This is a genomic window from Streptomyces sp. NPDC007971 (assembly GCF_042958635.1).
Lineage (GTDB): Bacteria > Actinomycetota > Actinomycetes > Streptomycetales > Streptomycetaceae > Streptomyces.
Genome location: NZ_JBIBJK010000026.1, coordinates 1 through 57,671, shown reverse-complemented (window position 1 = coordinate 57,671; position 57,671 = coordinate 1). Strand labels below are relative to the sequence as shown.

Genomic DNA, 57,671 nt, shown 5'->3' with positions numbered 1-57,671 from the left:
GCGATCGCTCTTCTGGCCCCGGCGCTTCGGGTCCGGCACCGGCACGGCCGACATCAGCGCCTTGGTGTACGGGTGCATCGGCGACTCGTACAGCGAGGAGCGGTCGGCCAGCTCGACGATCTTGCCGAGGTACATCACCGCGATCCGGTCCGAGACGTGCCGCACCACGGAGAGGTCGTGGGCGATGATCACGTAGGTGAGGCCCAGCTCCTCCTGGAGGTCGTCCATGAGGTTGACGACCTGGGCCTGGATGGACACGTCGAGCGCGGAGACCGGCTCGTCGGCCACGACCAGCTTCGGCTTCAGGGCGAGCGCGCGGGCGATGCCGATGCGCTGGCGCTGGCCGCCGGAGAACTCGTGCGGGTAGCGGTTGTAGTGCTCGGGGCTCAGGCCGACCAGCGACAGCAGCCGCTGGACCTCCTTCTTCACCCCGCCCTCGGGCTCCACGCCCTGGAGCCGGAACGGCGCCGAGACGATCGAGCCGATGGTGTGGCGCGGGTTCAGGGAACCGTAGGGGTCCTGGAAGATCATCTGGATGTCGCGGCGCAGCGGACGCATCTGCCCGGTGCTCAGCCGCGTGATGTCCTGGCCCTCGAAGGTGATCCGGCCGCCGGTCGGGTCCTGGAGGCGCGTGATGACCCGGCCCATGGTCGACTTGCCGCAGCCCGACTCGCCGACCACGCCCAGGGTCTCGCCCTTGCGCACCTCGAAGTCGATGCCGTCGACGGCCTTCACCGCGCCGACCTGGCGCTGGAGAATGCCCTTCTTGATCGGGAAGTGCTTGGTCAGTCCCTCGACCTTGAGCAGCACCTCGCGGTCCTCGGGCGCCGACGCCTGCTTGGGGACGACGGTCTCGGCGACGGTGTCCGTCTTCTTCGTCTCACTCACAGCTTCGGCGCAATCTCTTCGGTCCAGATCCGCTCACGGTCCTCGGCCGGGAGGTGACAGGCGGAGAAGTGCCCGGTGCCCACCTGCTCCAGCTCGGGGCGCACCGTGCGGGTGACGTTCCCCTTGGGGATGTCCGCGTACGGGCAGCGCGGGTGGAAGGCGCAGCCCGAGGGGACGTTGATGAGGCTCGGCGGCTGGCCCTTGACCGGGATGAGCCGTTCGGAGGTCTCACGGTCGATACGGGGCATGGAACCGAGCAGACCCCAGGTGTACGGGTGCTGCGGCTTCTCGAAGACCTCGTGGGCCGGGCCCCGCTCCACGCACCGGCCGCCGTACATCACCAGGACGTCGTCGGCGATCTCGGCGACCACGCCCAGGTCGTGGGTGATCATGATGACCGCGGAGCCGAACTCCTTCTGCAGGTCCCGGATCAGGTCGAGGATCTGCGCCTGGACGGTCACGTCGAGGGCGGTCGTCGGCTCGTCCGCGATGAGCAGTTCGGGGTTGTTGACCAGCGACATCGCGATCATGGCGCGCTGGCGCATACCGCCGGAGAACTCGTGCGGGTAGCCGTCGACGCGCTTGGCCGGCTCGGGGATGCCGACCCGGTCGAGCATCTCGATGGCCCGCTGGCGGGCGACCTTCTTGCTGACGTTGTGGTGGACCCGGTAGGCCTCCACGATCTGGTCGCCGACCTTGTAGTACGGGTGCATCGCGGACAGCGGGTCCTGGAAGATCATCGCCATCTCACGGCCGCGGAGCTTGCGCACCTCGTCCGGGGAGGCGGAGACCAGTTCCTTGCCGTCCAGCCAGATCTCGCCGGACATCTGCACGTTCTTGCCTCGGGTGCCGAGCCGGTGCAGGCCCATGATGGCTTGCGAGGTGACCGACTTGCCGGATCCGGATTCGCCGACGACGGCGAGGGTCTTGCCCTTCTCCAGCGAGAAGCTGAGCCCGTCGACGGACTTGACCAGGCCGTCGTCGGTCGGGAAGTGCACCTTGAGGTCGCGGACCTCGAGGAAGGCTTCGGGTGCCTTGCCGGGGGAGGTGGGCTCGCCCACGGCGGCGCCGGTCTTGGAGAGTTCGGTCACGAGAGCCTCACGCGCGGGTCGGCGGCCGCGTAGAGCACGTCCACCAGGAGATTTGCGATGACGACGAAGAAGGCGGCGAGCAGGGTCACGCCCAGGATCGGCGGCAGGTCGTTGTCGTTGATGGCCTGCACCGCGTACTGGCCGACGCCGTGCAGCGAGAAGACGCTCTCGGTGATCACCGCGCCGCCCAGCAGCAGGCCGAGGTCCATGCCGAAGACCGTGATGATCGGGGTGAGGGCGGCGCGCAGCCCGTGCCGGACCACGACCTTGCGCTCGCGCAGGCCCTTGGCGCGGGCCGTGCGGATGAAGTCCTCGTTCATCGTCTCCAGCATGCCCGAGCGGGTGAGCCGCGCGTAGATGGCGGAGTACAGCAGCGCGAGCGAACACCACGCCGGGAAGAGGGTGTTGGCCCACTCGGAGGGGTTCTCGGTGAGCGGGACGTAGGTGCGGCCGAAGACCGGCCATGTGTAGGTGAAGAGCAGGATCGCCAGGTTGCCCGTGAAGAACATGGGCAGGGAGACACCGGCGAGCGCGACGCCCATGAAGGTGCGGTCGAAGACCGAGCGCGGCTTCAGCGCGGAGATCACGCCGATCACCACACCCGCGAGCAGCCACATCACCGCGGCGCCGGCGGCCAGCGAGAGGGTCACCGGAAGGCGGGAGGTGAGCTGCGGCCAGACCGCCTGGTGGTTCTTGAACGAGTAGCCGAAGCAGGGTGCGTTGCAGTGCACCGTGGTGGGGCCGAGGTCGTAGGTGGCGCCGGCCACGATCCCCTTGATGAAGTGCCAGTACTGGACGTAGACGGGCTGGTCCAGACCGAGGTTGTGCTTGACCGCGGCGATGTCCGCCTTCGACGGGCTCTTGCCGATGTACTGCTGCGCCAACTGATCCGCTGTCTGGCCGGCGAGTCGCGGCAGCAGGAAGAAGATGGCGAAGGTGACCGCGGTGACGACCAGCAACAGGATCACTGCCGCGAACGTCCGACGGAGGATGTACGAGATCACGGGGACCGGCGCTGGTGCCCGCGGGCCGCGTAGCCCGCGGGCACCAATGCCTTCACCTGCCTTCCGGGGCTGCTACTTCTTCGTGGTGCCGAGGTTGAGGTAGTCGTACTGACCACTGAAGGCGGCCGTGGAGACCACGTTGGTGGCGTACGGCGAGCGGTACAGCAGGACCTTGAAGTAGGTCAGCGGCACGATGACGGCGTCGTCCATCGTCTGCTTGTCGATCTGCCCGTACAGCTCGTTGCGCTTGCCGGCGTCCTCGGTGGCGATGGCCTTGCCGAGCAGGTCGTTGACCTTCTTGCTGTCGTACTGCGACAGGTTGGTGTTGCCGGACTGGCTGATCGCCTTGCCGTTCAGGATCTGCTGCAGGAAGCCGTAGCCGGAGGGCCAGTCGGCGCCCCACTGCATCATGATCAGGCCGATGTTCTGCTTCTCGGTGAACTTCGGCACACCCGCGTAGTCGGTGAAGTACTTACCGGACGGGTACTGCTTCAGGGTGGCGTTGATGCCGACCTTCTTCAGCGAGTTGATGATCGCGGTGGCCGCGTCGATCTCCTGCGGGCGGTCGGAGCGGGCCGTGATGTTCGTCGAGATCGACGACTTGCCGCAGGCCTTCAGCTGGTCCTTGGCCTTGGCGACGTCACCCTTGTTGCCCGCGCTCGGGTAGGTGTCCGCCTTCTGGTAGCCGGTGATGTCCGGCGGCAGAACGGTGGAGGCGACGTCACCGCGGATCGGGCCGCCCTCGGCGGTCTGCACGGAGACCTTGTCGACGGCGTACTGGACCGCCTTGCGGCACTCCGGCTTGTCGAACGGCGCGACCTTGGTGTTGATCGCCATGTAGACCAGACGGCCACCGTAGGTGTTGTCGGTGGCGGCCTTGCCGTCGGCCGAGTTGATCAGCTCGGCCTGGGTGGAGGCCTGGACACCGGAGCCCGCGAGGTCGACGGTGGCGTCGCCGGACTGCAGGTCCTTGTCGATCGTCTCCGGGTTGACCTTCAGGTTGACGACGATCTTGTCCGGCAGCTGCTTGCGCAGCGGGTCGGTCTTCGCGTCCCAGTTCTTGTTGCGGACGAGGACGGCCTGCTTGCCCTCCTCGTAGCTCTGGAACTGGTACGAGCCCGAGGACACGATGTGCTTGACGTAGTCGACGCCGTCGTCCTTGGCCTGCGGCACCGGAGCCGTCTGCGGCGCGGCGACCAGGTAGTCGAACTCCTGGAAGGCACGGTTGAGGTGGAAGACGATCGTGGTGTCGTCCGGCGTCTCGATCGAGGACAGGCCCTTGGCGCTCTTGTCCTTGTACGGACCCTTGTACTTGTCGCCGTCCTTCATGAACTGCTGGAAGTAGTTCGGGCCGAGCGAGAGCACGTCACGCGCGAAGTTGGACCGCTCGACGGCGTACTTGACGTCCTTCGACGTGATCGCCGAACCGTCCTGGTACTTCAGGCCCGAACGCAGCTTGTACGTCCAGGTCTTGCCGCCGTCGCTCGGGACGCCCTTGCTCGCGGCGAGGTCCGGGACGAGGGTGTTGCCCTTCTCGCCGGGGCCGGGCTGGAACGTCATCAGCGGGCGGGCGTAGAGCCGGCTGAAGTTGTACATGTACGCGTAGTACGTGTTGCCCGGGTCGAACGAGTCGGGCACGTCCGACATCTCGTAGGTGACCGTGCCGCCCTTTTTGTCGGACGCGTTGACGACACCCGTGGTCGCCGCGTTGGCACCGGCCGCCTTCGGGGTGTTGCCGTCCTTGTTGTCATCGGCCTTGCTGCAACCTGCAACCAGCAGGCTTGCGGAGCCGATTGCCGCGACCGCGGCCAGCGCTGACCTTCGCATGATGGTCTGCTTCCCCTCCATAGATAGGAAACTTGATGGACTCTCGGGGCTGCCTAGCGGCTGCGGGGGTCGAGAGCGTCTCGGAGACCGTCGCCGAGCAGATTGAACGCCAGGACGGTGATGAAGATGGCGAGGCCCGGCACGATCATGTACTGGGGATCGACCTGGTAGTAGGTGACGGCTTCCCGGAGCATGCCGCCCCAGGACGCCTGCGGGGGCTGGATGCCCACACCCAGGAAGCTCAGGGAGGCCTCGAACAGGATGTTGGTCGGGATGAGCAGCGTCGAGTAGACGATGATCGGGCCGACCAGGTTGGGCATCAGCTCGCGGAAGAGGATGTACGGACCCTTGGCTCCCATGCCGCGGGCCGCGTCCACGAACTCGCGCTCACGCAGGGCGAGCGTCTGGCCTCGCACGATCCGGCCCAGGTAGGGCCAGTTGAAGAAGCCGATGACGAAGATGAGAACGCTCAGATGCAGCGGCAGTCCGTTGAGGCCGAAGGCGCCGCCCTGGAGGGTGGCGGAGATGGCGATCGCGAACAGCAGGAGGGGGAAGGCGAGGAAGATGTCCATCAGCCGGCTGATGATCGAGTCGACCCGGCCGCCGTAGTAGCCGGCGACCACGCCCATGACGGCGCCGATCACGTTCGACAGGATCGTGGCGCCGAAGGCGACCACCAGCGAGACCCAGGAACCTTCGAGGATGCGGGTGGCGATGTCCCGGCCGAACTTCGGGTCCACGCCCAGCGGGTGATCGAGGCTCATGCCGCCCCAGCCGCCCTTGGGCAGCGAGGTGTCGGGCACGATCAGGTCCTGGTGGAAGGCGTTGGGGTCGAGGCCGAACATGGCCTGGATGGGGCGCGAGAGGATTGCGAGGAGGATCAGCAGGATCACGACGACGCCGCCGACGACGGCGACTCTGTCCCGCTTGAACCGGGACCAGGCGATCTGACCCAGGGAACGACCCTCGATCTGCCCCTTCTGGACACCCTCCAGCACAGCCTCCGGCTGCGCCTCGGCTGCCGCTCCGGTGGTCTCGATCGGTGCGGTCACGGTGAGCGACCCCTCTCGCCGGTGGTGACCGGCCTGCGCCTGCCGCGGTTTGCGGCTTTGTCGACTTGCCATCGATCACGAGGTCTTCACCTCGCGTCTTGAGTCGGGAGTCTTCAGCGTGGCTGCGATCACCCGCCAGAGCTGACGGCGAAAGTATGCGCAACCGTGATGCAGTGCAGGGGAATCCGTTATCCGAACAGTGGGTAACGACCCTCGGACGCGGCCCAGTTAGGACAGAACGGCAGATTATGCCCGGTTCGGTGCGTACCGCGGATGTCTACGCGCGCAGAAGCGCACCGCCCTGTCCATTCTGCGATACGGGTCAGGACGCGTGGCGCGCGGCCCCGTTGATCAGTAGCCGCCGTGGACGGGCGGGTACCCGTAACCGGCGGCCGGGGCCTGGGGCGAGGCCTGGAGCTGGGGCTGGGGCGGAGCCGCGTGGGCCTCGCGGTCGTAGAACGGGCGGGCGTTCGCCCGCATCCACATCACGACCGGGTCGTAGTCGTCCGTCATCGCCACCGTCGAGACCGGCAGCCCCTCCGGGACCGCGCCGACGGACTGCTGCATCATCGCGCGCACCGAGTCGACCGCGGCCGGGGAGGTCTCGTACACGTCCAGGCCGATGGCGAGATACGGCGCCCCGAGCGCGGGCTGCACCCAGGCGCGGCGCAGGGCGCGCAGGGCCGGGGTGCGGTGGGCGTTCTGCGCGAGCAGGGCGTAGAACTGCGGGATCTCGACGCCGGGTTCCGTCAGCCGCAGGGGGCCGGCGGGCTGGCGGTCCAGGCCGGTGGCGATGCGGCGCAGGTCCAGCCAGGGGATGCCGAGGCCGCCGCCGGGAGCGTGCGGGTTGAGCCAGAGGCCGTAGTGGTCGGGGTAGAGGGTGCGGGCCACGTCCAGGCTGTCGACCACCTCGTAGGAGCGGTTCCAGCCGCTGGCCGAGAGTTCCTGGGCGGAGGTCACACAGGGGGCGTAGCTGAAGCCGTCGACCTCCATGTTCCCGTACTGGGCGTCCGGGGATCCGCCCTGGCCGTGCCACAGGAGCATCCAGATCTGGCCGGAGGAAGGGGTGGCGAGGGCGCGCAGCAGTGCCTCGTAGGCGTCGTAGCGCCCGGGGGTGACCTGGCGCAGCATGTGCTCGACGCTGCCGCTTGGGCTCGCGCTCACCTGTCTTACCGCCCCTTCGAATATTGCCCCGCGTTCGGACACAGCTTAAGCGCCGAACGGCCCGGGACCTCGTGTCCGTAGGCGAGTGCGGGTTCGTGGTGGGTTCTCGCGCAGTTCCCCGCGCCCCTGGTGCTCGGCCGCGCCCGCACCCGCTTCTAGTGGCCGTACTGGTAGAAGGGGCGGACCTTTGATTTGAGCCAGTGACCGACCGGATCCTCGGCCACGTCCAGGAGGACCAGGTTGACCGGCCACTGGACCGGGACCTTGCCCAGAGCTTTACCCAGGGCCTGCAGGGGAAGGGCTCGCAGGTCGCCCTCCCACTGGGAGAGCTCCACGCCCACGAACATCACCGGGTCGGCGGTCTCGATGGCAGCCAGGCAGCGGCGGGCCGTGAGGACCACGCCCGTCTCGGCGAACTCGGCGGAGGCCGCGGAGAGGAAGTCGACCGGGTCGTCCTGCCAGTCGGGCTCGAAGAGGCGGACCCGGCCTCCGGTGCTGGGGCCGTCCAGCGCGGTGCGGCTCCCTCGGGACAGCTCGGCCACCGCCTCGGGCGGGAGCGGTATGCCGACCACGCCGTCGGGGTTGACGGCGATACCGACCTGCGGGGGCAGACCGCGGGCGAACTCCACCGCCGGGGCGATGGTGTACGACATGTGGGAGCCGGTCACCTGCCGGAGCTGCTCCTCGGAGCTGAAGACCGGGACGTAGACCCGGCCGTCGATCTCCAGGGTGGGCAGGTCCAGCGGGCCGCTGTCCGGGCCGCCGCCGTTGGGCAGCGGGATCCAGAGGAAGCTGCGGCCGAGGACTTCGACGATCCGGCCGCCCGCGGAGGGTATGCCGAGGGAGGCCGAGAGCACCTCCTCCAGCTCGTTGCCGGGCCAACCGCCGTGCGGGTGGGGGTGTGCCTGTGCCGGGATGTCCGCGGGAAAGCCCGCCGCCGAGAAGTCCATCTGCCTGCCGCCTGCTGGGAACCGCCGTTGTGATGCAAAAGGCTAGCGGGTGCCTGTGACACCGCTCAGTCCGACGACCGGCTTCAGTCCGACGACCGGCCGGTTCCGACGACGGGCTCGCTCCGGATTCCGGCCGACGACGGACTCGCTCCGGATTCCGGCCGGTCCCGACGACGGGCTCGCTCCGGTTTCCGGCCGGTTCCGGTGACCGGCTCGGTCCGAGCCAGCGCCTCACTCCGGGCCGGCGGTGAAGCCGATGCGGTGCAGGACGTCCGCCGCGTCGCGGTCCAGCAACACCGCCGAGCCGCAGCCGGCGGGCAGCTCCCCCCGCTCCACCGCGCCGACCAGGCGGGCGGCCGTGCGTCGGTGCCGGCGGAAGGCGTAGCGGGACACGCCCCGGCCGCGCCGGCGCTGGCCCTCCCTGGCCGCCGTCGGGGTCACGTCGAGCAGGAGCAGGTGCAGGGTGCCGCCGCGGCGGCGGGCCTCGCGGGCCAGCCAGGCGCGCACCCAGGCCTGGGTGCCGCAGTCGTGCACGACGACCCCCTCGCCGGTGCGCAGGGCGCGGTGCAGTCCGGCGTAGTGGGCGAGGCGCACCAGCGGGCGGTAGAGGGCGTACGGCAGGAGGCGGGGCAGGCGAAGGGCCCAGCGCTCGCGGGTGTCCTGGGAGTCGATGCGGTGGCCGGGGACCGTGCGGTGCATCAGGGTGGACTTGCCGCTGCCGGGCAGGCCGGTGATCACCACCAGGTCACGGGGGCCGAAGAGCAGTGCGTGCGGGCTGCGGCCGGCGCGGTCGCGCAGATCGCGGACGACGGGGGCCGGGCGCTCGGCGCAGCGCTCGCGGGCCGGGGCTGAACGCTGCCCGGGCACCATGATGCCGGTGGTGGCGGCGTAGGCCGTGGTCCTGTTCACCGTGATCGTCCTCCCCTGTGGGCGTGCAAAGGTCATGCCCCTCGGATGTAAAGAGAAGGTAATGCGCGGTGTCCTGTGGTTCGGTGCGCGTAGTGCCACAGGTCGGTTACAGATGCGGACCCTGACGGGTGGGGGTCCGGCGTGCAATGATGTGGCCGCCAACTGCATATCGGCCGCTTGAATCCGCGCGGGAGAGTTCCCAGCAGTCTTCGCTGGGACGCCGAAGGAGCAAGTCCCTCCCTTGAATCTCTCAGGCCCCGTTACCGCGCGGGCGAGGCACATCTGAAAAGCGGGCCGCTGTGTCAGTGGCTCCACCCAAGGTGCAAGCCGCGATCGCCCCCCTGTGGCGGTCCCGGCGAACCTCTCAGGTTCCGATGACAGATGGGGAGGAACGTTCCTCGCCCGTCATGCCTGCCTTGGGAGACGACCGACCGATGAGCAGTACCGAACCCACCGAGCTGCGCCACACCGCGCTGGACGCGCTGCATCGCTCGCTCGGTGCGACGATGACCGACTTCGCGGGCTGGGACATGCCCCTGCGCTACGGCTCCGAGCGCGACGAGCACGTCGCGGTGCGGACCAGGGCCGGTCTCTTCGACCTCTCCCACATGGGCGAGATCACCGTGACCGGGCCGCAGGCGGCCGCCCTCCTGAACTACGCCCTGGTCGGCAACATCGCCTCCGTCGGCGTCGGCCGCGCCCGCTACACCATGATCTGCCGGGCCGACGGCGGCATCCTGGACGACCTGATCGTCTACCGGCTGGCCGAGACCGAGTACATGGTCGTCGCCAACGCCTCCAACGCCCAGGTGGTGCTGGACGCGCTGACCGAGCGTGCCGCGGACTTCGACGCCGAGGTCCGTGACGACCGTGACGCGTACGCGCTGATCGCGGTCCAGGGCCCCGAGTCCCCCGGGATCCTGAAGTCCCTCACCGACGCCGACCTGGACGGCCTGAAGTACTACGCGGGCCTGCCCGGCACGGTCGCGGGCGTCCCCGCGCTGATCGCGCGCACCGGCTACACCGGCGAGGACGGCTTCGAGCTGTTCGTCAAGCCCGAGCACGCCGTGGCGCTGTGGCAGGCGCTGACCGAGGCCGGCGAGGGCGTCGGTCTCGTGCCGTGCGGCCTGTCCTGCCGGGACACCCTGCGCCTGGAGGCGGGCATGCCGCTGTACGGGCACGAGCTGACCACCTCGCTCACCCCCTTCGACGCCGGGCTCGGCCGCGTGGTGAAGTTCGAGAAGGAAGGCGACTTCGTGGGCCGCGAGGCGCTCACCGAGGCCGCCTCCAGGGCTGAGCAGAGCCCGCCGCGGGTACTCGTCGGACTGATCGCCGAGGGCCGCAGGGTGCCGCGCGCCGGCTACCAGGTCGTCGCGGGCGGCACGGTGATCGGCGAGGTCACCTCCGGTGCCCCCTCCCCCACCCTGGGCAAGCCGATCGCCATCGCGTACGTCGACGCGGCGCACGCGGCGCCGGGCACCGAGGGCGTCGGCGTGGACATCCGGGGAAGCCACGAGCCCTACGAGGTCGTGGCACTGCCCTTCTACAAGCGCCAGAAGTAGACGCCGGACGCGGTCCGTACCCGGACCCTGACCCTGCGCACATTCATCTGCTCACCAGCAGTCTCAGCAGTCCCCCATTGACCACCACTCCCGCGCGTACAGGAGAATTCAGGCCATGAGCAACCCCCAGCAGCTGCGCTACAGCAAGGAGCACGAGTGGCTGTCGGCCGCCGAGGACGGCGTCTCGACGGTCGGCATCACCGAGTTCGCGGCCAACGCGCTCGGCGATGTGGTCTACGCCCAGCTCCCCGAGGTCGGCGACACGGTGACCGCGGGCGAGACCTGCGGCGAGCTGGAGTCGACCAAGTCGGTCTCCGACCTGTACTCGCCGGTCACCGGTGAGGTCGTCGCGGCCAACCAGGACGTGGTGGACGACCCGTCGCTGGTGAACTCCGCCCCCTTCGAAGGCGGCTGGCTGTTCAAGGTCCGCGTCACGGAGGAGCCGGCCGACCTGCTCTCCGCCGACGAGTACACCGCCCAGAACGCCGGCTGAGGAGGCGTAGCCGTATGACTGTCCTGAACACGCCCCTGCACGAGCTGGACCCGGAGATCGCCGCCGCGGTCGACGCCGAGCTGCACCGCCAGCAGTCGACGCTGGAGATGATCGCCTCCGAGAACTTCGCACCGCTCGCGGTGATGGAGGCCCAGGGTTCGGTCCTGACCAACAAGTACGCCGAGGGCTACCCGGGCCGCCGCTACTACGGCGGCTGCGAGCACGTCGACGTCGCCGAGCAGATCGCCATCGACCGGATCAAGGAGCTGTTCGGCGCCGAGTACGCCAATGTGCAGCCCCACTCCGGCGCCTCCGCGAACCAGGCGGCGCTGTTCGCGCTGGCCCAGCCCGGGGACACCATCCTCGGCCTGGACCTGGCGCACGGCGGCCACCTGACCCACGGGATGCGGCTGAACTTCTCCGGCAAGCAGTTCGACGTGGTCGCGTACCACGTGGACGTGGAGACCGGCCTGGTCGACATGGCCGAGGTCGAGCGGCTCGCCAAGGAGCACCGCCCGAAGGTGATCATCGCGGGCTGGTCGGCGTACCCGCGGCAGCTGGACTTCGCCGAGTTCCGCCGGATCGCCGACGAGGTCGAGGCGTACCTGTGGGTCGACATGGCGCATTTCGCCGGCCTGGTCGCCGCCGGTCTGCACCCGAACCCGGTGGAGCACGCGGACGTGGTGACCTCCACGACCCACAAGACGCTGGGCGGCCCCCGCGGCGGCGTCATCCTCGCGAAGAAGGCCTTCGCGAAGAAGCTGAACTCGTCCGTCTTCCCGGGCTTCCAGGGCGGCCCCCTGGAGCACGTGATCGCGGCCAAGGCGGTCTCCTTCAAGGTCGCGGCGAGCGAGGACTTCAAGGAGCGCCAGCGCCGTACGGTGGAGGGCGCGCGGATCCTCGCCGAGCGGCTGACCGCCGCCGACGCCCGCGAGGCCGGCGTGAACGTGCTGTCCGGCGGTACGGACGTGCACCTGATCCTGGTCGACCTGCGCGAGTCGGAGCTGGACGGCCAGCAGGCCGAGGACCGCCTCCACGAGGTCGGGATCACGGTCAACCGCAACGCCGTCCCGAACGACCCGCGTCCCCCGATGGTCACCTCGGGCCTCAGGATCGGCACGCCCGCCCTCGCCACCCGCGGCTTCACGGCCGAGGACTTCGCCGAGGTCGCGGACGTGATCGCCGAGGCGCTGAAGCCGTCCTACGACGCCGAGGCCCTCAAGGCCCGGGTGAAGGCCCTGGCCGACAAGCACCCGCTGTACCCGGTTCTGAACAAGTAAGTCACCTTTTACGGGGCACCGCGCACACTGGAAGAACAGCGCGCGGTGCCCCCGCACCCGCGCCGCCCCCGCACCACCCCGCACCACCCTGCATTGAGGAGTCCCCGTGGCCATCTCGGTCTTCGACCTGTTCTCGATCGGCATAGGCCCGTCCAGCTCCCACACGGTGGGCCCGATGCGCGCGGCACGCATGTTCGCCCGCCGCCTGCGCAACGAAGGCCTCCTGGAGAAGGCCGCGTCCGTCCGTTGCGAGCTGTACGGCTCGCTCGGCGCGACCGGCCACGGCCACGGCACCCCGAAGGCGGTGCTGCTCGGCCTGGAGGGCGCCTCGCCGCGCACGGTCGACGTGGAGTCGGCCGACGAGCGGGTGGAGAGCATCCGGAAGACGGGCCGGCTCTCGCTCCTCGGCGAGCACGAGATCCCCTTCTCCTTCGACGACGACCTGGTCCTGCACCGCCGCAAGGCCCTGCCGTACCACGCCAACGGCATGACCCTGTGGGCCTACGACACCGCGGGCACCGAGGTGCTCTCCAAGACGTACTACTCGGTCGGCGGCGGCTTCGTCGTGGACGAGGAGGCGGTCGGCGCGGACCGCATCAAGCTGGACGACACGGTCCTGAAGTACCCCTTCCGCACCGGCGACGAGCTGCTGCGCCTCACCGGGGAGACGGGCCTGTCGATCTCCTCCCTCATGCTGGAGAACGAGCGGGCCTGGCGCACGGAGGAGGAGATCCGCGCGGGCCTGCTGGAGATCTGGCGGGTGATGCAGGCCTGCGTCGCGCGCGGCATGTCCCGGGAGGGCATCCTGCCCGGCGGTCTGAAGGTCCGCCGCCGCGCCGCGGTCTCGGCCCGGCAGCTGCGCGCCGAGGGCGACCCGCTGGCCCACGCGATGGAGTGGATCACGCTTTACGCGATGGCGGTCAACGAGGAGAACGCGGCGGGCGGCCGGGTCGTGACCGCCCCGACGAACGGCGCGGCAGGCATCATCCCGGCGGTCCTGCACTACTACATCAACTTCGTGCCCGGCGCCGACGAGGACGGCATCGTCCGGTTCCTGCTGGCCGCCGGCGCCATCGGCATGCTCTTCAAGGAGAACGCCTCCATCTCCGGCGCCGAGGTCGGCTGCCAGGGCGAGGTCGGCTCCGCCTGCTCGATGGCCGCGGGCGCCCTCGCCGAGGTCCTCGGCGGCTCCCCCGAGCAGGTCGAGAACGCGGCCGAGATCGGCATGGAGCACAACCTCGGCCTGACCTGCGACCCGGTCGGCGGCCTGGTCCAGATCCCGTGCATCGAGCGCAACGGCATGGCCGCGGTGAAGGCGGTCACGGCCGCGAAGATGGCGATGCGCGGGGACGGCTCGCACAAGGTGTCGCTGGACAAGGTCATCAAGACCATGAAGGACACCGGCGCGGACATGAGCGTGAAGTACAAGGAGACGGCCCGCGGCGGCCTCGCGGTGAACATCATCGAGTGCTGAGAAACGATACGTCCGCAGGGTGGGACCGGTTGTCCGGTCCCACCCTGCGTCGTCTCAGCCGGCGTGGACGGTGCCCGCGTACCGCTGGGCGAACCGCGTGCCGGTGCCCGCGGTGACCGTGATGTCGTAGCGCCCCCGGTCGGTGCGCCACGTCAGGCGGGTGTGGTCGCCCGCGCCGACCCACACGGTCCGCTCCTGGCCGGCGAAGTCGTTCGGCGTGATCGTGAACGCCACCTCGGCGCCGCCGGTGTTGCGCAGTTCCAGCTCCACCGTGGCGTGCTCCGGCCGCCCCGGGGACCGAAGGGCCGCCCGGACCGACGGCACGGCCACGTCGTCCTGGCCCGCGCGGACCACCGTGCCGGAGAAGCGGCGGACGAACCCGTCGGCGCCGTACACGGAGAAGTCGTAGCGGCCGTCGGTGCCCGCGGCGTCCCACACATAGGTGCGCGACGAGCGCGGCGGGACCGTGAACGGCGTGCCGGTGAAGGGCAGGGCGACGTTCGGCAGCACGGTGAAGTGGTAGCCGACGCTGCCGTCATTGGTGAGGGTGCAGGTGACCTTGCCGGTGGCGCGGTCGACCGACACGTCGGCCCACGGGCGGTACGGCAGGGCGCGGTGGGGCCGGTCGCCCTCCTCCTGCGCGGGCATGGACTGCTGGTCGGGCACCTTGACCGCCGGCAGCTCGCTGCCGGCGTCCGCCTTGGCCATCAGCGCGACCGTGTCGGGAAGCCCGGGGATGCTGTAGTCGGGCTTGCTGAAGTCGAAGCAGCTGGTGAGGTCGCCGCAGACGGTGCGCCGCCACTCGGAGATGTTGGGCTCCTGCACGCCGGTGACGCGCTCCAGGAAGCGCAGCACCGAGGTGTGGTCGAAGACCTGGGAGTTGCCCCAGCCGCCGCGCGACCACGGCGAGACGACCCACAGCGGCACCCGGCTGCCGAGGCCGATGGGCTTGCCGTTCGCGAACTCGTCCTTGGTGCCGGACTCGGGGAACGGCGGGATGACGTGGTCGAAGTAGCCGTCGTTCTCGTCGTACATGAGCAGGAAGACGGTGTGCTTCCAGACGTCGGGGTTGGAGAACAGCGACTGCAGGGCGGTGTCGACCCAGTGGGCGCCGTAGTCGGGGCTGGCGTTGGGGTGCTCGCAGAACAGGTAGGGGGCCACCAGCCAGGAGACGGTGGGCAGCGTGCCGTCCTTGCAGTGCCGGTCGAACGCCGTGAGGTCCCACTTCGTCATGGCGTTGATGTACCGCGGGTCGTCCTTGGGGAACTCGTGGAACTGCTTGAAGTACGACAGCGCGTTGTCGTCGTAGTCGCCGTTGCGGTCGTCGGAGCCGTCGGGGTTGTGGTAGACGCGCCAGGTGATGCCGGCCTTCTCCAGGCGCTCAGCGTACGTCGTCCAGTCGGCCACCGGGTTGTTCGTGACCGGTGTGTTGTCGGTCCACGGGCCGGTGGTGCCGTCCACGCCGGGGCCCGCGGTGCCGGTCCACAGGTAGAGGCGGTTGGGGTCGGTGGGGCCGTTCAGGGAGCAGAAGTATCCGTCGCAGAGGGTGAAGGCGTCGGCGAGGGCGTACTGGTAGGGGATGTCCGCGCGGGTGAAGTAGCCCATGGTGCGCTCGCCCTTGGACTGCACCCACTTGTCCATGGCGCCGTTGTTGACGGCGCTGTGGCCGGTGTCCCAGTCGTGCGGGAGGCCGCCCGCGTTCTGCGCGTTGTACTTCGTGGTGTCCATGCGGAAGGGCAGCAGGTGGCCCTCCTTGCGGCTCCGGTCGGGCTGGCGGAACACGGACTCGCCGTCGGACAGGACGGTCGTCTGGCGGTCGCCGAAGCCCCGAACGCCGCTCAGGGTGCCGAAGTAGTGGTCGAAGCTGCGGTTCTCCTGCATCAGGATGACGACGTGCTTGACGTCGGCGATGCTGCCGTGGCGGGCGCCGCTCCCCGCGGCCTGGGCCGTGCCGGGGAGGCCGGCGGCTATGGCGGCTCCCGCCGCGGTGGTGCCGATGAAGCTGCGGCGGCTGATCTCGGTCATGACGGGAAGGTCCTTCGGGTGGTTCGCGGTCAGCCGCGGGCGGACAGGGAGAAGGTGACGACGGCGGCCGCGTGGTCGGAGGGCCAGCCGTTGGCGGCGGTGTCCGGGACCGGCCGGGGCCAGCCGGTGAACAGGCTGTGCGCCTCCTGGACCTTGAGCCGCCCCGCGAACTGGATCTGGTCGATCCGGTCCTGCGGCTCCGCCCCGCCGCCGCCCTCGCGCTGCGGTCTGACCGGGGACCAGGTGGTGCCGGGCACCTTCACCGGGCTGGGGTGGGCCTCGCGGAAGGCGTCGACGAGACCGGCCTTCTCCAGCGCCTCGGTGACGGGCCAGCGGACCCGGCCCACTCCCCCGTGCGCGGACGCGGTGCGGCTCGTCCAGTCGTGGTGGGACGGCGAGGCGAGCGAGGCCGCCAGCACGACGGGATTGCGGGAGGCGAGGTCCGGCCGCAGCGCGGCCAGCAGCGCCTGCGTCTGCCGGTAGCGGGCGGTCCCCTTCTCCGCCGCCTCGACCTGCGCGGGCGTGCGGCCCGCCAGCAGCGCGTACGGCCCGTAGTCGGCGTCGTCCAGCCGGGCCGTCCACAGGCGTACGGTGCGGTCGCCGGGCAGGTGCAGCGTCGCGGCGGCGGCCGGCAGCTGCTCGGTCGGGGGGACAACGTCGCCGAGCGGGTAGCGGCTCACGATGCCGAGACCGCCGGCCTGGTGCGCGTGCCAGCCGAGCGCCCCGGCGAGGTTCTCGGCGCCCTTGTCGCCGCACTCCTGGAGCGCCACGACGTCCAGGCCCTGGGTGAGCACGAGCCGCAGCTGCTTCTCCAGGAAGCCGTCGACGTGGGTGCCGGCGTCCCAGAGGTTGAGGGTGGCCGCCTTCAGGCGGAGCCGCTCCCGGGAGGTGCGCACCGGCACCTGGACGGTGACGGTGTCGCTGCCGGCGGCGCTGTCGGTGACGGAGGCCACCAGCCGGCCGGGCCTTCGGGGCGCGAACAGCGGGGCCCTGCCGCTGACCGTGCCGTCCTCGGTCACCGACAGCCAGGAGTCGCCCCCGACCCGCCTGAAGGCCGCGCTGCCCGCGGCGTTGCCCTCGGGCCTGATCCACAGACCGCCCAGCTGCACCGAGAAGTCCTTGCCGGCGGTCTGCGCCTCGGTGGTGACGGCGTCGACGACCGCGTGCGGGCGCGGGATCACGGGACGCACGACGAAGGTGAACGGGGCCGTCTTCGCGAGGATCCCGTAGCCGTCCTTGGCCAGCAGGTAGGCGGTGTACGGGCCGCCGCTGAGTCCGGCGGTGTCGAGGGTGATGTCGCCCGAGGCGCCGGGGGTGTACTGCCAGGCGAGGGAGGAGCCGTGCCCCGGCTGCCGGTCGCCGTCGTAGACGCCGATCCAGTTCTTCGCGTCGGGTGCGTCCGTCGTCCAGTGGAAGGAGAGCTTGTCGCCCTCGTGCGGTGCGGGGGTCGTCAGCTCGACCAGGTCGCCGACGGGGGCGCCGGCCGCGAAGCTGAACGGCTCGGTCCTGGCGAGGACGCCGTAGCCGTCCTTGGCCAGCAGATAGGCGATGTACGGGCCGTCGCTCAGGCCGGAGGTGTCGAGGGTGGTCTGTCCCGAGGTTCCGGGCACGTACGACCACACCAGCGAGCTGCTGCCGGTGGCGGGCTGCCGGTCGGCTGGGTAGACGCCGATCCAGTTCTTGGGGTCGGGGGCGTCGGTCGCCCAGGTGAAGGCCAGTTTGTCGCCGCGCTGCGGGGGCGTCGCGGAGCCGATCGTGATGCTGCTCCCGGACGCGGCGGTCTGTGAGAGGGATGACACGGTGTTGGGTCCTCTCCGCCCCGGGCACCGTCGTGACGACACCCGGGTGAGCAAAGTTGTCTATATAACTTCGCCCCACAGCAAGCCGTCCTCCGGCGACTTCCCCATGAACGAGAGGTGGCCACCGCCTGGGAGGAAGGCGGAAATCTGAGAGCTCCCGGTGCGGACGCAAGGATCGGCATCCATCCGGAGAACGGCGCTTGACCTGCAATTTTGACGAGCCGCGAGGCTTCGTTGCGACGCGTCGAAGCCGCCGTGGCCACGTACCGGCGAGTAGCCGCCCGGCCGGGCCCGGCGCCTCCCTTCCCGCACGGTTCGATGCCCGAGCTGTGCACAGCTCAGGGCCGAGCGCGCACAACGGGGAGGCGCGGTACGGGTGATGTTGCCCCTGGGGCTACCACGCGGTAACCGCTTCCCCCTACGCTGCCGCCAACTCGGCGACAGCAAAGGGGAATTGAGACATGCGCATCCTGAGACGACTGGCGGCGCTCGTGGGCGCCGCCGCTCTGCTGGCGGTGGTACCGGCGAACGCCCGGGCGGCGTCGCCCACGTTCTCCGGGACGACCGCGATCGGCACGCACAACGCCTACGACAAGGCCAAGTACACGTATTTCGCACAGGCGCTGGACTCCGGCGCCTCGCTGCTGGAGCTGGACGTGTACGTGGACAGCCTGACCCACCGGTGGCGGGTCAGCCACAGCAACCCGTTCGGCAACGACAACAACTGCGAGGCCGCGAAGACCCCGGGCGACCTGTACAGCAAGAGCCGCAACCAGGATCTGGGCAGCTGCCTGGACAACATCGCGGCCTGGAACCAGCTCCACCCCGACCACCCGCCGATCGTGTTCAAGGTCGAGATGAAGGTCGGCTTCAACGACAAGGGGGGCATGGGTCCCGACGAGTTCGACACCCTGGTGTCACAGAAGCTCGGCAACAGCGTCTACCGGCCGGCCGACCTGCTGGGCGGGACGCACTCCTCCCTGGACGCGGCGGCCCGGGCCGACGCCTGGCCCGCCCGCGACTCCCTGCGGGGCAAGTTCCTCTTCGAGCTGATCCCGGGCACGGTGGAGCAGGCGAACCCCTTCGACCACTACTGGACGGACCAGGAGTACGGCGACCATCTGCGCGACCTGTACGCGGCAGGGCGGATCGGCGAGGCACAGGCTTTCCCGGCCGTGCTCGGCGCGGCCGCCGGCGACCCGCGCACCAGCCGTTACGACGCCTCGATCCGGCCCTGGTTCGTGTTCTTCGACGGGGACGCGGCGACGTACGTGAACAACGGCTACGACACCTCGTTCTACTCCGCGAACCACTACATCCTGATCACGACCGGCGCAGACGGGGTGTCACCGGCGATCTCCTCGACCGACCCGACGGACGCCGAGGTCGCCGCCCGGCTCTCTCTGCTGGCCAGGGACCACGCCAGCATCATCACCTCCGACTGGTCGGCCAAGTCGCCGTCGGTGCTGGGATCGGTGACCACGCGAAGCTGACATTCCGGGTCCAGGGGCGGATCCCGCGTGCCAAGGTGGGGCATACATCAGTCAACTCCTGTCACCCCCACTGACACTTCAGGGAGTCCCCCCATGATTCATGGAATCGACGTCAGCGCGTTCCAGTCGTCCTCGTACGACACGGACGGCCTCTCCTTCGTCTTCATCAAGGCGACGGAGGGGCGTTCGTACATCAACCCCAGGCTCACCGCCCAGGCCAAGACCGGGCGCGACGCCGGACTCGTCGTCGGCTTCTACCACTTTCTGTGGCCGGGGCACATCACCGCCCAGGCCGAGTACTTCGTCCAGCACGCCCCGGAGAAGGCGGGCGACCTGCTCGCCGTGGACTGGGAGACCACCAGCGACGGCACGCACGCCAGCAATGCCGAGAAGGACATGTTCATCCGGACGCTGAAGGAACTCCGGCCGCACAACAAGGTGCTCCTGTACGCCAACCGCGACTACTGGCTGAACGTGGACGTCACCTCCTACGCCGGCGACGGCCTGTGGATCGCCGACTACGTCACCGCGGGCAAGCCCCGCATCGAGGCCAAGTGGCGCCTGCACCAGTACAGCAGCGAGCCGCACGACAAGGACGTGGCCGACTTCGCCGACAAGGCCGCGCTGCGGAGCTGGGCCGCCGGGGCCTGACCCTGCCCGCGGTGACCGTCCGGGTCAGCCCCGGAAGTCCGGTCCGGGTCAGCCCCGGAAGTCCGCCGGCCGTTCCCGAGACGCCTCCGACAGAGCCTTCCGTACGGCCTCGGCCCCCGCCTGCAGGCCGTACACCGGGGTGCCGGGCTGCTGGCGCCAGGAGTCGTCGATGCCGCCCGCGTCGACCGTGTCGAAGCCCAGCTCGTCGATGAGGTCGCGCACGACCTGCTTGGCGGCCTCGTCGTCGCCGGCCACCGGCAGGGCCATGCGGCCGGGGTCGCCGGCCGGGCGGGGGCGCTCCAGGATGTCCTGGGCGTAGGTGCCGTTGAAGGCCTTGATCACGGGGTGACCGAGGTGCCGTTCCGTCCAGCGGCTCTCGGTCAGGCCCTCGTCCTCGATGCCGGCGATGCGGCCGTCGCGCTGCTGCGGGTAGTAGTTCCCGGTGTCGATCACGGCGGCGCCCTCGGCCGCGCCGTCCAGCAGCCCGGAGGCGAGGTCGGGGACCCGCTTGAGCGGAACGGTGACCACGACGACCCGGGCGCCCCGGGCCGCCTCGCTCGCCGGGACCGCCCTCGCGCCGGTCTCCTCGGCCAGCTCCTTGAGGGTCTCGGGGCCGCGGGAGTTCGCCACGGACACGTCGTGCCCGAGGGCGGTGAGCCGCCGGGTGAGGTTGCCGCCGATGTTGCCCGCGCCGATGATGCCGATCTTCATGACAGGCCTCTCAGGATCAATGCATGCGCATGCTTCCGTCGTCGGCGACAACCCGGCGGGGAACGGGCCTATTCCACGGCTGCGGCAAAAGGACGAACGGTCCCCCGCGGGCACCCCGTCAGAGCCGGACCACGATCTTGCCCGTATGCCGGTTGGACTCCATCAGACGGTGCGCGTCCCCGATGCGGTCCAGGCCGTCGACGACCTCACCGACGACCGGACGGAGGGTGCCGTCACCGAGGCCCGAGCCGATGTAGCGGGCCGCGCGGCGGCGGCCGTCGGCGGTTGCGGTCACCGTGAAGTTGCTGTAGCCGTGGACGGTGACCGGCCAGGTCCGGGGCAGCTCGATGGGCTGCTCGGAGAGCCAGCCGTAGGAGATCATGGTGGCGTCGTCGGCGACCGCGGCGCCCAGTTCCCGCAGGACCGGACCGCCGATCGCGTCCAGGACGATGTCGGCGCCCCGGCCGCCGGTCAGCCGCCGGGTCTCCTCGCCCGCGTCCTCGTGGCCGGTGACGATGACATGCTCGGCGCCCAGGTCGAGCAGGGCCCGCCGCTTGGCCTCGGTGCGCGTGGTGGCGATCGGGACCGCACCGGCACGCCGCGCCACCTGGATGGCCGCGGTGCCGACCCCGCTGGACGCCCCCGTGATCAGCACATGGTCCCCGGCCGTCAGCCCCGCCCGCTGGACCAGGGCGCCGTACGCGGTCGTGTAGGTGAGCCAGACGGCTGCCGCGGTGACGGCGTCGATGCCGGCGGGGCGCGGCACGAGCGCGGTCTCGGGCAGCAGCACCAGCTCGCCGTACACGCCGTGGGAGCTGAGGTTGAAGTTCGCCGCGGTCAGGACCGGGTCGCCGGGCGCGAACGAGGTCACGCCCGTGCCGACCGCCGCCACCTCGCCCGCGGCCTCGTAGCCGTTGCGGGAACCCGGCAGCGTCGGCCGGTAGTAGTAGGTCCCGGCGCGGAGCATCGCCTCGGCCCGGTTCAGCCCGAGCGCCTCGACCCTCACCAGCACCTCGCCCGGCCCGGGATCCGGCAGCTCGACCTCCTCGACCGTGAGTACGTCGGGGCCGCCGAGTTCGTGAAAGAGCACTGTACGTGCGGATGTTGTCATGCCGTCGACGTTAGGCTTCGGAGGGAAGACGATCCATGCCTTGCTGTCTCGATTTCCTGTCCGTACGTCTCTCCCGAACGCCTCCATGGGCGGGGGTTCCCGCCTAGGCTGGCGGCATGGACGTACTCAGCGATGTGATCGCGGCCATGCGCACCGGCCGGCCGCACTCCGCGCGCCGGGACAAGTACGCGCCCTGGGGAGTGCGGTTCGCCTCGGCCGACGAGGCCGGATTCCATGTGGTGCTGCGGGGTTCGGCCTGGCTGATCCCGCAGGACGGCGAGCCGGTGGCGCTGGCGCCCGGGGACGTCGTCTTCCTCGCGCACGGGCAGGGACACGCACTGGCCGGCGCGCTCGACGCGCCGCTGCAAGAGGTACAGCTGCTGCCCGACGGCACCTGGAGCAACCCCGCGGACCCCGGCGAGCCGCGCTCCGGCTGCCCGGACACGGTCACGCTGTGCGGCACCTACCGGCTCGACCGCGACCGCGCCCGCCGGCTGCTGGCCGAACTGCCCGAGGTCGTGCACCTGCCCGCCCGGGTCGGCAGCCACCGCTCGCTGCGGGCGGCGGTGGAACTGCTCGGGATGGAGCTGGAGGAACAGCGGCCGGGGACGGACGCGATCGTCACCTCGCTGCTGGACACCCTGCTGCTGTACATCCTGCGGGCCTGGTGGGAGAGCGAGCTGGCCGCCGGGCGGGCGCGCGGCTGGGCGGCCGGGCTGGCCGACCCCGCGGTCGCGGCGGCGCTGCGCGCGGTCCACGGCGATCCGGCGCGCGCCTGGACGGTGGCGGAACTCGCCGCGGCCGGCGGCCTGTCCCGGGCGGCCTTCGCCCGCCGGTTCACCGCGCTGCTGGGCGAGCCGCCCCTGACGTACCTGACGTGGTGGCGGATGACGGTCGCCGGACGGCTGCTGCGCCACGACGACCTCAGCGTGCGTCAGGTGGCCGGGCGCGCCGGATACACCTCGGAGTTCGCCTTCGCCAAGGCCTTCAAGCGGGAGTACGGGGTGGCGCCGGGGCAGTACCGGCGCGGGAGGACGGCCTAGACGCGCCGCACGCCCCTGCCGACCCGGCGGACACCCCGCGCAACGCCGCCTCTTCGGCCTGCCGGTGTCCCTGGGACACCGGGGACCGAGGGCGGTCACCCCTGCGCGAGGCGCACGGACTCCGGCTCCGGCCGACCGGCACAGCGGCCGGGAGGCGGCACCGCAGGACAGGGATCCGGCGGAGCTGTCGACGCCATGACGAAGGGGGGTGCCCCTCCCCACAGGACGGGCACCCCCCTTCGGCCGGGTCACTTGTTCATGTAGGCCCAGAACTCGTCGAACGACAGAACCTTGTCGCCGTTGAGGTCACGCTGCTTGATGATGGCCTCGGCCACCGTCTCGGTGACGTTCCAGTCACCGGCCTGGGCCAGGGCGGACTTGAACTCGGCGGCGGTGATGAATCCGTCACCGTCCGCGTCGATCCGCTGGAACTGCTTGCGTGCTTCCTCGATGTCCGCCACCGATCCGCCCCTTTTTGTTCGCTTTTCTCACTGCCATGCTGGCGTACTGACGCTGGTCAGATTAACGGTCCGGCCAGGCCTTGAGCGCCGCGACCACCCAGCCGAACTCCTCCTGGTGCCTGGGGGGCTCCTCCTCCCCCTTGATCACGGCCGCCAACTCCCGGTAGCGGGCGACCTCGTTGCCCAGGTCGATGCGCCGCAGCACGGCCGCCCGGTCGGTGCCCGCTCCACAGCTCGGTCAGCACGGCGTCCGCCTCCGGCGACTCGGGGGCCACGCCCCGCGCCCGGGCGGCACCGGCCAGCTCGATCAGCAGCCGGAAGAAGACCATCGACGCACCGGCCGGGGTGTCGGGGCCGCGGTCGGCCGCGTTGTACTCGATCATCCTGCGCATCGCGGCCGTGAAGTACGGGTCCTGCAGCAGTTCCGCGAGCTCCACCCAGGCGTCCACCTGCTCGGGGGTCGGGTCTTCCGGCAGGTTCACACCGATGCTCCGGGTCCGCTCCCGGATCCACGGATCCGCCGTGTCGAGTCCGTCGTAGCCGCCCGCGGACCGGCCCACCGGGGGCAGGACACCCTCGTCGGACCAGTAGCGGACGGTGCGCACCGTCAGACCCGTGGCCCGCGCCAGCTCGCCGATGGTGAGAAGTCCGGTGCCGTCGTCGATCATGTCTGCGAGTCTGGTCCTTCCAGCCGGTGGAGACTCAAGGAGCACACCTTGGAAACCTTGCGGGACATGCTCGACGCGGCGGCGCGCGGTGTCTTCCCGCCCGCGGACGGCCGTACGACGGTGCTGCCGCAGCCCTCGGCCGGGGACGCCGGGGTGATGTCCTTCACCGCGCACACGGTCGTCTTCACGGACGAGGACCCGCGATGGGTGCACGACACCCTGGAGGCCATCGACTGCGATCCGCTCTCCGCGGCGATGAACCCCGTCTTCCTGGCCGCTCTGCTGGCCCGGACGGGCCGCCGGTGCGAGACCGTCGACGCGGTCCTGGTCGGCCACCCGCTGTCCGGCGGGCCGCAGCTCGCGCTGACGGAGATCGAGGACGCCGGTCATCCGCGCATCGCCTACGCCCGCCGGCGGCGCGAGGACGTCCGGGCCTGGACGGCCGAGGGCGGGGTGCTGGTCATGGGCCGCGGACTCGCCGGCCGGCTGGAGGTGTCCGTCGAGATCGACGAGGGGGTACGGCAGCGGGGCCTGGGCCGCGCCCTGGTGACGGCGGCGCGCCGGCTCGCCACGGAGCCGCTGTGGGCGCAGGTCGCGCCCGGGAACGCCCGCAGCGTACGGGCGTTCCAGGCGGCCGGCTACCGTCCGGTGGGCGCGGAGGTGCTGCTTCAGCGGAAGATGCCGGTGTGCCCCAGTGAGTAGCGGCCGGGCTGCGGGTAGACGGCGAGGCCGTGCGGGCCGCTGCCGACCCGGATGCGGGCCAGCTGCTCGCCGGTGCGGGTGTCGATGGCGTACACCTCGGAGTTGTAGCGCCCGGACAGCCACAGCACCTTGCCGTCGGCCGAGACCCCTCCCATGTCGGGACTGCCGCCGCCGGGCAGGCGCCACTTCCCGGTGAGCCGGTTCTCGTTGAAGTCGAAGAGGGAGATGGTGCCCTCGCCGCGGTTGGAGATGTACATCACCCGGGAGTCCCGGCTGATGTACAGCCCGTGGGCGCCCTTTCCGGTGGCCAGGAACGTCGGCTCGGCGAACGTCTCGCCGTTCAGGATCCACATCCCGTTGGCCATCATGTCGGCGATGTAGTACAGCTTGCCGTCCGGGGAGATCTTGACGTCCTGCGGCATCGCGCCGTGGAACGGCAGTTTCTGCTGCCCGATCACCTCCATCCTCGCCGTGTCGACCTTGAGCAGTTCGCCGCTGAACTCGCAGGAGACGATGAAGTACCGGCCGTCGGCGGAGAAGTCGGCGTGGTTGACGCCGGAACAGCTGACGGGGAGGGACTTGACGACCTTCATCGTGTGCGCGTCCCGGAAGACGAGTTGGCGGTCCTTGGAGGCCATGACGACGGCGTACTTGCCGTCGGGCGTGAAGTACAGGTTGTACGGGTCGTGCACCGGCACCGGCTTGCCGGCCTTGCCGGTCCTCGGGTCGATGGGGGTGAGGCTGTTGCCGAGGTCGTTGTTGACCCACAGGGTCTTCAGGTCCCAGGACGGCACCACGTGCTGGGGCTGGCGGCCGACGGGGATGGTCTCGATGATCCGGTAGGTCCTGGGGTCGATGACCGTGACCGTGTCGGAGTTGGTGTTGGGGACGTAGACCCGGGACGGGAAGTCCTTGACGACGGGGGACAGCTTGCCCGGGCGGTCGGCCGCGTAGAGGTCGGCCGGGTCCTGCACCGGGGGCATCCCGGGCAGCACGTTCGCCTGCTGGGTCTTCACCCGCGGGGGGAGGGGCGCCTTGCTGCCGAGGGCCTCGTCCTCGTGGTGCTGGGTGCCGCCGCTGCACGCGGACAGCAGCGTCAGGACGGTGAGGGCGGCTCCGGCGGCCAGGAGCCGGGCGGCTTGGGTGGGGTGCATCAGCTCAGCAGCTCCGTGGTGGTGACCGCGCGCAGTCCGCGGCGGTCGAGTTCGTGGAGTACGACGGGGAGGGCGGCGACCGTGTCGGGGTATCCGAAGTGCAGGCTCACCACCGAGCCTCCCCGCACTTCGGCGAGAACCTTGCGGGTGACGGCGTCGGCACCGGGACGGGTGTAGTCGAGCGAGTCGACGTCGTAGGACAGCACGTGCGGGTAGCCCGCAGCGCGGGCCAGCCGGGCGACCAGGGCGGAGGCGGTCGGGGAGCGGGAGGGGCGGAACCAGGTGCCGATCGATCCGGTGAGCCGCTTGAGCCGGTCCGCGCAGTCGGTGATCTCCTTGCGGGCCTCGGCCTCGGTCATGGCGTTGACGGAGACGTGGCGCTGGGTGTGGTTGCCGAGGTCGTGGCCGCCGTCGAGGATGCGGCGGGCGAGGTCCGGGTGTTCGTCCAGCCAGGTGCCGACGGCGAGCACGGTGAGGCGGGCGCCGTGCTGTTCGGCCGCACCGAGCAGGGAGGCGGCGAGGTCGGGGGCGCCCTGGCCGTGGAAGGTGAGGGCGACCTGGGGGCGGGTGCGCGGGCCGTGGGTGATCTGGGCGGGCTGCCCGGGGTAGGCGCGGGGGGCGGGCGCCGGCCGGGACGTGGCCGCGGCCCGGCCCGACGCGCGGGTGGGCGGGGCGGACCCGGGGTGCGCGTGGGTCGCGGAGTCGGGCGGGACGTCCTGGCTGCTCGCGCACCCGGCGGCGAGCGCGCCCGAGGCGACGAGCCCGGCGCCCGCGCGCAGCGCTCCGCGTCGGTTGGTCATGGTCACCCGCACCATTTAAGGGGTGATGGGTAAGAAAACCACCGATTGCCCCGAATGGGGGATGATTTCGGGTCGTATGGCAGCGGCCCAAAGGGCGCGGGGAACTGCGCGACCAGCCACGACGGTCCCGCAGGCGACGCACCGGCCGTCCCGCGGAGCGCTCAGCGGTCGGCGACCCGCATCTCGAACCAGGTGGTCTTGCCGCGCGGGAGCAGGTCGACCCCCCAGCGGTCGGAGAGCTTGTCCACCAGGAACAGGCCACGGCCGCTGACGTCCATCTCCTGAACCGGCATCAGACAGGGCAGCCCGCGCGAGGGATCGCGGACCTCGATGCGGATCCAGCCGCGGCGGCGGCGCATCCTGAGACCGAAGACCCGGGCTCCGGTGTGCCGCACGGCGTTGCCGACGAGTTCGGAGACGAGTAAGACCGCGTCCTCGGTCATCTTGGGGCTCAGTCCCCACTGGCGCAGGACGACGACCTGGGCCAGCCGGCGCGCGGCGGCGGCGGACTCCGGGCGGGACGGCAGCGGGACCTCCGACTCCGTCGGGTTGCCGAACAGTTCGAGCGCCTTGAGTGCCTGTTCGTCCTCCACCGCGGGCGACCAACGCGCCGCGGCCGCACGGCTGTGACCCCGCGGCTGTTCGATGCCCTCCAGCCCCGCCATGCCCCCATGATGGCCGCCCGGAGCCGCCTCCGTGGCCGTTCCGGAGGAATACGCCCCTCGCGCGCCCCCGCTCCGCTCCGGCCCACAGGCATATGCGAATGGCATGTCAGGCTCGGGGACTGCCGGGCCGACCTGCGGCGACGGCCCGCTCGCGGGCAATCGTCAGGCCCCCTCGACGAGGCAGTCCTAAGGTTGCCTTAAGGCTCCCATAAACCGCCCCATCGGGGGACCCGGATCAGACGCCACGTCAATTGCAAGTGCTGGCAGTGAAGTTCACCGGCGGGGTTGACCTGTTCACAGGAACTTCGCCTTGCCCGGCCCTTCCTCCACGAAGCTGCGCATGCCCCGCTCGCGGTCCTCGGTGGCGAACAGACCGGCGAACCAGTTCCGTTCGACGGCGAGCCCGGTGTCGAGATCGGTCTCCAGGCCGGTGTCGACCGACTCCTTCGCCGCGCGCAGGGCGATCGCCGGCCCCTGGGCGAGCCTGGCGGCCCAGGCGTGCGCCTGCTCGTACACCTCGGCGGCCGGCACGACCCGGTCCACCAGGCCGATCGCGAGGGCCTCGTCGGCCTTCACCTGACGGCCGGTGAAGATCAGGTCCTTGGCCTTGGAGGGGCCCACCAGCCGGGGCAGGCGCTGGGTGCCGCCGGCGCCGGGGATCAGTCCGAGCAGGATCTCGGGCTGGCCCAGCTTGGCGTTGTCGGCGGCGATACGGTAGTCGGCGCACAGGGCCAGCTCGCAGCCGCCGCCGAGCGCGTAGCCGGTGATGGCCGCGACGACGGGCTTGGGGATGCGGGCCACGGCGGTGAAGGAGTCCTGCAGGGCACGGGACCGCAGGACCATCGCGGCGTGGTCCATGGCCTGCATCTCCTTGATGTCCGCGCCCGCCGCGAACACCCGCTCGCCACCGTAGATCACCACGGCACGCACGTCCTCGCGGCGCGTGGCCTCCTCGGCGAGCTCCTTCAGCCGGTCCTGCGTGGCGACGTCCAGCGCGTTCATCGGCGGGCGGTCCAGACGCAGGGTGCCGACACCCTCGGCGACTTCCAGATTCACGGTCATGCGCAGCAGGTTAACGGGGATTAACGCCAACCGCCCCGGTGCGCTCGATCACACACACGGCCGGGGGTCCGGGGGTCGCCCCCGGGCAGGCACAGCACGGGGATTAACGCCAACCGCCCCGATGCGCTCGATCACACACACGGCCGGGGCCGGGCGGCAGCCCCGAAGGGGCGTCGCCCGCAAGGGGCGCGGGGAACTGCGCGACCAGCCACAGCGCACCCGCAGCTGACCGGAATCCGCACCCGCACCCGCACCCGCACCCGCACAGACACAAGCGCCGGCACCCGCCCGCAGGCAGGTACCGGCGCCCGAGAGGCGACCGTCGGCCGAACTCCCGTCAAGCCCCGGACGGGCTCACTTCTTCCAGTCGGCCCAGGACATGTTCCAGCCGTTGAGGCCGTTGTCCGGAGCCACCGTGCGGTCGTGGGAGTTCTTCACGACCACCACGTCGCCGCTCATCGAGTGGTTGAAGAACCAGGCCGCAGGCACGTTCTTGTCGTAGCCTCCGCGCACGTCACGAAGGCCGACACAGCCGTGGCTGGCGTTGTAGTTGCCGAAGGCGTCGCCGCCCCAGTAGTTGCCGTGGATGAAGGTGCCGGAGTCGGTGAGGCGGATGGCGTGCGGGACGTCCTTGATGTCGTACTCGCCGCCGTAGCCGACGGTCTCGCCGTTCATGCGGGTCACAGCGAGCTTCTCGCGCATGACCATCTGGCCGTTCCAGGTGTCGTAGCCGGGCTTGCCGGTGGTGACCGGGATGGTCTTGATGACCTTGCCGTCCTGGGTGACCTTCATCGTGTGCTTCTTGGCGTCCACGTAGGAGACCTGGTTGCGGCCGATGGTGAACGTCAGCGTCTTGTGCTGCTCGCCGTAGACGCCGTCACGGCCCTCGACGCCGTTCAGGTCGAGGTCGACGGTGACCTTCGTGCCGGACTTCCAGTATTTCTCGGGGCGGAAGTCGATGCGGTCGTTGCCGAACCAGTGGCCCTCGACGTCGACGGCCGGCTCGGTCCTGATCCTGATGGCCTTCTGGACGGCCTCGGGGTGGGTGATGCCCCGGGTGAAGCGGACGGAGAACGGCATGCCCACCCCGACGGTGGAGCCGTCCTCGGGGGTGAAGTCGCCGATGAAGGTGTTCTTCGGCGTGAGCGTGGTGAAGCTGGAGTCCTCGGCGGCCTCGCGGCCCGCGGAGTCCTTGGCGACCGCGTGCACCGTGTACTTGGTGGAGGCGGCCAGATGGCTCGACGGGGTCCAGGAGGCACCGCCGCCGGTGATGGCCCCCTCGACCCGGACGCCCTTGGCGTCCTTGACGGTGACCTCGGTCAGCTTGCCCTTGGCCGCGTTCACCTTCAGGGCGCCGCTGGTGTCGACGCCCGTGGCACCGGACTTGGGCGAGATGGTGACGGAAGCCGTCGACTGCTTGCCCTGCTGAGTGGCGGGGTCCTTGGCCTTGTCGTGCCCGGAACCGGACCCCGAGTCACCGCCGCCGCACGCGGTGAGGGACACCAGCAGGGCGCCGGCTATGAGCGCCAGCCCCTTACGGCCCCTGCCCTTGATGGGGGCCGTGCCACTCCCCCGGCCCCCCACCGACGCCCCCGATATCGGCCGCACGTTCAAGTTGTTCTCCCCTCGCCGGACCAGGTCAGGCCCGCTCCCCACCACTTTGGTGTGCGCATGTTAACCGCCGGGATTTGAGCGAGGTGTCAGGCGAACGTCACCGTTCCGTCGCAATTTCAACCTGTCACCCCGCCCGGAACCCCATCCCTCACCCGGTTACTTGACCGCGCCGCCCGCTTTCCATTCCTTCCACTCCATGTTCCACCCTCCGAGGCCGTTGTCGGGAGAGACCGTTTTGTCCTTGCTGTTGACTACCTCGACGACGTCCCCGACCAGGCTGCGGTCGAAGAACCAGCCCGCCGGGGTGTCCGAGCCGCCGCCCTTGACGTCCTGGAGGCCCACGCATCCATGACTGACGTTGACGTGTCCCGGGGACTCGGGCGACCAGTAGTTGCCGTGCAGGAAGGTGCCGGAGTCGGTGAGCTTCATGGCGTGCGGGACGTCGGGGATGTCGTACTCGCCGCCGAAGCCGACCGTGCGGCTGTTCATGCGGGTCACCTCGAGCATGTCCATCACCACCATCTTCCCGTTGTAGGTGGGGTGCTGGGGGGCGCCCGCGGTGATCGGGACGGTGGCCAGCAGCTCGCCGTCGCGCCGCACGTCCATCATGTGGCGGGCCGCGTCGACCAGGGACACCTGGCTGCGGCCGACGGTGAAGGCGAAGGTCTTGTCCTGCAGGCCGTAGACGCCGGGCGCACCCTCGACGTCCCTGAGGCCGAGGTGGACGGTGACCTCGGTGCCGGGCTTCCAGTAGCGCTCGGGGCGGAAGTCGAGGCGGTCCTTGCCGAACCAGTGCGGGCGGATCTCCACTGGCGGGTTCGCGGTGACCCGTACGGCGCGTTCGACGTCGGCGCGGTGGGCGATCTCCTGGCTGAAGGCGAGGGAGACGATCATGCCGGTGCCGACGGTGGCGCGGTTCTCGGGGGTGACGTAGGCGATGAAGCGTTGCTCGGGGACGTAGGTGGTGAAGGTGGTGTGCCGGGCCGAGCGGTGGCCGTCGGCGTCCAGCGCGACCGCGTCGACGGTGTACTCGGCGGCGAGCGCGAGGCGTTTGTCGTCCGGTTCCCAGGTCAGCCCGTCGGCGGTGATGTGTCCGCGGACCGGGGAGCTCTGTGCGTCCTGGGACTTGACGACCGTCACCTTCTCCAGACGCCCGGCGGGCACCCGTACCCGCAGCCGGTCCTCGGGCCTGACGGCCTTGCTGCCGTCGTCCGGGGCGACCCTGATGACGTCCTCGGGGGCCGGCGGTTTGCCGAACACCCGGTCCATGCCCAGGGGGCCGGAGCCGGCCGAGGAGCAGCCGGCCAGCAGCCCCGCCCATGTCAGTGCCGCGGCCAGCGCGGCTCCCGTGCGCCGTGCGCGTGCTTGTACGTGCCTCACGCGAGGCTCAACGACCGGGCACGCTCCGGGGAAACGTGAGTGCGACCCCCGCGCTGGGCAGAACTGTGAGGAGGACGACCGGGGAGCCTCCCTGCGAGGGGGTACCCCCAGCCCGCGTCGGAGCCGTCGGGGCGCAGCCGCCACCGGGAGGCCGGGTGTGCCCACGGGCACCCTCGGCCCTTCGGCGCGGCCGGCCGCGCCCCGCGGGCGAGCCACTGAAAAGAGGGGCCGACAGGTGACGAGCGCAGCGGAGCAGCGGGCACGGGCCGGGGAGCCGGCCGCCGGGAGCGGGCACCCTGCCACCGCGGTCGGCGGCTCCCGCCGCGCCCTGCCGCCCGTGCCACCGGTGTGGCCGGGTGCGCCGACTCCGCTGGGGGCCCGGTTCCGGGTCGGCCCGGACGGCGTCGCGGGCACCAACTTCGCGCTGTGGGCGGCCGGCGCGGAGGCGGTCCGGCTGTGTCTGTTCGACGAGCGCGGCCGGGAGACCCAGGTTCCGCTGGCCGAACTCACGCACGAGATCTGGCACGGCTTCGTGCCGGGTGTGATGCCCGGCCAGCGGTACGGCTACCGGGTACACGGCCGCTGGGACCCCTGGGTCGGCGCACGCTGGAACCCGGCGAAGCTGCTGCTGGACCCGTACGCCCGCGCGGTGGACGGCGAGTTCGGGCTGCCGCCGGAGGTCTACGGGCACGTGCGGGACTGGCCGCAGCAGCAGGTGGCCGACACCGTGCGCGACGACCGGGACTCGGCGCCGCACGTGCCCAAGGGCGTCGTCGTCGACGATGACGACGACTGGGAGGACGACCGCCGGCCGAAGACCCCGTGGGCCGACTCCGTCATCTACGAGCTGCACGTGCGGGGCTTCACCAGGCTGCACCCGGGCATCCCCGCACACCTGCGCGGCACCTATGCCGGGCTGGCGCACCCGGCGGCGGTCGAGCACCTGGTGAAGCTGGGCGTCACGGCCGTGGAACTGCTCCCGGTGCACCAGTTCGCGCACGAGGACCACCTGCTGCGCCGCGGCCTGAGGAACTACTGGGGCTACAACTCCATCGGCTACTTCGCCCCGCACGCGGCCTACGCGGCCTCCGGGAACACGGGGCAGCAGGTCGGCGAGTTCAAGCGGATGGTCCGCGCGCTGCACGCCGCCGGCATCGAGGTCGTCCTCGACGTGGTCTACAACCACACCGCCGAGGCGGGCGAGCTGGGGCCCACCCTGTCCCTGAAGGGCATCGACAACCGCGGCTACTACCGCCTCCAGGACGACGCCCGCCGGTATGCCGACTACACCGGCTGCGGCAACACCCTGCACGTGGTCCAGCCCCAGGTGCTGCGCCTGATCACGGACTCGCTGCGCTACTGGGTGACGGAGATGGGCGTGGACGGTTTCCGGTTCGACCTGGCGGCGGCGCTCGCCCGCTCGATGCACGACGTCGACATGCTCTCGCCCTTTCTGGCCGTCATCGCCCAGGACCCCGTGCTGCGCCGGGTCAAGCTCATCGCCGAACCGTGGGACATCGGCTCGGGCGGCTACCAGGTGGGGGCCTTCCCCCCGCTGTGGACGGAGTGGAACGACCGCTACCGCAACACCGTGCGCGACTTCTGGCGCCATGCGCTGCCCGACGTGCGGGAGATGGGCTACCGGCTGTCCGGCTCCAGCGACCTGTACGCCTGGGGCGGGCGCCGCCCCTACGCCTCGGTCAACTTCGTCACCGCGCACGACGGCTTCACCCTGCGCGACCTGGTGTCGTACGAGACCAAGCACAACGAGGCCAACGGCGAGAACAACCGCGACGGCACCGACGACAACCGCTCCTGGAACTGCGGGGCGGAGGGGGAGACGGACGACGAGCGGGTGCGGGCGCTGCGGCGCAGGCAGCTCAGGAACCTCCTGACGACCCTGCTGCTGTCCACGGGGGTGCCGATGCTGGTCGCCGGCGACGAACTCGGCCGCACCCAGCGCGGCAACAACAACGCCTACTGCCAGGACAACGAGATCGGCTGGCTGGACTGGTCCCTGCTCGACGATCCCGCCTGGCGCCCCCTGTACGACCTGACCTCCCGGCTGATCGGGCTGCGCCACCGGCACCCGGTGCTGCGCCGCCGCGCCTTCTTCTCCGGCCGTGCCCACTCGGCGGACGGGCTGCGCGACCTGGCCTGGTTCACCTCGCGGGGCGGGGAGATGACCGAGGGCGACTGGTACGCACCCGCCGCCACGCTTGGCATGTATCTGTCCGGCCGGGACATACCGGGCCGGGACGAGCGGGGCGCGCCGGTCGTGGACGACAGCTTCCTCGCGGTGCTGCACGCGGGCGAGGACCCGACGGGGTTCGTGCTGCCCGGCCCGCCGTGGGCCGAGCGCTACGAGGTCCTGGTCGACACCTCTCGCGAGGAACAGACCGAGGCCCCGGGCACGGTCCACCCGGCAGGTGCGGAGATCACGGTTCCGGCGAGGACGGTGCTGCTGCTGCGGGTCGACTGACACCTGCGCAACCTGTGCGTGACGCGGATCACGTCCTCCGAGTGCAGCGCCGAAGGGGGTCCAGAGCCTTTCCCCCTGTGAGGACAGTCGGCGAGAACGGGGACAGCGGGAATGGAGCAGGCTCGGGCAGGTGAGTACGACGCGTTCGTCGCGGCCCGCTGGTCGGCGCTGATCCATCTGGCCCGGCTGCTCACCGGCGGAGACCGGCACCGGGCGGAGGACCTGCTGCAGGAGTCCTTGGTCAAGCTGTGGTTCGTCTGGCCGAAGGTCGCCGACGAGGCGCCGGAGGCGTACGTGCGCAAGGTGCTGGCCCGGGCCGCGGCCCGCTCGGCCCGCCGGCGCTGGTGGGGCGAGCGGCCCGTCGAGGAACTGCCCGAGGTGGCCGTGGAGGGCGACATGTCCGCCGCCGTCGCCGAGCGCTCCCGGCTGGAGGCGGCGCTCGCGCAGCTGAGCCCGCCGCAGCGGGCCGCCGTCGTCCTGCGCTACTACCAGGACCTGCCCGACCGGCAGGTCGCTCAGACCCTGGGCTGCCCGGTGGGCACCGCCCGGTCCCATGCCGCGCGCGGGGTGGCCCGGCTGCGCGGGCTCCTGGCCGACGTCATCGAGCCGGTGGGGTGAGGGAGGAACCATGGACCAGCTGGATCGCATGGATCACTTCGAGCGGCAGCTGACGCAGCTGATGCACGGCACCCGGGAGCACGCTCCCTTCGAGGCCGGGCACCGGGAGCGGCTGCACGCGGGCGTGCGCACCCGGCGCCGGGTGCGGGCGGCCCGCCGCGTCGCCGGCTCCGCCCTGGCCCTGGCCCTGGCCGGGATCGGACTCGGGCTGCTCCTGTGGCCGCACGCTCCGGGCACGGACCAGCCGAGCGCGCCCCACCCCTGGCCCGCCGTCAGCCCGACGCCGAGCCCGAACACCTCGCCCTCACCGGACGACTCGCCCAGCTCGCCGCCCAGTTCGACCCCGACGCAGTCGCCGGACCCGGGCGGGACGACGCAGACCTCCTTCCCGCCCGCGTCGCCGGGGGGTTCCGACCCGGCCACCGACCCGGCCTCCGGCCCGCCCACCGCCACGGCGACCGCCACCTCCCGGGGCGCGGCCGCCCCTCCGTCCCCGACGGATTCCCCGACCCCGCCGGCCGACCCGTCGTACACCTCCACCGCCACGGCCACCCCGACCGGATAGCGCGCCGCTCTCCCGTCACTTCACCGCCGCGCGTGCCTTCGGCGCGCCTCGCACCAGAGAACGCAAGGGACTTACGTGATATATCTCCGCCCAGGCCGGACGGCACCGGCCAGGACCCCGCTTCCCCGGCGCGCGCCTTTGCCCACGCACCACGAGGAGCCCGTCCTGGACCTGGCGGTGCCCGTGTTCAACGAGGAGAAGGATCTCGGGCCGAACGTCCGGCGGCTGCACACGCATCTGCGGGAGACGTTCCCCTACCCGTTCCGGATCACCATCGCCGACAACGCCAGCACCGACCGCACGCCGGGCATCGCCGCGCAGCTCGCCGACGAACTGGCCGAGGTGGAGTGGATACGGCTGCCCGTCAAGGGGCGCGGCCGGGCGCTGCGCGCCGCCTGGTCGGGCTCGCGGGCGCCGGTACTGGCGTACACCGACGTGGACCTGTCCACCGGGCTCGCGGCGCTGCTGCCGCTGGTCGCGCCGCTCATCTCGGGCCACTCCGACCTGGCCATCGGCACCCGGCTCGCGGCCGGTTCGCGGGTGGTGCGCGGACCCAAGCGGGAGGTCATCTCCCGCTGCTACAACGTCCTGCTGCGCTGCACGCTCGCCGTCGGATTCTCGGACGCGCAGTGCGGGTTCAAGGCGGTGCGGCGCGATGTCGCCGAGCGGCTGCTGCCGCTGGTGCGGGACGGGGAGTGGTTCTTCGACACCGAACTGCTGGTGCTCGCCGAGCGGGCGGGGCTCAGGATCCACGAAGTGCCGGTGGACTGGGTCGACGACCCCGACAGCCGGGTCGACATCCTCTCCACCGCGCTGGCCGACCTGCGCGGCATCGCCCGGATGCGACGGGACCTGACCCGCCACCGTACGAGGCCGGGCGCCGCATGACCACGACCCTGCCCCGCACGCCCGCACCGGCCCCGGCCCGTCCGGCCGGCCTCCGGGAACGCCTGCACGCCGCCGCCCGCCACCACGGCCCGGTCCTCGCCCTCTACGGCGTCCTGAAGCTCATCGGCTTCGCCTCGTTCATGTACCTGCTGGACTCGGCCGGCGACTTCCGCACCAAGCACCCCCGCTTCGGCGGCGGAGCGCACGCCTGGGACGTGCTCGCCACCTGGGACGGCTGGTGGTACCAGCAGATCGCGGTGCACGGCTACGACCCGAAGCTCGTCCACATCCCGGGCGCCACCGGTCTGATCACGCTGGAGGGCAACTCGGCGGCGTTCTTCCCGCTCTACCCGGCGCTGATGCGGCTGACCTCCGCGGTCACCGGCCTGGGCCCGTACGGCGCGGGCATCGTGGTCTCCGTCCTCGCCTCGTTCGCCGCCGCGCTCGGGATCTACGCCGTCACGGAGCGGCTGGGCGGCCGACGGGCCGGTCTCGCCGCGGCGGGCCTGTGGGCGGTCTGGCCCGGCTCCGGCGTGGAGTGGGCGGTCTACTCGGACTCGCTCTACGTCGCTCTCGCCGCCTGGGCCTGCTACGCGGTCATGACCCGCCGCTGGCTCACCGCGGGAGTGCTCACCTTCGCGGCCGGCCTCAACCGCCCCACGGCCGCCGCACTGATCGCCGCGCTCGGCGTCGCCGCGCTGTGCGCGCTGCGCGACCGCCGCGACGGCGTGGTGCGCCCGCTCCTGGCCATGGCCCTGGCCCCGCTCGGCCTGCTCGGTTATCTCGGCTGGGTGGGCCACCGCATGGGCGACTACGGCGGCTACTTCACACTCCAGTCGGGCGCCTGGGCGCACAGCTTCGACTACGGCAAGCAGACCTTCGACGTGCTGACGTCCGTACCGGTGGGCCACTTCACGTATCTGTCCGCCTGGCCCTTCGCGGACGTGATCGGCGTGGGGGTCGTCCTGCTGGCCTTCGCCCTCGTCCCGCTGCTGCTGCGGCTGCGCCCGCCGGCGGTGCTGGTCGTCCACACCGTGCTGACCCTCGTCCTGGTCCTCGGCAGTCAGCAGATCTTCGCCAACGTCTCGCGCTACCTGCTGCCCTGCTTCCCGCTGTTCGTCCCCCTGGCCCTGGCGATGCGCCGGCTGAGCCTGCGCATGCAGTGCACGGTGCTCGGCATCGCGGCCCTGGCCTCCGGCTCGTACGCGGGCTACGCGCTGTTCGAACTCGGCGTGCCGTAGGCCCCGGCCCCCTGCACGTCCGGTCCCTGCGGGCGACCCGCCGGACCGGACGGCGAAGCCCCCCGCGTCATCTCCGCGGGGGGCTTTTGCCATCTGTTGCGTACGGTCAGAAGACGCTGTTGCTGCATCCCATGGTCGAACCGATGTGGGTGCCCTGGGCGCCCGGGTCTCCCTCGCCGTTGAGCGCGTTGCCCAGTGCGCCGTTGATGAGTCCCACCTCGCCGAGCAGGTCCAGGTTCAGGTCGTGCGACTTGCAGTTGGAACTCTGCAGGGCGCTGACGTTGTCGCCGCCCTTACCGCCGCCGGCAAGGACTTCAGCATGTGCGGTGCCGGCGCTCACGAGGCCGACGGCGCCAAGGGCGGCCACCAGGACGGCGGCCTTGCGAAGCTGGTGCATGTCATCTCCATGGGGTGAGTCGATGTGATCTGCCACAGATCGACCGCTTGCAGATAGGGAGATTTAATATGACGTCAGGAAAAAAAGGACATCGACACGCCGGTTCTATGATCTTCGTGGCCCGATGGGTGTGACGGTTCGTCAGAGGCCGCCCAGGGACGCCTCCCCTTGAGAAGTACTACGAACTGACCGCCGAACAGGTCGAGTTCAGGTGCGGTACCCCGCTCAGGAATCGGCTCCGTCGCCGTGCCACGTCCGCCACAGCGCCGCGTACGCCCCGTCCGCCGCCACCAGGTCCTCGTGCGTGCCCAGTTCCGTCAGGCGGCCGTCCTCCATGACCGCCACCCGGTCCGCGTCGTGGGCCGTGTGGAGGCGGTGGGCGATCGCGATGACCGTGCGGGACTCCAGGACCGCGGCCAGCGCCTGCTCGGTGTGGCGGGCGGTGGTGGGGTCGAGAAGGGCCGTCGCCTCGTCGAGGATCAGCGTGTGAGGGTCCGCCAGAACTACTCGGGCCAGGGCAAGTTGCTGGGCCTGCGAGCCGTCGGTGGGATGGCCGTGCGGACCGAGTCGGGCGTCCAGGGCGCCCGGCAGGCCGCGCACCCAGTCGTCGGCACCCACCGCCGCCAGTGCCGCCCACAAGTCGGCGTCCCCGGCCGCCGGTTCTGCGATGAGGAGGTTGTCGCGGACCGTGCCGAGGAAGACGTGGTGTTCCTGGGTGACCAGGACGACCTGGCGGCGCAGCCGGTCCGGCTCCAGCGCCGCGACCGGGACCCCGCCCACCGTGACCGTGCCGTGGGACGGTGTGTCGATGCCCGCGAGGAGTCTGCTCAACGTGGTCTTGCCCGCGCCGGAGGGGCCCACCACGGCGAGCCGCTCCCCGGGCCGCACCGTCAGGTCCACCCCGCGCAGCACCTCGCCGCCACGCTCGTAGGCGTAGCGCACCCCGCGCACGTCGATCCGGTCGTCCGCCGGCTCCGCGCAGCCGTCCTGCGTCGCCGCCCGCGGCGCCTCGGCGAGCCCCTCCACCCGGGCGAACGAGGCGCTGCTGCTCTGCAGCAGCTCCACCCGCATCAGGATCTGGTCCAGCGGCTCGGTGAACTGACGCAGATACAGCGCCGCGGCCACCACCGCGCCCACGCCCACCGCACCGCGCTCGTGCAGCCAGCCGCCGAGCAGCAGCACACCGACCACGGGCACGGTGTACGTCACCTCGACCGCCGGGAAGAACACGCTGCGCAGGTACAGCGTGTAGAAGCGGGTCCGGCGGGACCGCTCCAGGGTGTCCCGGCTCGCCGCGATCCGCCGCCGCCGGAGCCGGAAGGCCTCGACCGTCCTCGCTCCGGCCGCCGTCGCCGCCACGATCTCGGCGACCTCGGAGGTGGCCGCGCCCTCGGCGAGGTATCCGTCCCGGGCCCGCCGCAGGTACCAACGCAGCGCCGGCCAGATCGGCAGGAGACCCAGCAGGCCGAACAGGCCGAGCAGCGGGTCGAGCGCGAACACCGCGCCGAGCACGAACAGCGCCTGCACGGTGTACACCAGCAGTTCAGGACCGATGTCGCGCAGTGTCGTGCCGACGACCGCCACATCGGCCGTGCCCCGCGCGGTCAGGTCGCCGGTGCCGGCCCGCTCCACGGTCGAGGCGGGCAGCGCCAGCACCCGGTCGACGTACTCCTCGCGGACCCGGGCCAGCGTCCGCTCCCCGAACCGGTAGCCCACACAGCGGGCCCAGCGCGCCAGCAGCAGCTGGGCCAGCGCGCACAGCAGGATCCACAGCGCCAGCCGGTCCACCGCCCCGACCCCGCCGCCCGCGCGCACCTCGTCGACGATCCGCCCGACCAGCCAGGGCCCGGCGAGCCCCGCCGCGGCCGCCAGCGCGTTGAGCACCAGGGCGGCGCCGAACGCCCGCCCGTCGGCCCGCACCAGCCGCACGGCGGCCCGCCGCACCCGCGCCCGGTCGGCGACCGGCAGCAGTCCCCTGTCCGTCGTCACCGTACGGCCTTCCCCTCCGCGCTCACGGCGCCGTCCGCGTTCCCGGCGTCCGTCACGCACTCCGTGTCTCCGGCGTCCCCGGCGTCCCCGGCGTCCGAGGCTTCCTCCGCGTCCCCGGCGCCCCCGGCTTCCTCCGCATCGTCGGCGTCCCGGGCGACCAGCGCCCGGTAGCCGGGCTCCCGGGCGAGCAGCGACCGGTGCGGGCCGCTCGCCGCCACCTTGCCGTCGGCCAGGAACAGCACCGTGTCCGCGCGGTCCAGCACCAGCGGAGAGGTGCTCGCCACCACGGTCGTGCGGCCGCTGCGCGCCTCGCGCAGCCGCTCGGCGACCGTGGCCTCGGTGTGTGCGTCCAGCGCCGAGGTCGGCTCGACGGCGAGCAGCACCTCGGGGTCGGCCAGCAGTGCCCGTACCAGCCGGATCCGCTGGCGCTGCCCGCCGGACAGGCTGCGGCCCTGCCCCGCCACCGGCGAGTCCAGACCGTCCGGCAGCCCGCGTACGACGTCGTCGGCGGCGGCCGCGTGCACCGCCCGCCGCACGGCCGCCTCCCCGGCCGTGTGCTCGGCGGCGACGACCTCCCCCAGCGGTCCGGCGAACAGGTCCGCCTCGTTGTCGGCGACCACGATCCGGGCCCGTACGTCGGCCAGCGGGACCGCGTCGAGCCGTACCCCGCCCCAGGTGACGTCGGTGCGGCCGTAGCGGCCGAGGCGGTCGACGACCGCGACGGCCTCGGCGGGACGGGCCGCGGCCAGCGCGATCAGCCGGCCCGGCGCCGCCCGCACCCCGGAGGCCGGGTCGTACAGCTCGGCCGGCCCGTCCGGCGCGGGCAGCCGGCCCTCGTCCGGCTCCGGCGCCAGCCGCAGCAGGCCCACGACCCGGCGGGCGGCCACCACGCCCCGGTTCAGCTCGTAGGCCATCTCCACGATGAAGGCGACCGGGCCGATCAGCACCGCCGCATAGCCGTACACGGACACCAACTCGCCCACCGTGATGGACCCCTGGGCCACCAGACGGGCCGCCAGCCAGGTCACCACGGCCAGGAACAGCGTGGGCAGGCCCACCCCGAGCGCCTGCACCCAGCTGGCCACCGTGCCCACCCGGTAGCCCTGCGCGCGCAGCCGCTGGGAGTCCGTGCGGAAGGCGTCGGCGAACAGCCCCTTGCCGCCCAGCCCGTTGAGGACGCGCAGGCCGCCCGCCAGGTCGCCGATCCGCGCCGTCAGCACGCCCTGGCGCTCCCGGTACTCGCTCTCCGCGCCCTGCAGCTGCAGCGTCAGCGGCCCGGTGAGCAGGGCGATCACCGGCACTCCGAGCAGCACCACCGCGGCCAGCTGCGCCGAGATGGCCAGCAGCAGCCCGGCCACCACCAGGTACACCACGATCGAGCCCACCCCGGGCCCGACCACGGTCAGCGCCTGCGCGAGGGTCTGCACGTCGCCGACCCCGATGGTGACGACCTCACCGGCCCCGGCCCGGCGCGGCAGCACCGCCCCCAGCCGGGCCGCGTGCCCGACGACCAGCTTGACCGTACGGAAGTTGGCGTCCATCCGGACCCGGGTCATGGTGCGGTGCCGCATGATGCTCACCCAGGAGTTCAGCGCCCCGAGCCCGAACATCGCGGCCGTCCACCAGGCGAGCACGCCGAGGCTGCCCGGCACCAGCCCGTCGTCCACGGCCCGCGCCATCATGTACGGCTGCGCGGCCATGAGCACCATCCACACGCTGCCCAGCAGTGCTCCGGCCGCCGACCGTCCGGGCTGACGCAGCACCAGCCACCACAGGTAGTGCCAGCCGCCCCGTGTGTCGGGCGTGCCCGGGTCCTCGTAGGCGTCGATCATCCGTCCCCCGATCGGCTCGGCCCCGCTGGGAAACGTCGAACCTATCGGGGCTGGGGATGCCGGCTCCATCGAATAAGGGAGCCCTGTTCAGCCCAGGATGCCCCGGTCGTAGGCCACCGCCACCGCCGCGGCCCGGTCCTTGACGCCCAGCTTGGCGTACAGATGGGTGAGGTGGGTCTTCACCGTCGCCTCGCTGATGAACAGCTCGCGGGCGATCTCGCGGTTCGAGGTCCCCCGGGCGACCAGGACCAGCACCTCGCGCTCGCGCGCGGACAGCGGCTCGGCGCCGGGCTGCCGGGGGGAGCGGACCGCGTCGACGAGGCGGGAGGCGACGGCCGGGGAGAGGACCGTACGGCCCTCGGCGGCGGCGCGGACGGCGGTGAACAGCTCGTCGCGCGGGGCGTCCTTGAGGAGGTAGCCGGTCGCGCCCGCCTCGATCGCGGGCAGGGTGTCGGAGTCGGTGTCGTAGGTCGTGAGCACGAGAACCCTGGCGCGGGCGCCGCGGCTGGTCAGCTCGCGGATGGCGTCCACGCCGGAGCCGCCGGGCATCCGCAGGTCCATCAGGATCACGTCCGGGTCCAGGGTCGCGGCCCGGTCGACCGCCTCCACGCCGTTGGCAGCCTCGCCGAGCACGGTGAAGCCGGGGGCCGAGTCGAACATGCCGCGCAGGCCGTCGCGGACGACCGGGTGGTCGTCGGCTATCAGCAGGGAGATGGTGGTGTCAGCGGTCATCGCGCACCAACGGTACGCGAGCCGACACCGCCGTGCCGTGGCCCGGTTCCGACTCGACGGTGAGGGAGCCCGCGATGCGTTCGGCGCGGGCCCGCATGCCGTGCAGGCCGAAGCCGCCGCCGCTGGTGCGCACCGGGACGGCGGCCGCGTCGAAACCGGCACCGTCGTCGCGGACGTCCAGCGTGACCTCGTCGCCCATGAAGGACAGGGTCACCCCGACGCGGGCCGGGCGGGCGTGCCGGGCCGCGTTGGACAGGGCCTCCTGGGCGATGCGCAGCAGGGTCGCCGCGACCTCGTCGTGCAGCTTCTCGGTGGTACCGGTGACCGTGAACCCGGCGCGGACCCCGGTGCGTTCGCCCCATTCCGCGACCGTCTTCCTGAGCGCCTCGGGCAGCCCGTCGGCGGCCAGGGCCACCGGGGCGAGGTTGTGCACCGAGCGGCGGGCCTCGCCGAGGCTGTGCCGGGCGAGGGAACTGGCACGCTCCAGGTGGGTGCGGGCGGTGGCCAGGTCGGGGGCGTTCGCCACGACCTGGAGCTGGGCGATGATCCCGGTCAGGCCCTGGGCGATGGTGTCGTGGATCTCGGCGGCGAGCCGCCGGCGCTCGTCGGCGACGCCCGCCTCCCGTGCCTGGACGAGGAGCTGGGCGTGCAGGGCCGCGTTCTCGTCCAGGGCCTGCTGCAACGCCGCGTTGGTGCGGGCCAGTTCGGCGATCGACTCGGCCTGCGTACGGGCATGCGCAATCTCCTGCTCGGCGAACCGGGTGAGGAGGACCACCATTCCGAGGTTGGCGCCGAACACGAGGACGAACCCCAGCCACAGGACCGCGCTGTGCGGCGGCATGCCGCCGATCTGGCAGCCGGCCATCGTGACGGCCGTCAGGCAGAGACCGGGCAGGACCAGCCGGCGGGGCAGCTGATGGCGGGCACTGTAGTAGCCGGTGACGGCGTAGAAGGCGAAGAACGGGTTCAGCCAGCCGAGCACGAACCCGAGCGCCCAGCGTACGAAGTACAGGGTCACACTCGTGCGGTTCGGCACCGGCAGGTCCCGGACCGGCCGCCCGAGGGCCAGCTGCAGCACCAGGGCGATCACCACCAGCGCGCCGGCCACGTACTCCTCGCCCGTCGTCATGCCGACCAGGCGGGCCGAGCCGACGGCCGTCACCGCGCCCACGGCGAGCAGCGCGTAGGGCACCCAGTAGTCGAAGGAGACCCGGTGCTGCGGTGCCACGGCGTTCGTCATGCCCTCAGTCTCCGGCACGCCCCGGCGCGTTCCCACCGGGTCACTCCCAGCGGAAGAAGCGGGTGGCACCCGCCGTCAGCAGGACCGTCCACAGCGCGAGCACGCCCAGGTGCACCCAGCCCGGCCAGTGCCCGGCGGCCGCCTCGTTCAGGGCACGGGCCGCCGCGCCGAACGGGGTCAGCTGGACCACGCGGGCCAGGGCGTGGGGCATGGCCTGGACCGGCAGCCAGACGCCCGCGCAGAACATCATCGGGAAGAACACCGCCGTTCCGATCGCGTTCGCGATCTTCGTGGTCCGCGACAGCGCCGAGACGACGCTGCCGAGGGCGAGGGCGGCCGCGACCGCGAGGAGGAGCGCGAGCAGATAGCCGGCCGGCTGCTCGGGCAGGGTCACGCCGAAGGCGACGCGGCCGACCGTGATCGCGAGGAGTGCCGAGGCCAGCGCGACCGCACCCGCCACGGCCATCTGGGCCGACAGCAGAGCGAAGGGCCGGACCGGAGTGACGGACATCCGGCGCAGGATGCCGCGCTCCCGGTAGCCGGTGAGAGCCTGCGGCAGCGACTGCACACCGGCCATGATCAGGGCGACCAGGACGACCACGGGCACATAGGCGTCGATGGGCCGCAGCCCGTCCATCGACGTGTCGGCCTTCCGGAACGAGGGGATCGAGCCGAGGATCACCAGCAGCAGCGTCGGGAACAGGAGGATCCAGAAGACGGCCGCCGGCTCGCGGCGGAAGAGGCGGAACTCGGTGCGCAGCACGGCGGTGTTCATGCCGTCTCCTCCTTGGTGAGGTCCAGGAACGCGTCGTCCAGGGTGGCGTCGGTGACGCGCAGCTCGTGGGCGGTGACGTGGTGGCGGGCGAGCAGGGAGACGACGGCGTTCACCGTCTCGTCGGTGCCGGTGAGGGTGACCCGGCCGTCCTTCTGCTCGACGGAGGCGAGCGCGGGCAGCGCGTTCAGGTCCTGCTCGTCCAGCGGTACGGACGGGGTGAAGGAGACGACGGTGGCACCGGCGGACCGCCGGACGAGACCGGCCGGTGTGTCCAGGGCGGCGACCCGGCCCCGGTCGACGACCGCGATGCGGTCGCACAGGCGCTGCGCCTCCTCCATGAAGTGGGTGACGAGCAGCACGGTGACTCCGCTCGCGCGGACGTCCTCGATGAGCTGCCAGGTGTCGCGGCGGGCGCGCGGGTCGAGGCCGGTGGTCAGCTCGTCCAGCACCACGACGCGGGGGCTGCCGATGAGGGCCAGCGCGATGGACAGCCGCTGCTGCTGCCCTCCGGACAGCTTGCCGAACCGGGTGCCGAGCTTCGCCGTGAGGCCCAGGCGTTCGGCGAGGGGCCGCCAGTCGGCCGGGTCCGGGTAGAAGGCGGCGTACAGCTCCAGCGCCTCGCGCACGGTGAGCCTGGGCTGGAGTTCGCTCTGCTGGAGCTGGGCACCGAGGATCCTCGCGACCTCGTCGTGATCGGCGACGGGGTCGTGACCGGCGACCCGGACCCGGCCGGCGTCGGGGATCCGCAGTCCCTCGACACACTCCACGGTGGTGGTCTTGCCGGCGCCGTTCGGGCCGAGGATCCCGAAGATCTCGCCCTCCTCGACGGCGAAGGAGACGCCGTCGACCACGGCCCGGCCGCCGTACGACTTGCGCAGATCGGTGACTTCGATGACGGATGGCATGCGTCGAGAATCCCGGGCGGGCGGGGCCCGGCACATCGGCCGGCCCGCTCGAAGCGGCATCGTCCGATCGGTTGATGCCGGACTACGACCCCGCGCACAAAGCCCTGGCCCGGCCCCGGGTGCGCCCCCTCGAACAGGCAGGTCGTAGGACCAACGGCGGAGCGGGACCCGTCCGAAACTCGGTGGGCGTCGTCCGTGCGGATCCGTACGCTCGCGATGATGCCCACGACACGTGCAACCGCCCATGACCGCTCCGCCGTACGCACCCTGCTGAGACTGTGGCCGTACGTCCGCCCCGTGCGCGCCCGGCTGTTCACGGCCGCGTTCGTCGCGGTCGTCGCCTCCTGCACCGGACTGGTGATCCCGCTCGTCCTGAAGTGGATGGTGGACGGGCCGGTCGCCGGCCGGGACCCGGCCGGAGTGTGGCTCGGCGCGCTGTACCTGCTGCTGCTCGGTGTCGCCGAGGCGGTCCTGTTCGGTATACGGCGCTGGCTGGTGGCCCGGCCGCTGTCGCACGTGGAGGCGGAGATGCGGGCGGGCCTGTACGGCCGTCTGCAACGGCTCCCGGTGTCCTTCCACGACCGGTGGGCGTTGGGCCAGTTGCTCTCCCGCGGCACGACCGACCTGATGCTGCTGCGCATGTTCCTCGCCTTCCCGCTGACCTTCCTGCTGGTCAACGGCGTGACGATCATCGTCGGCGTGGTGATCATGCTGATGCAGGACTGGGTGCTCGGGCTGGTCGTCCTCGGGCCCGCCGTCCCGGTGATGTGGACCTGCGTGGTCTTCGAGCGGCGCTACGCCGAGGTGGCCCGGCGGGCACAGGACCAGGTCGGCGATCTGACGACGGTCGTCGAGGAGAGCGTGCTCGGCATCCGTGTCATCAAGGGCTTCGGCCGGCACCGCACCCAGGCGCGGGCGTTCCGGGAGCTGTCGGGGACCCTGCGCGGCACGGAGCTGCGCAAGGCACGGCTGCTGGCGACCATCTGGGCCGTGATCGTGACCCTTCCGGAGGTGGCGATCGGGGCGGCGCTGGTGCTGGGCGCCGTGCGGGTGGCCGACGGCGCGCTGTCGGCGGGCACGCTGGTCGCCTTCCTGAGCACGGCACTCGCGCTGCGCTGGCCGGTGGACTCGATCGGCTTCCTGCTGGCGATGAGCCAGGAGGCGGCGACGGCCACGGAGCGGTACTTCGAGGTGATGGACGAGGAGCCGGAGGAAGGGCCCGCCGGGGGCGGGGACGCCCGTCGGCAGGGTGCCTCCCGGATCCGGGAGGCACCGGGGCAGGCACCACCGCCGGCGGCCCGGCAGGGACTGCGGTTCGAGAACGTCCGGTTCCGCTACCCCGACGCCCCGCCCCAGTCCCCTCCCCTGCTCGCCCGCATCGACCTCCACATACGGCCCGGCGAGTCCATGGCCCTCGTCGGAGCCACCGGCAGCGGGAAGACGACCCTCACCGCGCTCGTCCCCCGCCTGCACGAGGTCACCTCCGGCCGTATCACCCTGAACGGCGTGGACATCACCGCCATGTCCCGCGAGGAACTGCGCGCCAGGGTCGCGGTCGCCTTCGAGGAACCGACCCTCTTCTCGGCGACCGTCGGCGAGAACGTGCTGATGGGGGCCGGGGACGGCGCCTCGGACGAGGACCTCGACCGGGCCCTGGCCGTCGCTCAGGCCGAGTTCGCGCACGCGCTCCCCGAGGGCACCGGCACCCGGGTCGGCGAGCAGGGGCTGAGCCTGTCCGGCGGTCAGCGCCAGCGCCTCGCGCTGGCCCGTGCGGTCGTCGGCCGCCCCGAGTTCCTGGTGCTGGACGACCCGCTGTCCGCCCTGGACGTGCACACGGAGGCCGCGGTCGAGGCCGCGCTGCGCCGGGTCCTCGCGGACACCACCGCCCTGATCGTGGCCCACCGGCCGTCCACGGTGCTGCTCGCCGACCGTGTCGCCCTGCTGTCGGACGGCCGCATCAGCGCCGTCGGCACCCACCAGGAACTGCTGCGCACCAACGCCGAGTACGCCCACCTGATGTCCGGCGACCCGGGGGAAGACGAGGGCACGCGATGACCACCACCACGACCGCAACCCCGGCCACGGACGACGGCCCGCTGCCCCGCCGCAAGGACGCCGACGACCCGTTCGACCAGGACGTCCTGCCCACCCCACCGGGTGCCACGGCCGCCCTGCTGCGCTCGCTGCTCGCGCCCCTGCGGGCCCGGGTCGCCGTCACCACCCTCCTTCTGCTGCTCCAGCAGGCGGCCGTGCAGGCGGGCCCGCTGCTGGTGGCGTACGCCATCGACGACGCCGTGCCGGCGCTGCGGGACCACGACCACGGGCCGCTGATCGCGGTGGGGGCCGGCTATCTGCTGTGCGCGCTGGTCGCCGGCGGGCTGCAGTTCGCGTTCGTCGAGACCTCCGCCCGGGTCAGCCAGGACGTGCTGCTGGACCTCAGGGGCCGGATCTTCGGGCACGCGCAGGCGCTGAGCGTCGACTTCCACGAGCGCTACACCTCGGGCCGGCTGATCTCCCGTTCCACCACCGACGTCGAGTCGCTGCGCGAACTCCTCGACGAGGGGCTGCAGGAGCTGGTGACCGTCGTCCTGTCCTTCGTCTACATCTCGGCGATGCTGCTCTGGCTGGATCTGGGCCTCGGTGCGGTCGCGGTGGGCTCCTTCGTGCCGCTGTACCTGCTCGTCCGGCTCTACCAGCGGCGCGCGGGGCGGGTGTTCCGTGTACGGTCCACGGCGATCGCGGCGGTGATCGTGAAGTTCGTCGAGACGATGAACGGCATCCGGCCGGTGCGCGCGTTTCGCCGGGAGGCCGCGAACGACACCGAGTTCGCCCTGCTGAACCGGCGGCACGAGCGGACCAACGGGGACGCGATGCTGGAGATGGCCCGGTACGTCGTCGGCTCCCGGCTGGTGGCCAACACGGCGGTCGCGGCGATCGTGCTGTGGGGTGCCCAGCGGGTGGCGTCCGGCTCGCTGGAGCTGGGCGTGCTGGCGGCGGCGGTGCTGTATCTGCGGCGGCTGTACGACCCGATCGACCGCCTCGGCATGTTCCTGAACTCCTACCAGTCGGCGGCCGCCTCCCTGGAGAAGATCGCCGGGCTGCTGGCGCAGACGCCGTCCGTGCCGGAGCCGTCGGTCCCGCGCGAACTGCCGCCTTCCGAGCGCGAGTTGCCGGGCCGGGAGGTCGTCTTCGACGGGGTCCGTTTCGCCTACCGCACCGGCGGCGAGGTGCTGGCCCGCTTCGACCTGACCCTCCCGGCCGGGCAGACGGTCGCGGTGGTCGGCTCCACGGGCGCGGGCAAGTCGACCCTGGCCAAGCTGCTCGCCCGGTTCTACGACCCCTCCGACGGCCGGGTGCTGCTGGACGGCGTCGACCTGCGCGAGCTGGCCCTGCCCGAGCTGCGGCGCGGAGTGGTCATGGTGACGCAGGAGGCCTTCCTGTTCTCCGGTACGGTCGCGGACAACATCGCGATCGGCCGGCCCGACGCCACCCGCGAGGAGATCGAGCGGGCCGCGAAGGCGATCGGCGCGCACGAGTTCATCAGCGCCCTGCCCGACGGGTACGACACGGACGTGCGCAAGCGCGGGGGGCGCATCTCGGCCGGACAGCGCCAACTGGTCGCCTTCGCCCGTGCGTTGCTCGCGGATCCGGCGGTGCTGATCCTGGACGAGGCGACCAGCTCCCTGGACGTCCCGGGCGAACGGGCCGTGCAGCGGGCGATGTCGACGGTGCTGCGGGGCCGTACCGCCGTGGTGATCGCCCACCGGCTGTCCACCGTGGAGATCGCGGACCGGGTCCTGGTCATGGAGCACGGCCGGATCGTCGAGGACGGCCGTCCGGACGAACTGATCGGGGGCACCGGCCGGTTCGCCGACCTCCACCGGGCCTGGCGGGACAGCCTGGCCTAGGGCCCCCGACGGTTCGTGCCGGCTCCGGGCGCCCCCCGGCACGATCCGGGACGAGGGCCCGGTCCGGTCCCGGAAAACGGTCCGTCTCCTGTGCCGCGAGCATGCCGGTGTGCGCCACCGCGCACCGAACATCACCAACAGTTCGCATACCGAACATGAACATCCGGTCAACGAACGATTTCCAGCCAACTTTATGACGCGGTCCTGACAGATGGCGTGATCCCCTGCCACTCTTCCCACGGCCGACTCACAGCAACCCCACATCTCGCGCATGCTCCGCGTGAGCCGGCTCCGCACCTGCACATGGTTCCGCGTAATGCCTGTTCTGCCCGGACGTCCCAACCCACCGTCCGGTCTCCCCTGGCCGCGCGACCCGCGGTCACGCAGAAGGAGTCAGTGTTGAGTAGCACCTCTCGCAGACGCACCTCCCACACCGCGCGTCGCCGCACCGCCACCGTCGCCCTCGCGGGTGTCGCCGCCCTGATCGCCGCGGCCCTCCAGTCCGGCGCCGCGTCCGCCACTCCGGCGAAGCCGCAGGCCGGCAAGGCCAACCCCGCGCACCAGGCCCTGAGTCTCTCGCCCTCGCAGCGCGCCGAGCTCATACGCCACGCGGACGCCGAGAAGGCCGCCACGGCCAAGTCGATCGGCCTCGGCAGCAAGGAGAGGCTCGTCGTCCACGACGTCGTCAAGGACGCCGACGGCACCGTCCACACCCGCTACGAGCGCACCTACGCGGGCCTGCCGGTCCTCGGCGGCGACCTGATCGTCGACACCGCCAAGTCGGGCGCGACCAAGAGCGTCATCAAGGCCACCAACGCCACGCTGAGCGTCGCCGGCCTCACCCCGGCCGTGACGAAGTCGGCCGCCGAGAAGCAGGCCGTGCAGCGCGCCAAGGCGCTCGGCAGCTCCAAGTCGGCCGCGGACAGCGTGCGCAAGGTGATCTGGGCCGGCTCCGGCAAGCCCGTCCTCGCCTACGAGACCGTGGTCGGCGGCCTCCAGGACGACGGCACCCCGAACCAGCTGCACGTCATCACCGACGCCGCCACCGGCAAGAAGCTCTTCGAGTACCAGGGCATCAAGAACGGTATCGGCAACACCCAGTACAGCGGCCAGGTGTCGCTGACCACGACCCAGTCGGGCTCGAACTACACGCTGACCGACGGGGCGCGCGGCGGCCACAAGACGTACAACCTCAACCACGGCTCCTCGGGCACCGGCACGCTGTTCTCCCAGACCAACGACACCTGGGGCAACGGCACCACGTCCAACGCGGCGACCGCGGGCGCGGACGCCCACTACGGCGCGGCGGAGACCTGGGACTTCTACAAGAACACCTTCGGCCGCAGCGGCATCAAGAACAACGGCGTCGGCGCCTACTCCCGCGTCCACTACGGCAACGCGTACGTGAACGCGTTCTGGGACGACAGCTGCTTCTGCATGACCTACGGCGACGGCTCCGGCAACAACGACCCGCTGACCGCGCTGGACGTCGCGGGCCACGAGATGAGCCACGGCGTCACCGCCAACACCGCGGGCCTGGACTACAGCGGTGAGTCCGGCGGCCTGAACGAGGCCACCAGCGACATCATGGGCACCGGCGTGGAGTTCTACGCCAACAACAGCACCGACGTCGGCGACTACCTCATCGGCGAGAAGATCAACATCAACGGCGACGGCACCCCGCTGCGCTACATGGACAAGCCCAGCAAGGACGGCGGCTCCGCCGACTCCTGGTACTCGGGCGTCGGCAACCTCGACGTGCACTACTCCTCGGGCGTGGCGAACCACTTCTTCTACCTGCTGTCGGAGGGCAGCGGCGCCAAGGTCATCAACGGCGTCAGCTACAACTCGCCGACCTCGGACGGCCTCCCGGTCACCGGCATCGGCCGGGACAAGGCGCTGCAGATCTGGTACCGGGCGCTGACCACCAAGTGGACGTCCACCACCGACTACGCGGCCGCCCGCACCGGCACCCTCGCGGCGGCCGGTGAGCTGTACGGCACCTCCGGCGCCGAGTACAAGGCGGTGCAGGACGCCTGGGCGGCCGTCAACGTCGGTTCGCGCTCCGGCGGCGGAGGCGGCGGCGGTTCGTCGTACGAGAACACCACCCCGGTGTCGATCCCGGACAACGGGCCCGCGGTGACCTCGGCGATCACCGTTTCCGGCAGGAGCGGAAACGCGCCAAGCAACCTTCAGGTGAGCGTCGACATCTCGCACACCTGGCGGGGTGACCTGGTGATCGATCTCGTCGGTCCGTCGGGCACCTCCTACCGCCTGAAGAACTTCTCCTCGTCCGACTCGGCGGACAACGTGAAGCAGACCTTCACGGTCAACGCCTCCGCCCAAACGGCCAACGGTACCTGGAAGTTGAAGGTCCAGGACCAGGCGGCGCAGGACGTCGGAACGATCAACAGCTGGAAGCTGACGTTCCCGTAAACCGCAGGCCACCGGTTCGGGAACAGGGCGCCGCCGGAGGGTTCCACACCCTCGGGCGGCGCCCGTTCACGCGCCCGAAACACGGGGCCACAGAGGCGAAATGTTCGCCGACTGTCAGTTTTCGGCCAACATCACTTCAGGGTCATGACATGTACGCGCCCTTGATGCCACAGTTCCCTCACCCGCCGCAGCAGCACAGCAACTTCACAACGCCATACTCACCGGCCAGTAACCCCACACTGCCCGGTCTCCCCCACCAGAAGGAGCTTCCGTGAGCCCCCTCTACGCGCGTCATAAGCGTGCCACTCTGGCCATCGCCACCGCTGTCGCGGCCGGAGCCCTCATCTCCACCGGTCTGGCCACCAGCGCCAACGCCCAGACCCCGGCCGCCGGGTCCGCCGCCGCCAAGCCGCTCGCCGCGGCCCCGACCGCGCTCTCCGCCGCCGCCCGCACCACCCTGATACAGAAGGCCCAGGCCGACGCCGCCGGGACCGCGCAGCAGATAGGCCTCGGCGCCAAGGAGAAGCTCGTCGTCAAGGACGTCGTCAAGGACGCCGACGGCACCGTCCACACGCGCTACGAGCGCACCTACGCGGGCCTGCCGGTCCTCGGCGGCGACCTGGTCGTCCACACCGCCAGGTCCGGCAGAACCGAGGGCGTCACCAAGGCGGCCCGGTCGGCCATCAAGGTGGCCTCGCTCAAGCCGCAGATCACCGCCGCCAAGGCCGCGCAGCAGGCCGTGAGCGCCGCCCGGACCCTGGGCTCCGCCAAGAGCTCCGCGGACGGCGCGCGCAAGGTGATCTGGGCCGGCTCCGGCAAGCCCGTCCTCGCCTACGAGACGGTCGTCGGCGGCCTCCAGGACGACGGCACCCCGAACCAGCTGCACGTCATCACCGACGCCGCCACCGGCAAGAAGCTCTTCGAGTACCAGGGCATCGAGAACGCGACCGGCACCGGCAAGACGCTGTACTCGGGCACCGTCAGCCTCACCACGACCCAGTCGGGCTCGTCGTACAACCTGACCGACGCCTCCCGCGGCGGTCACAAGACGTACAACCTGGCCCGCAAGACGTCCGGCAAGGGCACCCTGGTCAGCAGCTCGACCAACAGCTTCGGCACCGGCACCGCCTCCAGCTCCTCCAGCGACCAGACGGCCGCCGCCGACGCCGCCTACGGCGCGCAGGAGACCTGGGACTTCTACAAGAGCGCCTTCGGCCGCAGCGGCATCAAGAACAACGGCGTCGGCGCCTACTCCCGCGTCCACTACGGCAACGCGTACGTGAACGCCTTCTGGGACGACAGCTGCTTCTGCATGACCTACGGCGACGGTGACGGCAACACCGACCCGCTGACCTCGCTCGACGTGGCCGGCCACGAGATGAGCCACGGCGTCACCGCCAACACCGCGGGCCTGGACTACAGCGGTGAGTCCGGCGGCCTGAACGAGGCCACCAGCGACATCATGGGCACCGGCGTGGAGTTCTACGCCAACAACGCCAAGGACCCCGGTGACTACCTCATCGGCGAGAAGATCAACATCAACGGCGACGGCACCCCGCTGCGCTACATGGACAAGCCCAGCAAGGACGGCGGCTCGGCGGACTACTGGTCCTCCTCCGTCGGCAACCTCGACGTGCACTACTCGTCGGGCGTGGCGAACCACTTCTTCTACCTGCTGTCGGAGGGCAGCGGCGCGAAGACCGTCAACGGTGTGAGCTACGACTCCCCGACGAAGAACGGCTCGAAGGTCACCGGTATCGGCCGGGACAAGGCACTGCAGATCTGGTACAAGGCGCTGACCGAGTACATGACGTCGACGACCGACTACTCGGACGCCCGCGCGGCGACCCTGAGCGCGGCGTCGGACCTGTACGGCTCCAGCAGCACCGAGTACGCGACGGTGAAGGCGGCCTGGGCCGCGGTCAACGTCACCAGCTGACCGAACGGCTGAGGGGCGGTACCCCGGCGCACGGCGTCCGGGGTACCGCCCTACGCTTGTGACCCATGTCCCAGGCGCCCTTCACCTACGAACCGGTCGGCGTGACCCGCGACGATCTGGCTCACTGTCCGCCCGGCTTCCACCCCATGCTCGTACGCACCCGCCTCGGCGAGGGCCACAAGGTCTTCGACCGGGCCGCCGAGGCGGTCCTCACCTGGGAGATGCACCGTGCCCTCGGCGTGGGCATCGACGCCACCGCCGACCGGGCGGCCCCGGGCGTGGACGTCACCGTCACCCTGGCCGGCCTGATCAAGGCCCCCTGCCGCATCGTCTGGACGGTGGCCGAAGGCCGCCGCGCCGGGTGGGCCTACGGCACCCTGGAAGGCCACCCCGAGTGCGGCGAGGAGGCCTTCGTGATCGACCGCACCGGCGACGGCACGGTCTGGCTGACCGTCGCCGCCTTCAGCCGCGCCCAGAAGTGGTACGCCCGCGCGGGCGGGGCCGCGACGCGAGGCCTGCAGCACGCGTACGCCCGCCGGTGCGGGGCGGTACTGAAGCGGCTGTGCGCTCAGTTCGACGAGAGCTGAGCATCCTGGTCGGCCAACGGCCGCAGCGTTCCCCGAGGGCCCTCCGCGACGATCGCGCGGAGGGCCGCCGTCATGGCAGGTACCCCTGGTTCGGGCACGAGCACGAGATCCGGGCAGGCGAAGAAGACACCACCGCCGTGCTCACCGGTCGCCTTCCAGCGCTTCAGCACCTCGTCGGCCGCGTCGAGCGTCAGCATCGTGGCGGGCACTCGCTGCCGTCGGGAAGCCGTACCCGGGCGTCGACGTCACGGACCGTCTCCGCCCCGTCCTCGGCGCCGAGCAGAAAGTACGCGCTGAAGCCGGGCTCCTTGACGACGTGGTGGAGCCTCTCCGGCGGGGCCTCGGTGATCACCGGCTCGTCGTCGTCCACAGGATGCGTTCCAGCGCATGCGCGTCAGCGCAGCAACACCCCCGCCCCCTCCACCGTGTCCTGCGACGGCACCGCCACCAGCCCCAGTTCCACGCTCGACGTGAGGAGGCGGTGGGCCGGCAGGATGCGGACCGTGTAGCCGTAGGGGCCGGTGCGGTCCAGCGACAGGGGGCCCTCGTAGAGGCGGCGGCCCTCCAGGTCGGGGGCGCCGGCCGGCTTCAGCGGGACCGTCGTGGCGTCGGTGATGCGGTCCTCGGCGTCGACCCGTCCCGAGACCGCCTGCACCTCGACGTCGTCCGGGGTCAGCTCGCCCAGCCCCACCCGCACCCTGAGCCCCACCGACGTGCCCAGTTCCGCGGTGGCCGTGGCGGCCGTCGTCTCGACGTGGTCGACACTCACGCCGGACCACGCGGCACGCACCCTGGCCTTCCAGGCGGCCAGTTCCGTGGCCGTCTCGGGGGTCAGCGCGCGGTGGGACTGGGCGGCGGGCGCGTACAGCCGGTCGACGTACTCGCGGACCATGCGGCCGGCCAGCACCTTCGGGCCGAGCAGCGAGAGCGTGCGGCGCACCATCTCGATCCAGCGGTCGGGCAGCCCGGCCCGGCCGCGCTCGTAGAAGCGCGGGGTCACCCGCTGTTCGAGGAGGTCGTAGAGGGCCGCCGCCTCGATGTCGTCACGCCGGTCCACATCGGTGGCGGCGCCGTCCGCCGTGGGGATGGCCCAGCCGAAGTCCGGCTTGAACCATTCGTCCCACCAGCCGTCCAGCACGGACAGGTTGAGGCAGCCGTTGAGCGCGGCCTTCATCCCGGAGGTGCCACAGGCCTCCAGCGGGCGCAGCGGGTTGTTCAGCCAGACGTCGCAGCCCGGGTAGAGCTTCTGCGCCATTCCCATGCCGTAGTCGGGCAGGAAGACGATGCGGTGGCGCACCCGCGGGTCGTCGGCGAACCGCACCAGCTCCTGCACCAGGCGCTTCCCGCCGTCGTCCGCCGGATGCGCCTTGCCCGCGACGACGATCTGGACGGGCCGCTCCGGGTGCAGCAGCAGCTCCATCAGCCGGTCGCGGTCCCGCAGCATCAGCGTGAGCCGCTTGTACGACGGGACACGGCGGGCGAACCCGATGGTCAGCACGTCGGGATCGAGCACGCCGTCGATCCAGCCCAGCTCCGCGTTCCCGGCGCCGCGCTGGTGCCAGGAGGCCCGCAGCCGCTCCCGCACCTCCAGCACCAGCTGTTCGCGCAGGGTGCGGCGCAGCTCCCAGACCTCCTGGTCCGCGATGTCCTCGACGGAGTCCCAGCGCTCGGAGCCGCCGACGGTCAGCGCGTCCTCGGCCCGCTGGGCGCCGACCTCCCGGGCGCCCAGCCGGAGCACCTCCGGGGCGACCCAGCTCGGGGCGTGCACCCCGTTGGTGACCGAGGTGATCGGCACCTCCTCGGCGTCGAATCCCGGCCACAGACCGGCGAACATCTCCCGGCTGACCTGTCCGTGCAGCAGCGAGACCCCGTTCGCCCGCTGGGCCAGCCTGAGCCCCATCACGGCCATGTTGAACAGGTTCGGCTCGCCGCCCGGATAGGTCTCCATGCCCAGCGCCAGAATCCGCTGCACATCGATGCGGGGCAGTTCGGCATCCGCCCCGAAGTGCCGGGCGACCAGCTCCCGGTCGAACCGGTCGATGCCGGCCGGGACGGGGGTGTGCGTGGTGAACACGGTCCCGGCCCGAACGGCCTCCAGCGCCGAGTCGAAGTCCAGCCCCGTGGCGCACAGTTCGGCGATCCGCTCCAGGCCGAGGAAGCCGGCGTGTCCCTCGTTGGTGTGGAACACCTCGGGCTCCGGATGCGCGGTGAGCCGGCAGTACGTCCGCACGGCCCGGACACCCCCTATCCCCAGCAGCATCTCCTGGAGCAGCCGGTGCTCGCTGCCACCGCCGTACAACCGGTCGGTCACCCCGCGTTCGCCGAGGTCGTTCTCCTCCACGTCGGAGTCGAGCAGCAGCAGGGGTACCCGGCCCACCTGGGCCAGCCAGATCCGGGCGTGCAGCGACCGGCCGCCGGGCAGGGCGAGGGAGAGCCCGGCCGGCGTGCCGTCGGCCTCCTTCAGCAGACCGAGGGGCAGCTCGTACGGGTCGAGCACCGGGTAGTGCTCCTGCTGCCAGCCGTCCCGGGACAGGGTCTGGCGGAAGTAGCCGTGCCGGTAGAGCAGGCCGACACCGATCAACGGGACCCCGAGGTCGCTGGCCGCCTTCAGGTGGTCGCCGGCCAGGATGCCGAGGCCGCCGGAGTACTGGGGCAGCGCGGCCGTGATGCCGAACTCCGGCGAGAAGTAGGCGACGGCGGCGGGCAGTCCGTCGCCCTGCTGCTGGTACCAGCGCTCGCCGGTCAGATAGTCGTCGAGATCGTCGGCGACCGCGGTGAGCCGGCGCAGGAACCGCCGGTCCCCGGCCAGCTCGGTGAGCCGTGCCGGGCGTACCCCGCCGAGCAGCCGCACCGGGTCGCCCTCGGCGGCGGCCCAGCGTTCGGGGTCGACGGACTGGAACAGATCGCGCGTTTCCGCATGCCAGGACCAGCGCAGATTGCGCGCCAGGTCGCTCAGCGGCCGGAGGGGTTCGGGGAGAACGGGACGGACGGTGAACCGACGGATCGCCTTCACATTCACCTCGGACGCGTTGCGGGGTGAGACGCACGGCGCTGTACGTCTCGTGGTCGATGTCGACGGTAGTGGTTACCGAGGGGTCGGTGGGGACGTAACGGTACGGGTGTCGGGGCGCGAAGGGAGCACGGCCGGCGGCGGCGAGGCGTGGGAACCGAGCCTGCGGGAACCTGGAAAAGTGGGCCGGTCTTGTGCGTAGACATACGCGTGAGTAGTTAACAAAGTGCCGGATTGCCCACCCGAATAGGGTGGGAAGGCTCCTCCGGTACGCCCACAGCAGCACCACAGCTCATCCGCAGGACCCACCTCCCCATATCCCTCCGCCCACACCCACGTTGAAGCGGACAGGAGCGGTCATGCCCGCCACGCACCACCACTCGTCAGCTCTCCCGACCCCCGGCAGGACTGCCGGACGGCAAAGTCCGGGCAGAAAACCGGGAGCGCCGGCGGAGAACCTCCGCGATCCGGCCAATCCCCGGCAGCCTCCGGCCCCGGCCGCGGGCGGCACCGCCGTCGGCCGTATTCCCGTTCTCGACGTACGCCCCGTGGTCCAGCACGGGCGCCGTCCCGCCAAGGCCGTGACGGGCGAGTCGTTCGAGGTGTCGGCCACCGTGTTCCGGGAGGGACACGACGCCGTCGCGGCCAACGTCGTGCTGCGGGATCCGGAGGGGCGCGCGGGCCCCTGGACGCCGATGCGCGAACTCGCCCCGGGAACCGACCGCTGGGGCGCCACCGTCACGGCGGGCGCGCCCGGCCGCTGGACCTACACGGTGGAGGCCTGGTCGGATCCGGTCACCACCTGGCGGCACCACGCGCAGATCAAGATCCCGGCGGGCATCGACACCGGCCTGGTCCTTCTGGAGGGCGCCCGGCTGTACGAGCGGGCGGCCGCCGGGGTCCCCGCCGAACAGCGGGACACGGTCCTTGAGGCCGCCGCCGTGCTGCGGGACGAGGACCGCCCGGCCGCCTGGCGGCTCGCGGCGGCACTGGCGCCGGAGGTGGAGGCGGTGCTGTCCCGGTGTCCGCTGCGGGAGCTGGTCACCGCCTCGGATCCGCTGCCCCTGCTGGTGGAGCGGGAACGGGCCCTGTAC

Annotated in this window: 48 protein-coding genes, 1 pseudogene and 1 riboswitch (1 of these 50 running past the window's edge); of the genes and pseudogenes, 19 read left to right on the top strand and 30 right to left on the bottom strand. The window is 71.5% G+C overall.

Annotated elements, in window-relative coordinates; all coding sequences use genetic code 11:
- From ACFZCP_RS39200 to ACFZCP_RS39165, 8 genes are all read right to left on the bottom strand, one after another.
- A protein-coding gene (locus ACFZCP_RS39200; RefSeq protein ID WP_391439120.1) for a dipeptide ABC transporter ATP-binding protein crosses the window boundary here: on the bottom strand, positions 1-888 show its 5' portion. The gene continues 576 nt to the left of window position 1, outside the view; the window shows 888 of its 1,464 coding nt (coding positions 1-888); the start codon lies at positions 886-888; its stop codon lies off the left edge, out of view.
- Positions 885-1,979 (bottom strand): ABC transporter ATP-binding protein, encoded by a 1,095-nt coding sequence (locus ACFZCP_RS39195; RefSeq protein WP_362698132.1) that lies wholly within the window; start codon positions 1,977-1,979, stop codon positions 885-887. Before ACFZCP_RS39195 ends, ACFZCP_RS39200 begins: the two co-directional genes overlap by 4 nt.
- Complete coding sequence (locus ACFZCP_RS39190) at positions 1,976-2,983, bottom strand: ABC transporter permease (RefSeq protein WP_362698135.1); 1,008 nt, start codon at positions 2,981-2,983, stop codon at positions 1,976-1,978. Before ACFZCP_RS39190 ends, ACFZCP_RS39195 begins: the two co-directional genes overlap by 4 nt.
- A 72-nt stretch (positions 2,984-3,055) precedes the next feature.
- The gene (locus tag ACFZCP_RS39185; protein ID WP_391439108.1) at positions 3,056-4,831 is read right to left on the bottom strand and encodes an ABC transporter substrate-binding protein; all 1,776 of its coding nucleotides are present in this window, start codon (positions 4,829-4,831) and stop codon (positions 3,056-3,058) included.
- 32 nt (positions 4,832-4,863) lie between these two features.
- Entirely contained in the window at positions 4,864-5,862 is a 999-nt protein-coding gene (locus ACFZCP_RS39180) for an ABC transporter permease (protein WP_362698141.1), read from the bottom strand.
- A gap of 351 nt (positions 5,863-6,213) precedes the next feature.
- The gene (locus ACFZCP_RS39175; protein ID WP_391439390.1) at positions 6,214-6,993 is read right to left on the bottom strand and encodes an enhanced serine sensitivity protein SseB C-terminal domain-containing protein; all 780 of its coding nucleotides are present in this window, start codon (positions 6,991-6,993) and stop codon (positions 6,214-6,216) included.
- Between the two features lie 188 nt (positions 6,994-7,181).
- Positions 7,182-7,976, bottom strand: a complete 795-nt coding sequence (locus tag ACFZCP_RS39170; protein ID WP_391439103.1) for an enhanced serine sensitivity protein SseB C-terminal domain-containing protein — start codon at positions 7,974-7,976, stop codon at positions 7,182-7,184.
- Positions 7,977-8,207: 231 nt separating this feature from the next.
- Positions 8,208-8,885: an AAA family ATPase gene (locus ACFZCP_RS39165; protein WP_391439099.1), complete on the bottom strand. Its 678-nt coding sequence runs from the start codon at positions 8,883-8,885 to the stop codon at positions 8,208-8,210.
- A gap of 178 nt (positions 8,886-9,063) precedes the next feature.
- A riboswitch (glycine riboswitch) is annotated at positions 9,064-9,161 on the top strand.
- Between the two features lie 158 nt (positions 9,162-9,319).
- Here ACFZCP_RS39165 and gcvT point away from each other — a divergent pair.
- The 4 genes from gcvT (at position 9,320) to ACFZCP_RS39145 (ending at position 13,694) form a co-directional block, all read left to right on the top strand.
- Positions 9,320-10,447, top strand: a complete 1,128-nt coding sequence (gcvT, locus tag ACFZCP_RS39160; RefSeq protein WP_391439096.1) for a glycine cleavage system aminomethyltransferase GcvT — start codon at positions 9,320-9,322, stop codon at positions 10,445-10,447.
- A gap of 115 nt (positions 10,448-10,562) precedes the next feature.
- Entirely contained in the window at positions 10,563-10,940 is a 378-nt protein-coding gene (gcvH, locus tag ACFZCP_RS39155) for a glycine cleavage system protein GcvH (RefSeq protein ID WP_362698156.1), read from the top strand.
- Positions 10,941-10,954: 14 nt separating this feature from the next.
- Positions 10,955-12,220: a serine hydroxymethyltransferase gene (gene glyA, locus ACFZCP_RS39150; RefSeq protein ID WP_391439088.1), complete on the top strand. Its 1,266-nt coding sequence runs from the start codon at positions 10,955-10,957 to the stop codon at positions 12,218-12,220.
- A 106-nt stretch (positions 12,221-12,326) separates the two neighbouring features.
- Complete coding sequence (locus ACFZCP_RS39145; RefSeq protein WP_391439083.1) at positions 12,327-13,694, top strand: L-serine ammonia-lyase; 1,368 nt, start codon at positions 12,327-12,329, stop codon at positions 13,692-13,694.
- A gap of 54 nt (positions 13,695-13,748) precedes the next feature.
- Here the strand turns inward: ACFZCP_RS39145 and ACFZCP_RS39140 are convergent, their stop codons facing one another.
- Entirely contained in the window at positions 13,749-15,719 is a 1,971-nt protein-coding gene (locus ACFZCP_RS39140) for a phosphocholine-specific phospholipase C (protein WP_391439076.1), read from the bottom strand.
- Positions 15,720-15,748: 29 nt separating this feature from the next.
- Positions 15,749-17,518, bottom strand: a complete 1,770-nt coding sequence (locus ACFZCP_RS39135) for an endonuclease/exonuclease/phosphatase family protein (RefSeq protein WP_391439071.1) — start codon at positions 17,516-17,518, stop codon at positions 15,749-15,751.
- Positions 17,519-17,979: 461 nt separating this feature from the next.
- Between ACFZCP_RS39135 and ACFZCP_RS39130 the strand changes: the two genes are divergently transcribed.
- Together ACFZCP_RS39130 and ACFZCP_RS39125 are read left to right on the top strand one after the other, a co-directional pair.
- Positions 17,980-19,011, top strand: coding sequence for a Ca2+-dependent phosphoinositide-specific phospholipase C (locus ACFZCP_RS39130; RefSeq protein WP_391439066.1), 1,032 nt, complete (start codon positions 17,980-17,982; stop codon positions 19,009-19,011).
- Between the two features lie 93 nt (positions 19,012-19,104).
- Complete coding sequence (locus ACFZCP_RS39125) at positions 19,105-19,662, top strand: GH25 family lysozyme (protein WP_391439061.1); 558 nt, start codon at positions 19,105-19,107, stop codon at positions 19,660-19,662.
- A 48-nt stretch (positions 19,663-19,710) separates the two neighbouring features.
- Here the strand turns inward: ACFZCP_RS39125 and ACFZCP_RS39120 are convergent, their stop codons facing one another.
- Together ACFZCP_RS39120 and ACFZCP_RS39115 are read right to left on the bottom strand one after the other, a co-directional pair.
- Entirely contained in the window at positions 19,711-20,373 is a 663-nt protein-coding gene (locus ACFZCP_RS39120) for an NAD(P)-binding domain-containing protein (RefSeq protein ID WP_391439057.1), read from the bottom strand.
- A 118-nt stretch (positions 20,374-20,491) separates the two neighbouring features.
- Complete coding sequence (locus tag ACFZCP_RS39115; protein ID WP_391439053.1) at positions 20,492-21,484, bottom strand: zinc-binding dehydrogenase; 993 nt, start codon at positions 21,482-21,484, stop codon at positions 20,492-20,494.
- Between the two features lie 116 nt (positions 21,485-21,600).
- Between ACFZCP_RS39115 and ACFZCP_RS39110 the strand changes: the two genes are divergently transcribed.
- Entirely contained in the window at positions 21,601-22,527 is a 927-nt protein-coding gene (locus tag ACFZCP_RS39110; protein WP_391439048.1) for a cupin domain-containing protein, read from the top strand.
- 248 nt (positions 22,528-22,775) lie between these two features.
- Here the strand turns inward: ACFZCP_RS39110 and ACFZCP_RS39105 are convergent, their stop codons facing one another.
- Together ACFZCP_RS39105 and ACFZCP_RS39100 are read right to left on the bottom strand one after the other, a co-directional pair.
- On the bottom strand, positions 22,776-22,988 hold the full coding sequence (locus tag ACFZCP_RS39105; RefSeq protein ID WP_362698186.1) for an EF-hand domain-containing protein: 213 nt from the start codon (positions 22,986-22,988) through the stop codon (positions 22,776-22,778).
- Positions 22,989-23,049: 61 nt separating this feature from the next.
- Positions 23,050-23,656: pseudogene (locus ACFZCP_RS39100) on the bottom strand (MerR family DNA-binding transcriptional regulator).
- Between the two features lie 48 nt (positions 23,657-23,704).
- On the opposite strand from ACFZCP_RS39100, the gene ACFZCP_RS39095 reads away from it, so the two are divergent.
- Positions 23,705-24,358 (top strand): GNAT family N-acetyltransferase, encoded by a 654-nt coding sequence (locus ACFZCP_RS39095; RefSeq protein ID WP_391439043.1) that lies wholly within the window; start codon positions 23,705-23,707, stop codon positions 24,356-24,358.
- Here the strand turns inward: ACFZCP_RS39095 and ACFZCP_RS39090 are convergent.
- From ACFZCP_RS39090 to ACFZCP_RS39065, 6 genes are all read right to left on the bottom strand, one after another.
- On the bottom strand, positions 24,325-25,512 hold the full coding sequence (locus tag ACFZCP_RS39090) for a beta-propeller fold lactonase family protein (RefSeq protein ID WP_391439036.1): 1,188 nt from the start codon (positions 25,510-25,512) through the stop codon (positions 24,325-24,327). The genes ACFZCP_RS39095 and ACFZCP_RS39090 overlap by 34 nt on opposite strands.
- Positions 25,512-26,327, bottom strand: a complete 816-nt coding sequence (locus ACFZCP_RS39085; protein WP_391439032.1) for a polysaccharide deacetylase family protein — start codon at positions 26,325-26,327, stop codon at positions 25,512-25,514. Before ACFZCP_RS39085 ends, ACFZCP_RS39090 begins: the two co-directional genes overlap by 1 nt.
- A gap of 146 nt (positions 26,328-26,473) precedes the next feature.
- Positions 26,474-26,977 (bottom strand): ATP-binding protein, encoded by a 504-nt coding sequence (locus ACFZCP_RS39080; protein WP_391439025.1) that lies wholly within the window; start codon positions 26,975-26,977, stop codon positions 26,474-26,476.
- A 294-nt stretch (positions 26,978-27,271) separates the two neighbouring features.
- The gene (locus tag ACFZCP_RS39075) at positions 27,272-28,039 is read right to left on the bottom strand and encodes an enoyl-CoA hydratase-related protein (protein ID WP_362698204.1); all 768 of its coding nucleotides are present in this window, start codon (positions 28,037-28,039) and stop codon (positions 27,272-27,274) included.
- Between the two features lie 354 nt (positions 28,040-28,393).
- Complete coding sequence (locus ACFZCP_RS39070; RefSeq protein WP_391439386.1) at positions 28,394-29,593, bottom strand: Ig-like domain-containing protein; 1,200 nt, start codon at positions 29,591-29,593, stop codon at positions 28,394-28,396.
- Between the two features lie 216 nt (positions 29,594-29,809).
- A complete protein-coding gene (locus tag ACFZCP_RS39065; RefSeq protein ID WP_391439020.1) occupies positions 29,810-31,033 on the bottom strand; it encodes an Ig-like domain-containing protein in 1,224 nt (407 codons plus the stop codon).
- A gap of 235 nt (positions 31,034-31,268) precedes the next feature.
- Between ACFZCP_RS39065 and glgX the strand changes: the two genes are divergently transcribed.
- The 5 genes from glgX to ACFZCP_RS39040 all read left to right on the top strand — a co-directional run bounded on the left by glgX (position 31,269) and on the right by ACFZCP_RS39040 (position 36,827).
- Positions 31,269-33,515 (top strand): glycogen debranching protein GlgX, encoded by a 2,247-nt coding sequence (gene glgX / locus ACFZCP_RS39060; RefSeq protein ID WP_391439016.1) that lies wholly within the window; start codon positions 31,269-31,271, stop codon positions 33,513-33,515.
- 111 nt (positions 33,516-33,626) lie between these two features.
- Complete coding sequence (locus ACFZCP_RS39055; protein ID WP_391439011.1) at positions 33,627-34,133, top strand: SigE family RNA polymerase sigma factor; 507 nt, start codon at positions 33,627-33,629, stop codon at positions 34,131-34,133.
- Between the two features lie 10 nt (positions 34,134-34,143).
- Entirely contained in the window at positions 34,144-34,698 is a 555-nt protein-coding gene (locus ACFZCP_RS39050; protein WP_391439008.1) for a hypothetical protein, read from the top strand.
- 138 nt (positions 34,699-34,836) lie between these two features.
- Positions 34,837-35,586 carry a glycosyltransferase gene (locus ACFZCP_RS39045; RefSeq protein WP_391439005.1) on the top strand — a complete coding sequence of 250 codons (750 nt, stop codon included), beginning with the start codon at positions 34,837-34,839 and terminating at the stop codon, positions 35,584-35,586.
- On the top strand, positions 35,583-36,827 hold the full coding sequence (locus ACFZCP_RS39040) for a hypothetical protein (protein ID WP_391438997.1): 1,245 nt from the start codon (positions 35,583-35,585) through the stop codon (positions 36,825-36,827). The genes ACFZCP_RS39045 and ACFZCP_RS39040 overlap by 4 nt, the downstream gene beginning before the upstream one ends.
- A gap of 106 nt (positions 36,828-36,933) precedes the next feature.
- On the opposite strand, the gene ACFZCP_RS39035 is transcribed toward ACFZCP_RS39040, so the two are convergent.
- The 7 genes from ACFZCP_RS39035 to ACFZCP_RS39005 all read right to left on the bottom strand — a co-directional run bounded on the left by ACFZCP_RS39035 (position 36,934) and on the right by ACFZCP_RS39005 (position 44,697).
- On the bottom strand, positions 36,934-37,224 hold the full coding sequence (locus ACFZCP_RS39035) for a hypothetical protein (protein WP_362698222.1): 291 nt from the start codon (positions 37,222-37,224) through the stop codon (positions 36,934-36,936).
- A 225-nt stretch (positions 37,225-37,449) separates the two neighbouring features.
- Entirely contained in the window at positions 37,450-39,213 is a 1,764-nt protein-coding gene (locus tag ACFZCP_RS39030) for an ABC transporter transmembrane domain-containing protein (protein ID WP_391438993.1), read from the bottom strand.
- Positions 39,210-41,045 (bottom strand): ABC transporter transmembrane domain-containing protein, encoded by a 1,836-nt coding sequence (locus tag ACFZCP_RS39025; RefSeq protein ID WP_391438985.1) that lies wholly within the window; start codon positions 41,043-41,045, stop codon positions 39,210-39,212. Before ACFZCP_RS39025 ends, ACFZCP_RS39030 begins: the two co-directional genes overlap by 4 nt.
- Positions 41,046-41,132: 87 nt before the next feature.
- Positions 41,133-41,777, bottom strand: coding sequence for a response regulator (locus ACFZCP_RS39020; protein ID WP_391438978.1), 645 nt, complete (start codon positions 41,775-41,777; stop codon positions 41,133-41,135).
- A complete protein-coding gene (locus tag ACFZCP_RS39015) occupies positions 41,767-43,017 on the bottom strand; it encodes an ATP-binding protein (RefSeq protein WP_391438973.1) in 1,251 nt (416 codons plus the stop codon). The genes ACFZCP_RS39020 and ACFZCP_RS39015 overlap by 11 nt, the downstream gene beginning before the upstream one ends.
- Before the next feature lie 40 nt (positions 43,018-43,057).
- Positions 43,058-43,792, bottom strand: coding sequence for an ABC transporter permease (locus ACFZCP_RS39010; RefSeq protein WP_362698234.1), 735 nt, complete (start codon positions 43,790-43,792; stop codon positions 43,058-43,060).
- A complete protein-coding gene (locus ACFZCP_RS39005) occupies positions 43,789-44,697 on the bottom strand; it encodes an ATP-binding cassette domain-containing protein (RefSeq protein WP_391438966.1) in 909 nt (302 codons plus the stop codon). Before ACFZCP_RS39005 ends, ACFZCP_RS39010 begins: the two co-directional genes overlap by 4 nt.
- Before the next feature lie 219 nt (positions 44,698-44,916).
- Here ACFZCP_RS39005 and ACFZCP_RS39000 point away from each other — a divergent pair, with 219 nt between their 5' ends.
- From ACFZCP_RS39000 to ACFZCP_RS38980, 5 genes are all read left to right on the top strand, one after another.
- Complete coding sequence (locus tag ACFZCP_RS39000) at positions 44,917-46,752, top strand: ABC transporter transmembrane domain-containing protein (protein WP_391438961.1); 1,836 nt, start codon at positions 44,917-44,919, stop codon at positions 46,750-46,752.
- Positions 46,749-48,605 (top strand): ATP-binding cassette domain-containing protein, encoded by a 1,857-nt coding sequence (locus tag ACFZCP_RS38995; protein ID WP_391438952.1) that lies wholly within the window; start codon positions 46,749-46,751, stop codon positions 48,603-48,605. Before ACFZCP_RS39000 ends, ACFZCP_RS38995 begins: the two co-directional genes overlap by 4 nt.
- 396 nt (positions 48,606-49,001) lie before the next feature.
- Positions 49,002-51,041, top strand: coding sequence for a M4 family metallopeptidase (locus ACFZCP_RS38990; RefSeq protein WP_391438944.1), 2,040 nt, complete (start codon positions 49,002-49,004; stop codon positions 51,039-51,041).
- Positions 51,042-51,312: 271 nt separating this feature from the next.
- Positions 51,313-52,980, top strand: coding sequence for a M4 family metallopeptidase (locus ACFZCP_RS38985; RefSeq protein ID WP_391438941.1), 1,668 nt, complete (start codon positions 51,313-51,315; stop codon positions 52,978-52,980).
- A 65-nt stretch (positions 52,981-53,045) separates the two neighbouring features.
- Positions 53,046-53,567: a DUF1990 family protein gene (locus tag ACFZCP_RS38980; RefSeq protein WP_391438937.1), complete on the top strand. Its 522-nt coding sequence runs from the start codon at positions 53,046-53,048 to the stop codon at positions 53,565-53,567.
- Here ACFZCP_RS38980 and ACFZCP_RS38975 read toward each other — a convergent pair.
- Genes ACFZCP_RS38975 through ACFZCP_RS38965 form a run of 3 tightly spaced genes read right to left on the bottom strand, consistent with a single transcriptional unit; the run spans position 53,549 to position 56,580 of the window.
- Positions 53,549-53,764: a hypothetical protein gene (locus ACFZCP_RS38975; protein WP_391438931.1), complete on the bottom strand. Its 216-nt coding sequence runs from the start codon at positions 53,762-53,764 to the stop codon at positions 53,549-53,551. The genes ACFZCP_RS38980 and ACFZCP_RS38975 overlap by 19 nt on opposite strands.
- Complete coding sequence (locus ACFZCP_RS38970) at positions 53,758-53,937, bottom strand: hypothetical protein (RefSeq protein ID WP_391438926.1); 180 nt, start codon at positions 53,935-53,937, stop codon at positions 53,758-53,760. The genes ACFZCP_RS38975 and ACFZCP_RS38970 overlap by 7 nt, the downstream gene beginning before the upstream one ends.
- A 24-nt stretch (positions 53,938-53,961) precedes the next feature.
- Entirely contained in the window at positions 53,962-56,580 is a 2,619-nt protein-coding gene (locus ACFZCP_RS38965; protein WP_391438923.1) for an alpha-glucan family phosphorylase, read from the bottom strand.
- A gap of 356 nt (positions 56,581-56,936) precedes the next feature.
- Here ACFZCP_RS38965 and ACFZCP_RS38960 point away from each other — a divergent pair.
- A partial coding sequence (locus tag ACFZCP_RS38960; RefSeq protein ID WP_391438918.1) for a maltotransferase domain-containing protein occupies positions 56,937-57,671 on the top strand: 735 nt, incomplete at its 3' end.

Coding starts and splice junctions, on each gene's coding strand:
- ACFZCP_RS39085 (WP_391439032.1), bottom strand. CDS start 26,327: ATGGTGCGGGTGACCATGACCAACCGACGCGGAGCGCTGCGCGCGGGC.
- ACFZCP_RS39120 (WP_391439057.1), bottom strand. CDS start 20,373: ATGAAGATCGGCATCATCGGCGCGGGCAACATCGGCGGCAACCTCACC.
- ACFZCP_RS39115 (WP_391439053.1), bottom strand. CDS start 21,484: ATGACAACATCCGCACGTACAGTGCTCTTTCACGAACTCGGCGGCCCC.
- gcvH (WP_362698156.1), top strand. CDS start 10,563: ATGAGCAACCCCCAGCAGCTGCGCTACAGCAAGGAGCACGAGTGGCTG.
- ACFZCP_RS39010 (WP_362698234.1), bottom strand. CDS start 43,792: ATGAACACCGCCGTGCTGCGCACCGAGTTCCGCCTCTTCCGCCGCGAG.
- ACFZCP_RS39110 (WP_391439048.1), top strand. CDS start 21,601: ATGGACGTACTCAGCGATGTGATCGCGGCCATGCGCACCGGCCGGCCG.
- ACFZCP_RS39075 (WP_362698204.1), bottom strand. CDS start 28,039: ATGACCGTGAATCTGGAAGTCGCCGAGGGTGTCGGCACCCTGCGTCTG.
- ACFZCP_RS39020 (WP_391438978.1), bottom strand. CDS start 41,777: ATGACCGCTGACACCACCATCTCCCTGCTGATAGCCGACGACCACCCG.
- ACFZCP_RS39000 (WP_391438961.1), top strand. CDS start 44,917: ATGCCCACGACACGTGCAACCGCCCATGACCGCTCCGCCGTACGCACC.
- ACFZCP_RS39170 (WP_391439103.1), bottom strand. CDS start 7,976: ATGGACTTCTCGGCGGCGGGCTTTCCCGCGGACATCCCGGCACAGGCA.
- ACFZCP_RS39040 (WP_391438997.1), top strand. CDS start 35,583: ATGACCACGACCCTGCCCCGCACGCCCGCACCGGCCCCGGCCCGTCCG.
- ACFZCP_RS39005 (WP_391438966.1), bottom strand. CDS start 44,697: ATGCCATCCGTCATCGAAGTCACCGATCTGCGCAAGTCGTACGGCGGC.
- ACFZCP_RS39090 (WP_391439036.1), bottom strand. CDS start 25,512: ATGCACCCCACCCAAGCCGCCCGGCTCCTGGCCGCCGGAGCCGCCCTC.
- ACFZCP_RS39125 (WP_391439061.1), top strand. CDS start 19,105: ATGATTCATGGAATCGACGTCAGCGCGTTCCAGTCGTCCTCGTACGAC.
- ACFZCP_RS39185 (WP_391439108.1), bottom strand. CDS start 4,831: ATGGAGGGGAAGCAGACCATCATGCGAAGGTCAGCGCTGGCCGCGGTC.
- ACFZCP_RS38995 (WP_391438952.1), top strand. CDS start 46,749: ATGACCACCACCACGACCGCAACCCCGGCCACGGACGACGGCCCGCTG.
- ACFZCP_RS39025 (WP_391438985.1), bottom strand. CDS start 41,045: ATGATCGACGCCTACGAGGACCCGGGCACGCCCGACACACGGGGCGGC.
- ACFZCP_RS39175 (WP_391439390.1), bottom strand. CDS start 6,993: ATGCTGCGCCAGGTCACCCCCGGGCGCTACGACGCCTACGAGGCACTG.
- ACFZCP_RS39130 (WP_391439066.1), top strand. CDS start 17,980: ATGCGCATCCTGAGACGACTGGCGGCGCTCGTGGGCGCCGCCGCTCTG.
- ACFZCP_RS39140 (WP_391439076.1), bottom strand. CDS start 15,719: ATGACCGAGATCAGCCGCCGCAGCTTCATCGGCACCACCGCGGCGGGA.
- ACFZCP_RS38975 (WP_391438931.1), bottom strand. CDS start 53,764: ATGCTGACGCTCGACGCGGCCGACGAGGTGCTGAAGCGCTGGAAGGCG.
- ACFZCP_RS38980 (WP_391438937.1), top strand. CDS start 53,046: ATGTCCCAGGCGCCCTTCACCTACGAACCGGTCGGCGTGACCCGCGAC.
- gcvT (WP_391439096.1), top strand. CDS start 9,320: ATGAGCAGTACCGAACCCACCGAGCTGCGCCACACCGCGCTGGACGCG.
- ACFZCP_RS39080 (WP_391439025.1), bottom strand. CDS start 26,977: ATGGCGGGGCTGGAGGGCATCGAACAGCCGCGGGGTCACAGCCGTGCG.
- ACFZCP_RS39015 (WP_391438973.1), bottom strand. CDS start 43,017: ATGACGAACGCCGTGGCACCGCAGCACCGGGTCTCCTTCGACTACTGG.
- ACFZCP_RS39055 (WP_391439011.1), top strand. CDS start 33,627: ATGGAGCAGGCTCGGGCAGGTGAGTACGACGCGTTCGTCGCGGCCCGC.
- ACFZCP_RS39050 (WP_391439008.1), top strand. CDS start 34,144: ATGGACCAGCTGGATCGCATGGATCACTTCGAGCGGCAGCTGACGCAG.
- ACFZCP_RS39035 (WP_362698222.1), bottom strand. CDS start 37,224: ATGCACCAGCTTCGCAAGGCCGCCGTCCTGGTGGCCGCCCTTGGCGCC.
- glyA (WP_391439088.1), top strand. CDS start 10,955: ATGACTGTCCTGAACACGCCCCTGCACGAGCTGGACCCGGAGATCGCC.